At 61.9% G+C, this 57,671-nt stretch carries 45 protein-coding genes (2 of these 45 only partly in view); 25 read left to right on the top strand and 20 right to left on the bottom strand.

Annotated elements, in window-relative coordinates; genetic code table 11:
• The 3 genes from prpC to ACYQ47_RS05710 all read right to left on the bottom strand — a co-directional run.
• Positions 1–605 carry the 5' portion of a bifunctional 2-methylcitrate synthase/citrate synthase gene (prpC, locus tag ACYQ47_RS05720; RefSeq protein ID WP_250466472.1) on the bottom strand. The gene continues 571 nt to the left of window position 1, outside the view, so only the first 605 of its 1,176 coding nucleotides appear in the window; its start codon is at positions 603–605; its stop codon lies beyond the left edge, outside the window.
• Positions 606–699: 94 nt separating this feature from the next.
• Positions 700–1,710, bottom strand: coding sequence for an HpcH/HpaI aldolase/citrate lyase family protein (locus tag ACYQ47_RS05715; protein ID WP_459904714.1), 1,011 nt, complete (start codon positions 1,708–1,710; stop codon positions 700–702).
• A 182-nt stretch (positions 1,711–1,892) separates the two neighbouring features.
• Positions 1,893–2,879 carry a malate dehydrogenase gene (locus ACYQ47_RS05710; protein WP_250493087.1) on the bottom strand — a complete coding sequence of 329 codons (987 nt, stop codon included), beginning with the start codon at positions 2,877–2,879 and terminating at the stop codon, positions 1,893–1,895.
• A gap of 613 nt (positions 2,880–3,492) precedes the next feature.
• Here ACYQ47_RS05710 and ACYQ47_RS05705 point away from each other — a divergent pair.
• The 23 genes from ACYQ47_RS05705 (at position 3,493) to purF (ending at position 26,886) form a co-directional block, all read left to right on the top strand.
• Complete coding sequence (locus tag ACYQ47_RS05705) at positions 3,493–4,284, top strand: GntR family transcriptional regulator (protein WP_244829106.1); 792 nt, start codon at positions 3,493–3,495, stop codon at positions 4,282–4,284.
• A 179-nt stretch (positions 4,285–4,463) separates the two neighbouring features.
• Complete coding sequence (gene sdhC, locus ACYQ47_RS05700; protein ID WP_244829107.1) at positions 4,464–4,874, top strand: succinate dehydrogenase, cytochrome b556 subunit; 411 nt, start codon at positions 4,464–4,466, stop codon at positions 4,872–4,874.
• A gap of 4 nt (positions 4,875–4,878) precedes the next feature.
• Positions 4,879–5,247: a succinate dehydrogenase, hydrophobic membrane anchor protein gene (sdhD, locus tag ACYQ47_RS05695; protein WP_244829108.1), complete on the top strand. Its 369-nt coding sequence runs from the start codon at positions 4,879–4,881 to the stop codon at positions 5,245–5,247.
• Between the two features lie 5 nt (positions 5,248–5,252).
• Positions 5,253–7,028: a succinate dehydrogenase flavoprotein subunit gene (gene sdhA / locus ACYQ47_RS05690; RefSeq protein WP_244829109.1), complete on the top strand. Its 1,776-nt coding sequence runs from the start codon at positions 5,253–5,255 to the stop codon at positions 7,026–7,028.
• 19 nt (positions 7,029–7,047) lie between these two features.
• Positions 7,048–7,752 (top strand): succinate dehydrogenase iron-sulfur subunit, encoded by a 705-nt coding sequence (locus ACYQ47_RS05685; protein WP_244829110.1) that lies wholly within the window; start codon positions 7,048–7,050, stop codon positions 7,750–7,752.
• A 13-nt stretch (positions 7,753–7,765) separates the two neighbouring features.
• The gene (locus tag ACYQ47_RS05680; protein ID WP_309850115.1) at positions 7,766–8,062 is read left to right on the top strand and encodes an FAD assembly factor SdhE; all 297 of its coding nucleotides are present in this window, start codon (positions 7,766–7,768) and stop codon (positions 8,060–8,062) included.
• A 147-nt stretch (positions 8,063–8,209) separates the two neighbouring features.
• Positions 8,210–9,511 (top strand): citrate synthase, encoded by a 1,302-nt coding sequence (gltA, locus tag ACYQ47_RS05675; protein WP_244829112.1) that lies wholly within the window; start codon positions 8,210–8,212, stop codon positions 9,509–9,511.
• 247 nt (positions 9,512–9,758) lie between these two features.
• Complete coding sequence (leuC, locus tag ACYQ47_RS05670; RefSeq protein ID WP_459904712.1) at positions 9,759–11,168, top strand: 3-isopropylmalate dehydratase large subunit; 1,410 nt, start codon at positions 9,759–9,761, stop codon at positions 11,166–11,168.
• Between the two features lie 9 nt (positions 11,169–11,177).
• Positions 11,178–11,315, top strand: a complete 138-nt coding sequence (locus tag ACYQ47_RS05665) for an entericidin A/B family lipoprotein (RefSeq protein ID WP_250466478.1) — start codon at positions 11,178–11,180, stop codon at positions 11,313–11,315.
• Positions 11,316–11,386: 71 nt separating this feature from the next.
• Entirely contained in the window at positions 11,387–12,037 is a 651-nt protein-coding gene (leuD, locus tag ACYQ47_RS05660) for a 3-isopropylmalate dehydratase small subunit (protein WP_244829115.1), read from the top strand.
• Positions 12,038–12,177: 140 nt separating this feature from the next.
• Complete coding sequence (leuB, locus tag ACYQ47_RS05655) at positions 12,178–13,245, top strand: 3-isopropylmalate dehydrogenase (protein WP_250466479.1); 1,068 nt, start codon at positions 12,178–12,180, stop codon at positions 13,243–13,245.
• A 376-nt stretch (positions 13,246–13,621) separates the two neighbouring features.
• Positions 13,622–14,743 carry an aspartate-semialdehyde dehydrogenase gene (asd, locus tag ACYQ47_RS05650; RefSeq protein ID WP_250509816.1) on the top strand — a complete coding sequence of 374 codons (1,122 nt, stop codon included), beginning with the start codon at positions 13,622–13,624 and terminating at the stop codon, positions 14,741–14,743.
• Positions 14,744–14,926: 183 nt separating this feature from the next.
• Positions 14,927–16,990: a FimV/HubP family polar landmark protein gene (locus tag ACYQ47_RS05645; RefSeq protein ID WP_459904711.1), complete on the top strand. Its 2,064-nt coding sequence runs from the start codon at positions 14,927–14,929 to the stop codon at positions 16,988–16,990.
• A 1-nt stretch (position 16,991) separates the two neighbouring features.
• The gene (gene truA / locus ACYQ47_RS05640; protein ID WP_250493104.1) at positions 16,992–17,795 is read left to right on the top strand and encodes a tRNA pseudouridine(38-40) synthase TruA; all 804 of its coding nucleotides are present in this window, start codon (positions 16,992–16,994) and stop codon (positions 17,793–17,795) included.
• Entirely contained in the window at positions 17,792–18,460 is a 669-nt protein-coding gene (locus tag ACYQ47_RS05635; RefSeq protein ID WP_309850098.1) for a phosphoribosylanthranilate isomerase, read from the top strand. Before truA ends, ACYQ47_RS05635 begins: the two co-directional genes overlap by 4 nt.
• Positions 18,461–18,511: 51 nt before the next feature.
• Positions 18,512–19,705, top strand: coding sequence for a tryptophan synthase subunit beta (trpB, locus tag ACYQ47_RS05630; RefSeq protein WP_244829123.1), 1,194 nt, complete (start codon positions 18,512–18,514; stop codon positions 19,703–19,705).
• Between the two features lie 8 nt (positions 19,706–19,713).
• Complete coding sequence (locus tag ACYQ47_RS05625; protein WP_459904710.1) at positions 19,714–20,568, top strand: DNA-methyltransferase; 855 nt, start codon at positions 19,714–19,716, stop codon at positions 20,566–20,568.
• 81 nt (positions 20,569–20,649) lie between these two features.
• On the top strand, positions 20,650–21,453 hold the full coding sequence (gene trpA, locus ACYQ47_RS05620) for a tryptophan synthase subunit alpha (RefSeq protein ID WP_250509822.1): 804 nt from the start codon (positions 20,650–20,652) through the stop codon (positions 21,451–21,453).
• A 71-nt stretch (positions 21,454–21,524) separates the two neighbouring features.
• Positions 21,525–22,397, top strand: a complete 873-nt coding sequence (gene accD, locus ACYQ47_RS05615) for an acetyl-CoA carboxylase, carboxyltransferase subunit beta (protein WP_459904709.1) — start codon at positions 21,525–21,527, stop codon at positions 22,395–22,397.
• A gap of 76 nt (positions 22,398–22,473) precedes the next feature.
• Positions 22,474–23,784, top strand: a complete 1,311-nt coding sequence (gene folC / locus ACYQ47_RS05610) for a bifunctional tetrahydrofolate synthase/dihydrofolate synthase (RefSeq protein ID WP_310393720.1) — start codon at positions 22,474–22,476, stop codon at positions 23,782–23,784.
• Between the two features lie 61 nt (positions 23,785–23,845).
• Entirely contained in the window at positions 23,846–24,664 is an 819-nt protein-coding gene (locus ACYQ47_RS05605) for an SPOR domain-containing protein (RefSeq protein ID WP_244829129.1), read from the top strand.
• Between the two features lie 17 nt (positions 24,665–24,681).
• Positions 24,682–25,221 carry a CvpA family protein gene (locus tag ACYQ47_RS05600; protein ID WP_244829130.1) on the top strand — a complete coding sequence of 180 codons (540 nt, stop codon included), beginning with the start codon at positions 24,682–24,684 and terminating at the stop codon, positions 25,219–25,221.
• Positions 25,222–25,338: 117 nt separating this feature from the next.
• Positions 25,339–26,886 carry an amidophosphoribosyltransferase gene (gene purF / locus ACYQ47_RS05595; protein ID WP_244829131.1) on the top strand — a complete coding sequence of 516 codons (1,548 nt, stop codon included), beginning with the start codon at positions 25,339–25,341 and terminating at the stop codon, positions 26,884–26,886.
• A gap of 66 nt (positions 26,887–26,952) precedes the next feature.
• Here the strand turns inward: purF and ACYQ47_RS05590 are convergent, their stop codons facing one another.
• The 11 genes from ACYQ47_RS05590 to ACYQ47_RS05540 form a co-directional block, all read right to left on the bottom strand.
• Positions 26,953–27,723 (bottom strand): helix-turn-helix transcriptional regulator, encoded by a 771-nt coding sequence (locus ACYQ47_RS05590; RefSeq protein ID WP_459904708.1) that lies wholly within the window; start codon positions 27,721–27,723, stop codon positions 26,953–26,955.
• Between the two features lie 11 nt (positions 27,724–27,734).
• Positions 27,735–28,076: an FKBP-type peptidyl-prolyl cis-trans isomerase gene (locus ACYQ47_RS05585; RefSeq protein WP_244829133.1), complete on the bottom strand. Its 342-nt coding sequence runs from the start codon at positions 28,074–28,076 to the stop codon at positions 27,735–27,737.
• Between the two features lie 134 nt (positions 28,077–28,210).
• The gene (locus ACYQ47_RS05580; protein ID WP_459904707.1) at positions 28,211–29,641 is read right to left on the bottom strand and encodes a hypothetical protein; all 1,431 of its coding nucleotides are present in this window, start codon (positions 29,639–29,641) and stop codon (positions 28,211–28,213) included.
• A gap of 76 nt (positions 29,642–29,717) precedes the next feature.
• A complete protein-coding gene (locus ACYQ47_RS05575; protein WP_250466488.1) occupies positions 29,718–32,078 on the bottom strand; it encodes a polysaccharide biosynthesis tyrosine autokinase in 2,361 nt (786 codons plus the stop codon).
• A gap of 367 nt (positions 32,079–32,445) precedes the next feature.
• Positions 32,446–33,558, bottom strand: coding sequence for a glycosyl hydrolase (locus ACYQ47_RS05570; protein WP_459904706.1), 1,113 nt, complete (start codon positions 33,556–33,558; stop codon positions 32,446–32,448).
• Positions 33,559–33,582: 24 nt separating this feature from the next.
• On the bottom strand, positions 33,583–34,776 hold the full coding sequence (locus ACYQ47_RS05565) for a glycosyltransferase (protein ID WP_250493113.1): 1,194 nt from the start codon (positions 34,774–34,776) through the stop codon (positions 33,583–33,585).
• Positions 34,777–34,798: 22 nt separating this feature from the next.
• Positions 34,799–35,884, bottom strand: coding sequence for a glycosyltransferase family 4 protein (locus tag ACYQ47_RS05560; RefSeq protein WP_244829138.1), 1,086 nt, complete (start codon positions 35,882–35,884; stop codon positions 34,799–34,801).
• A gap of 12 nt (positions 35,885–35,896) precedes the next feature.
• On the bottom strand, positions 35,897–37,051 hold the full coding sequence (locus tag ACYQ47_RS05555) for a glycosyltransferase (protein WP_244829139.1): 1,155 nt from the start codon (positions 37,049–37,051) through the stop codon (positions 35,897–35,899).
• An 845-nt stretch (positions 37,052–37,896) separates the two neighbouring features.
• A complete protein-coding gene (locus ACYQ47_RS05550) occupies positions 37,897–39,162 on the bottom strand; it encodes a flippase (RefSeq protein ID WP_250509828.1) in 1,266 nt (421 codons plus the stop codon).
• A gap of 337 nt (positions 39,163–39,499) precedes the next feature.
• Positions 39,500–40,990 carry a N,N-dimethylformamidase beta subunit family domain-containing protein gene (locus tag ACYQ47_RS05545; protein WP_459904705.1) on the bottom strand — a complete coding sequence of 497 codons (1,491 nt, stop codon included), beginning with the start codon at positions 40,988–40,990 and terminating at the stop codon, positions 39,500–39,502.
• Positions 40,991–41,012: 22 nt separating this feature from the next.
• A complete protein-coding gene (locus ACYQ47_RS05540) occupies positions 41,013–42,068 on the bottom strand; it encodes a glycosyltransferase family 2 protein (protein ID WP_459904704.1) in 1,056 nt (351 codons plus the stop codon).
• A gap of 619 nt (positions 42,069–42,687) precedes the next feature.
• Between ACYQ47_RS05540 and ACYQ47_RS05535 the strand changes: the two genes are divergently transcribed.
• Together ACYQ47_RS05535 and ACYQ47_RS05530 are read left to right on the top strand one after the other, a co-directional pair.
• A complete protein-coding gene (locus tag ACYQ47_RS05535; protein WP_459904703.1) occupies positions 42,688–43,809 on the top strand; it encodes a histidine kinase dimerization/phospho-acceptor domain-containing protein in 1,122 nt (373 codons plus the stop codon).
• A gap of 73 nt (positions 43,810–43,882) precedes the next feature.
• Complete coding sequence (locus tag ACYQ47_RS05530) at positions 43,883–45,244, top strand: hemolysin family protein (protein WP_250509831.1); 1,362 nt, start codon at positions 43,883–43,885, stop codon at positions 45,242–45,244.
• A 70-nt stretch (positions 45,245–45,314) separates the two neighbouring features.
• Here ACYQ47_RS05530 and treY read toward each other — a convergent pair whose 3' ends face one another.
• From treY to treS, 6 genes are all read right to left on the bottom strand, one after another.
• Positions 45,315–48,227: a malto-oligosyltrehalose synthase gene (treY, locus tag ACYQ47_RS05525; protein ID WP_459904702.1), complete on the bottom strand. Its 2,913-nt coding sequence runs from the start codon at positions 48,225–48,227 to the stop codon at positions 45,315–45,317.
• Entirely contained in the window at positions 48,224–50,404 is a 2,181-nt protein-coding gene (gene malQ, locus ACYQ47_RS05520) for a 4-alpha-glucanotransferase (RefSeq protein ID WP_459904840.1), read from the bottom strand. The genes treY and malQ overlap by 4 nt, the downstream gene beginning before the upstream one ends.
• A 26-nt stretch (positions 50,405–50,430) precedes the next feature.
• On the bottom strand, positions 50,431–52,299 hold the full coding sequence (gene treZ, locus ACYQ47_RS05515; RefSeq protein ID WP_459904701.1) for a malto-oligosyltrehalose trehalohydrolase: 1,869 nt from the start codon (positions 52,297–52,299) through the stop codon (positions 50,431–50,433).
• Between the two features lie 69 nt (positions 52,300–52,368).
• Positions 52,369–54,594: a glycogen debranching protein GlgX gene (gene glgX, locus ACYQ47_RS05510; protein ID WP_244829148.1), complete on the bottom strand. Its 2,226-nt coding sequence runs from the start codon at positions 54,592–54,594 to the stop codon at positions 52,369–52,371.
• Between the two features lie 278 nt (positions 54,595–54,872).
• Positions 54,873–57,110: a 1,4-alpha-glucan branching protein GlgB gene (gene glgB, locus ACYQ47_RS05505; protein ID WP_250466498.1), complete on the bottom strand. Its 2,238-nt coding sequence runs from the start codon at positions 57,108–57,110 to the stop codon at positions 54,873–54,875.
• Positions 57,103–57,671 carry the final stretch of a maltose alpha-D-glucosyltransferase gene (gene treS / locus ACYQ47_RS05500; RefSeq protein ID WP_250493120.1) on the bottom strand. 2,833 nt of this gene lie beyond the right edge of the window, so the window shows 569 of its 3,402 coding nt (coding positions 2,834–3,402); its start codon lies off the right edge, out of view; its stop codon occupies positions 57,103–57,105. The genes glgB and treS overlap by 8 nt, the downstream gene beginning before the upstream one ends.

Genomic DNA, 57,671 nt, shown 5'->3' with positions numbered 1-57,671 from the left:
TGTTCAGCGTAAAGATTGAGCGATACGTGCATGGCTTCGACCCACGATTTCGAGGGCTCCACGCCATGCAGCAAATGCAGAAAGTGTCCGCCGATGGAGTCGTCGTCAGTTTCGACTTCGATGCGCTTGCCGTTGTGCGAGTAGTGATACCAGTAGAGCAGCATCGAACCGAGCGAGGCCATCAGCTTGTCGGCGATATCTTTCGCGCCGGGAACGTTGTGATCGTCCTTTTCGGGCAGGATGGTGCCGAGCATGGATACGCCGGTGCGCATGACGTCCATGGGGTGCGCGGACGCCGGAATCCATTCGAGCGCGGCCTTGAGGTTTGCGGGCAAGCCGCGCAAAGCCTTGAGTTTTGTCTTGTACGCCTTCAACTCGGCGACGTTCGGCAGCTTGCCATGCACGAGCAGATAAGCGATCTCCTCGAACTCGCTGGTGGTCGCGACATCGAGAATGTCGTAACCGCGATAGTGCAGGTCGTTGCCGGTCTTGCCGACTGTGCACAACGCGGTGTTGCCCGCGGTCACGCCCGAAAGCGCGACGGATTTTTTTGGCTTGAATGCGCCCGCTGCGGCGGGTGCGTCGGTCGATACGGTATCGCTCATTGCTTCAAGTCTCCTTTCAACGCTCAGGGCGTGCGTTACTTCTTCTTGAAACGCGCGCTGCGTAACCGCTCGCGCGCGTGCTGCAAATGCTCTGTCATGCCTTGCCGCCTTGCGCCGGCGTGGCGAAGAGCGACGCGTAATCGCTTGGCATTGCCTGGCCGGTGGCCTCGGCGCGCCGCAGCACCGACCAGTAATAGCGATAGCTCGCGCGATCGTGCAAGGTATCGCCGTGACGCGTTGGGCCCCACTGCGCGCGTTGTGCGCCAAGCAGTATCTCGGCGGCGAGCGCGATTTCATCGGCACGTGGCGAGAAGGCTTCGACGACAGGCCGTATCTGCTCCGGATGAATGCTCCACATGCGCGTATAGCCGAACTCGTTGCGCGCGCGCCCGGCGTCGTTCGCCACGATGCCCATGTCGCGCACTTCCGTCGATACGTTGTGGGAAGGCACCTTGCCGTGTGCATGACACGCCGCCGCGATTTCCAGCTTCGCGCGCCGCACGAGCGGATGTTCGAACTGGCCGGGCGAGCGCATGGCGGTATCTGGAATGGCGCCGTTGTGCGCCGAAACGAAGTCCATCAGACCGAAGCTCAGCGATTCGACGCCGGGCAGCGCCGCGAGCTCGAAGGCTTCGCGAAGCGCGCCATGCGTTTCGATCAGCAAATGACAAGGCACCGGTTTCTCGATGCCGAACTCGCAACGCGATGCCTCGACGAAAGCCACCATCTCGGCGGCGTCGAAGACGCTGCGGATTTTCGGCAGCATGACGAAGGCAGGCGCTTTCCTCGCGTGACGCAGGATGATGCGCACGTCGTCGCGCCACGCGCGGTGATTGAAGTCGTGAATGCGCACGCCCACGCGCCCGAAGCGGTCTTCCTCGCCGCCGACGAACGACGCGACGAGTTCCGCATGCTCCGCCTCGCGGCCTACTTCCGCACCGTCCTCGCAATCGAGCGTGATGTCGAAGACCGGCCCGAGTTGCGCCTGCAACGCGAGCGACTTCTTCATCAGCTTTTCGCTGCCCGCGTAGTGATCGCAGGGCGGCAGGACAGCAGGCTGCGGGTCGCCGTCAAACAGCACTTCGGCGGGGGTGAGAGCGCGCATCGTCGGCGTCGGGTCCAATTGGGGGAAAAGGATGTCGATCTTGCTCAATGCTTCTGATTCGGCCGCGCTCGGGCTTCTTCCGTGAAAGCACGGCAAGCTCCAAACGCGTTCGAATCAGGCGCGATGCATCGGATGCATTCGCGCCAGCGGGAAGCCTCCCGGCTTCCCCGCGATACTTAAAATTACTTGCCCAGCAAATGCGCCACGCCGTCGCGCTCTTCTAGCAGTTCGTTCAGCGTGCCGTCCATTTTTTCGCGCGAGAACGCGTCGATTTCCAGACCTTCGACGCGTTTGTACTCGCCGTTTTCGCACGTGACCGGCACGCCGTAGATGATGTCTTCCGGAATGCCGTACGAGCCGTCCGACGGAATGCCCATGGTGACCCACTTGCCATTGGTGCCGAGCACCCAGTCGCGCACGTGGTCGATTGCAGCGTTAGCCGCCGATGCCGCCGACGACAGACCGCGCGCTTCGATGATCGCCGCACCGCGCTTGCCGACGGTCGGGATGAACGTGTTGCGGTTCCATTCGTCGTCGTTGATGAGCTTCGTCAGGTCGTCGCCCGCCGCGGTGGCGAAGCGGAAGTCGGGGTACATGGTCGGCGAGTGGTTGCCCCACACAGCCAGTTTTTCGATCGATGCGACCGGCTTGCCCGACTTGGCCGCCAGTTGCGACAGCGCGCGGTTGTGGTCCAGGCGCAGCATGGCGGTGAAGTTCTTCTTCGGCAGATCCGGCGCCGACTTCATCGCGATATAGGCGTTCGTGTTGGCCGGGTTGCCGACCACGAGAACCTTGACGTCGCGGCTTGCGACTTCGTTGAGCGCCTTGCCCTGAACCGTGAAGATTTCGGCGTTGGCCGACAAGAGGTCCTTACGCTCCATGCCCTTCGAGCGCGGACGCGCACCGACCAGCAGCGCGACGTCGGCGTCCTTGAACGCGACTTTGGGGTCGTCCGTGACGACCACGCCTGCGAGCAGCGGGAACGCGCAGTCTTCCAGTTCCATCACGACGCCCTTGACTGCGCCTTGCGCTTGCGGCAAATCGAGCAACTGAAGAATCACGGGCTGGTCTTTGCCGAGCAGATCGCCATTGGCGATACGGAACAGCAGCGAGTAGCCGATTTGACCTGCGGCGCCGGTGACGGCAACGCGCTTTGCGGACTTAGCCATTGATAACTCTCCTGGACGGTGCGTGGAACGCTAGGGAAAGCGCCATTTTATGCGCGTTACGCAAAGCGTTGATGAAAGACATGCCTGCCATGCCGCCCGCGAAGCGTGGGAACGCCCGGCCGATGTCCTGCCGATGCGGCTTCGCGCCTGTATCAGCGCCAAGGCGAGCGGCGCACCGACGGGCGCGGCGTGACTGTCATGCCATGAATTTCTCGTTCGAGCGAGTTGCTTGCGGGAGGTTTCTTGAAGGACGCGAAATTCGCTTGGGTCCAACGGCAACGCGCCCATACGAGACGGCGCTTGACGTTGCGAGGCGATAGGCAGGCAGCGGCGCGCGAATCGAGTGGTCGATCGGCGTAAGGCGAAAGCGAAAGGGCGTGCCTGGCGGTATGTCGCGCGGCCGAAGAACTGACGGCATCTGGCGAAAACCGCCAGGACAAACGCGCCGGTCAGCTCGGTTTCCGGTGTTACGACAACCCGCAAACCCTTGCTCGACAAGGAGTGTAGGGTTCGTCACAAGCAAAGTCAACACTATCTTATGTCTTATATAAGACATAGGATTCTCAGGGAAAGCTCTGGACGCACGGCGCGGCTTTGTGTTGAAATGCGCGGCATGAATTCGAACCCGGCGAGCACGACGAACCCGAACGGCAGCGCGAGCGCGGCTGAGGCTGCCGCGAGTACGTCGTCGCCTACGTTCAGTCCGCTATATCAGCAAATCAAATCGCTCATCACGCAGGGGCTCGAAACGGGTGAATGGAAGCCCGGCGAAATCATCCCGAGCGAGGTCGAACTCGCCGCGCGCTATAAAGTCAGCCAGGGCACTGTCCGCAAGGCCATCGACGAACTTGCCGCCGACAATCTGCTCGTGCGCCGCCAAGGCAAGGGCACGTTTGTTGCGACGCACAATGAAGACCGCGTCCAGTTCCGCTTCCTGCGCTTGTTGCCCGACGACGGCGACGCTCATCCCCACGTCAGCCGCCTGCTCGAATGCAAGCGTCTGCGCGCACCCGCCGAAATCGCGCGTCAACTCGATCTGAAACCGGCCGACCCCGTCGTTCTTATCAAGCGCCTGTTGCAGTTTGATGGCGTGACGACCGTTTTCGACGAAATCTGGCTGCCCGGCGCGGTCTTTCGCGGCCTGACCGCCGAGCGTCTCGCCGATTACAAGGGTCCGCTCTACGCAATGTTCGAGACGGAGTTCGGTACGCGCATGATTCGTGCGACAGAGAAGATCCGCGCCGTCGCCGCTGACCCAGCGGTCGCGCGCCTGCTCGATGTGAAACCGGACTTTCCGCTGCTGTCGGTCGAACGCGTCTCCTATACGTATGGCGACCGGCCGGTCGAAGTGCGGCGCGGCTGGTACGTCACGACCGGGTATTACTATCAGAACGACTTGAGTTGAGCGCCGAAAGCAGGCGGGAAATGCAGGGTGGCAAGCAGTGCGTAAGTTTCGCGCAAGCAAGTAAGGGATACTCTTTTCTTACACGCCTTAGAAGAGTGTTTTAGGCCGGTTTTCGCTGCAGCGCGGAATAAAAAGGCGCTAAAATCGCGGATTGGTGTAATAACAAGTTGGGGTCTAGCATGGCTGAAGCCGTAAAAAAACCAAGGCCCGAGTTCCGGAACATCGGGCTTGGTCAACTCGCGAAGTATCGCTTGCCGCTCGCGGGGAAGGTGTCCATCCTGCATCGCATCAGCGGCTTGCTGCTTTTCGTGTCGCTGCCGTTCATTCTCTATCTGCTCGATCAGAGCCTGACCTCGGAACTCAGTTTCGACGCGTTCAAGGGCTTTCTGGCCAACCCCATCGTCAAGATCATCACGCTCGTGCTGTCGTGGGCGTATCTGCATCACTTCTGCGCGGGCATTCGCTTTCTGCTGCTCGACACGCACGTTGGCGTGAACAAGGAAGGCGGCAAGCAAAGCGCGTTGATCGTGCTCGTCGTCTCGCTGCTTCTCACGGCTGTGATGGCCCTTAAAATCTTCGGAGCCTTCTAAGACCATGGCAACCCAAAACAGAGTTGGCCCGAAGCGCCTGGTCGTGGGCGCGCACTACGGCCTGCGCGACTGGCTCGCGCAACGCATCACCGCCGTCGTGATGGCGGCGTACACCGTCGTTTTGCTGTTCTGGTTCTTCGCCGCACACAGCTTCTCCTATGAAGGCTGGGCGTCCATCTTCGCCATGCAGTGGATGAAGCTTGCCACGTTCGTGACTCTGCTTTGCCTGTTCTATCACGCGTGGGTCGGCATTCGCGATATCTGGATGGATTACGTGAAGCCCATGGCCGTGCGCCTGTTTCTTCAGGTGCTGACCATCCTCTGGCTCGTCGGATGCGCCGGCTACGCTGCACAGATTCTCTGGAGAGTTTAAAGAACATGGCTGCAATCAAGACTTCCCTGCCGCGTCGCCGTTTCGACGTGGTCATCGTGGGCGCGGGCGGCTCGGGCATGCGCGCATCGCTGCAGCTCGCGCGTGCGGGCCTGTCGGTCGCTGTGTTGTCGAAGGTGTTTCCCACGCGCTCGCATACGGTCGCCGCGCAAGGCGGCATCGGTGCCTCGCTTGGCAACATGAGCGAGGACAACTGGCACTATCACTTCTACGACACCATCAAGGGCTCTGACTGGCTCGGCGACCAGGATGCAATCGAATTCATGTGCCGTGAAGCGCCCAACGCCGTGTATGAGCTCGAACACATGGGCATGCCGTTCGACCGCAATCCGGATGGCACGATCTATCAGCGTCCGTTCGGCGGACACACGGCCAACTACGGCGAAAAGCCCGTGCAACGCGCCTGTGCCGCGGCCGACCGTACCGGCCACGCGTTGTTGCACACGCTGTATCAGCAGAACGTCGCGGCCAAAACGCACTTCTTCGTCGAATGGATGGCGCTGGACCTGATCCGCGACGCCGAAGGCGATGTGCTCGGCGTCACCGCGCTGGAGATGGAAACGGGCGACGTGTATATCCTCGAAGGCAAGACCACGCTGTTCGCCACGGGCGGCGCGGGACGTATCTTCGCGGCATCGACGAATGCGTTCATCAACACGGGCGATGGCTTGGGCATGGCCGCGCGCTCGGGCATCGCGTTGCAGGACATGGAGTTCTGGCAATTCCACCCGACCGGTGTCGCGGGCGCGGGCGTGCTGATTACCGAAGGCGTGCGCGGCGAAGGCGGCATCTTGCGCAATTCGAACGGCGACCGCTTCATGGAGCGCTACGCGCCGACGCTCAAGGACCTCGCGCCGCGCGACTTCGTTTCGCGTTCGATGGATCAGGAAATCAAGGAAGGCCGCGGCGTGGGTCCGAACAAGGACCACGTGTTGCTGGATCTGTCGCACATCGGCGCCGAGACGATCATGAAGCGCTTGCCGTCGATTCGCGAGATCGCGCTCAAGTTCGCCAACGTCGATTGCATCAAGGAGCCCATTCCCGTGGTGCCGACCATCCACTATCAAATGGGTGGCATACCGACGAACATGCACGGGCAGGTCGTGGGTACGTCCAATGGTTATAACGAGCCAGTCAACGGGTTCTACGCGGTGGGCGAATGCTCGTGCGTCTCGGTGCACGGCGCGAACCGTCTGGGCACGAACTCGCTGCTCGACCTGGTGGTGTTCGGCCGCGCGGCGGGCAATCACATCATCAAGCACGCGAAGGAGTTGAAAGAGCACAAGCCGCTGCCGGCCGATGCCGCCGACTTCGCGCTCGAACGCCTCGCGGTGCTGGAGAAGTCAACGTCGGGCGAATACACGCAGAACATCGCCAACGACATTCGTTCGACCATGCAGGCGCATGCGGGCGTGTTCCGCACATCGAAGCTGCTCGAAGAGGGCGTGAGCAAGATCGACGAACTCACCGCGCGCGTGAAGCACGTGCATCTGAAGGACAAATCGAAGGTGTTCAACACGGCGAAGGTCGAGGCGCTGGAGTTGGCGAACCTGATCGAAGTCGCGCGCGCGACCATGGTATCGGCCGAAGCGCGCAAGGAAAGCCGTGGCGCGCACGCGCACAGCGACTTCGAGCATCGCGACGATGAGAACTGGATGCGCCATACGCTGTGGTTCAGCGAAGGCGATCGCCTCGACTACAAGCCGGTGCAGATGAAGCCGCTGACGGTCGAATCGGTGCCGCCGAAGGCACGGACCTTCTAGGGCACAAGGGAAAATCGAAATGGCAAAGAGAATCTTCGAAGTCTATCGCTACGATCCGGACAAGGACGCAGCCCCGCGCATGCAGACCTACGAGCTGGAGATCGACTCGCACGAACGCATGCTGCTCGATGCACTGCTCAAGCTGAAGTCGGTCGACGAGACGCTGTCGTTTCGCCGTTCGTGCCGCGAAGGCGTGTGCGGCTCGGACGCGATGAACATCAACGGCAAGAACGGTCTTGCGTGTTTGCAGAACATGAACGATCTGCCGCAGCGCATTGTGCTGCGTCCGCTGCCGGGCTTGCCGGTGGTGCGCGATCTGATTTGCGACTTCACGCAATTTTTTAATCAGTATCATTCGATCAAGCCGTATCTGATCAACGACACGCCGCCGCCGGAAAAAGAGCGTCTGCAGTCGCCGGTCGAACGCGACGAGCTCGACGGGCTGTACGAGTGCATTCTGTGCGCGAGTTGCTCGACGTCGTGCCCGAGCTTCTGGTGGAATCCGGACAAGTTCGTCGGCCCGGCGGGCTTGCTGCAGGCGTATCGCTTCATTGCGGATAGCCGGGATGAAGCGACCGGCGAGCGTCTGGACAACCTGGAAGATCCGTATCGTCTGTTCCGTTGCCACACGATCATGAATTGCGTCGACGTGTGCCCGAAGGGGCTCAACCCGACCAAGGCGATCGGCAAGATCAAGGAATTGATGGTGCGCCGCGCTGTCTGAGATGGGCTAAGAGATGGTCGACAATTCAAGCATTACTGCGGACGACGGTCCGCATCAGTCCGACCCCCTTCGTCGCGCGCGTCTTCGCTGGCGTGCGCGGCGCGGCCTGCTGGAAAACGATCTGATCTTCGAGCGTTTTTTCAGCCGATATGAGCATGACCTCAGTGACGCCGACGTGTTCGCGTTGACCCGTCTGCTGGAGCTGAGCGACAACGAACTGATGGATTTGTTGCTGGCGCGCACCGAGCCCGAAGGCGAGCTTGCGACGCCCGATGTAATTCGTCTGCTAGGCATGCTGCGTACCGTGTGATTTCAGCAGGAATCCACGGAGTTCTGCACAATAAGCCGAAATAAACGAATTAAGGCCGCAAGAGGCCCACAGTACAGTTTGTGCCGCGCAGCTTCCGTCGTGCAAATTATCGAGAACCTGTATCCATACTTCGATTGAGGATGTGCTATGACCCCGTCAGATGTTAAAGCCACGCTATCGTTCAGCGACAACTCGCCGAGCGTCGAAATGCCGATCTACAAGGGCACCATGGGCCCGGACGTGATCGACATTCGCAAGTTGTACGGTCAGACCGGCAAGTTCACGTATGACCCGGGCTTCATGTCGACGGCAGCGTGCAATTCCGCGATTACGTATATCGACGGCGACAAGGGCGAACTGCTCTATCGCGGATATCCGATCGAAGAACTGGCGGTGAACGCCGACTTCCTCGAAACCTGCTATCTGCTGCTGAAGGGCGAACTGCCGACCGCCGCGCAGAACCAGGAATTCGTGGATACGGTCACGCGCCACACGATGGTGCATGAGCAAATGCACTTCTTCTTCCGCGGTTTCCGTCGCGACGCGCATCCCATGGCCGTCCTCGTCGCTGCAGTCGGCGCGCTGTCGGCGTTCTACCATGACTCGCTGAATATCAACGACCCGCGTCATCGCGAAGTGTCGGCCATCCGCATGATCGCCAAGCTGCCGACGCTGGTGGCCATGGCGTATAAGTTCAGCATCGGTCAACCGTTCGTTTATCCGAAGAACGACCTGTCGTATAGCGCGAACTTCATGTACATGATGTTCTCGAACCCGTGCGAAGAGTACAAAGTCAACGACGTGCTGGTGCGCGCGCTCGACCGTATCCTCATCCTGCACGCGGACCACGAGCAAAACGCGTCGACCTCCACGGTGCGTCTCGCGGGTTCGTCGGGCGCCAATCCGTTTGCGTGCATTGCAGCGGGTATCGCGTGTCTGTGGGGCCCGGCGCACGGCGGCGCGAACGAAGCCGCGCTGAACATGCTGGAAGAAATCGGCTCGGTCGACAACATCGCCGAGTTCATCAAGCAGGTGAAGGACAAGAACTCGGGCGTGAAGCTGATGGGCTTCGGCCACCGCGTCTACAAGAATTACGATCCCCGCGCGAAGCTCATGCGCGAAACCTGCCACGAAGTGCTGAACGAGCTCGGTCTGCATGACGACCCGCTCTTCAAGCTCGCGATGGAACTGGAAAAGATCGCGCTGGAAGACGAATACTTCGTGTCGCGCAAGCTGTACCCGAACGTAGACTTTTACTCGGGTATCGTGCAGCGCGCGCTGGGCATTCCGACGTCCATGTTCACGTGTATCTTTGCAATGGCCCGTACGGTTGGCTGGATCGCGCAATGGAACGAGATGATCGCCGATCCGGAACAAAAGATTGGCCGTCCGCGTCAGTTGTTCATTGGTCAAACGCCGCGTGATGCAAAGGCGCTGGACAAGCGTTAAGCGCATGCAGGTTAGGTTGGATGAAAGCCCCGGCAAGTGATTGCCGGGGCTTTTTGCTTTTGGCTTCTTCCTCGTCCGTCTTTCTATCCGGGTATCGCTGATCCAGGTACCGAACCCACCACCCAACCCACTGTTTTTAATGGATTTTTCCGTAGCCTAGTACTATCCACGCGCTCCTTGAGAGTGGCATAATCGACTCACAAGTCGTCAAACTGAAAACCCCGCAGTCACACTCCAAAGCGCTCACATGGCACAGACTCTCTACGACAAACTGTGGAACACACACGTGATCCACACGGAAGAGGACGGCACGTCGATCCTCTACATCGACCGTCACCTGCTGCACGAAGTGACGAGCCCGCAGGCCTTCGAAGGCTTGAAGCTGGCCAAGCGCCCGGTGTGGCGCATCAGCGCGAACCTGGCCGTGTCCGACCACAACGTGCCGACCACCGACCGTTCGCACGGCATTGCTGATCCCGTGTCGAAGCTGCAAGTCGATACGCTCGACTCCAATTGCGATAGCTTCGGCATCACTCAGTTCAAGATGAACGATCTGCGTCAGGGCATCGTGCACATCATCGGGCCGGAACAGGGCGCGACGCTGCCGGGCATGACCATCGTCTGCGGCGACTCGCACACCTCCACGCACGGCGCGTTCGGCGCGCTCGCGCACGGCATCGGCACCTCGGAAGTGGAGCACGTGCTCGCCACGCAAACGCTCTTGCAGAAGAAGAGCAAAAACCTGCTCATCAAGGTCGAAGGCCAATTGCCGCGCGGCTGCACCGCGAAGGACATCGTGCTCGCGATCATCGGCAAGATCGGCACGGCGGGGGGCACCGGTTACGCCATGGAATTCGGCGGCTCGACCATCCGCGCGCTCACCATGGAAGGCCGCATGACGGTCTGCAACATGGCGATCGAAGCGGGCGCGCGGGCCGGCATGGTGGCCGTCGACGACACCACGATCAACTATCTCAAGGATCGTCCGTACTCGCCGCAGGGCGTCGAGTGGAATCAGGCGGTCGAGTACTGGCGTCAGTTCAAGTCGGACCCAGACGCGCAGTTCGACCGCGTGGTCGAACTCAATGCGGCCGAAATCGTGCCGCAAGTCACGTGGGGCACGTCGCCGGAAATGGTCACGTCGGTCGATGGCCGCGTGCCCGATCCCGAGCGCGAAAAAGATCCGGTCAAGCGCGACGCCATGGAACGCGCGCTGCACTACATGGCGCTGCAACCGAACACGCCAATCGAGGCCATCAAGCCGGACAAAATCTTCATCGGCTCGTGCACGAATGCGCGTATTGAAGACCTGCGCGCCGCCGCGTATGTGGTGAAGACGCTCGGCCGCCGCGTGGCATCGAACATTCGTCTGGCGATGGTCGTGCCGGGCTCCGGTCTCGTGAAAGCGCAGGCCGAGCGGGAAGGGCTCGACAAGATTTTCACCAACGCGGGCTTCGAATGGCGCGAGCCGGGATGCTCCATGTGCCTTGCCATGAACGCGGACCGGCTCGATCCGGGCGAGCGCTGCGCATCGACGTCGAACCGCAATTTCGAAGGCCGTCAAGGCGCGGGCGGACGCACGCATCTGGTGAGCCCGGCAATGGCGGCCGCCGCTGCAATCGAAGGTCACTTCGTCGACGTTCGCAAGCTCGCCTGACTCGGTGCGATGAAGCGAAATCTACTCTCGCTCGTGGTTGCCGCCGGTTGTCTGCTCACACTGACACTCGCGGGCTGCAACACGATGCACGGTTTCGGCGAAGATTTGCAGCATCTGGGCAATTCGATCAGCAACGCGGCTAAGTAGGCGAGCCGCATTCATCCGGCGAGGCGCGCCAAGCATTGCCGGATCTGCAACAGACAAAGGGCTCAAGCGTCATGGAAAAATTCATTGTGCATAGCGGCCTCGTGGCGCCGCTGGATCGCGAAAACGTCGACACGGACGCGATCATTCCGAAGCAGTTCCTGAAGTCGATCAAGCGCACCGGCTTCGGTCCCAACGCGTTCGACGAATGGCGTTATCTCGATGTCGGCCAGCCGGGACAGGACAACAGCAAGCGCCCGCTGAACCCGGATTTCGTGCTGAATCAGCAGCGTTACCAGGGCGCGTCGATTCTGCTCACGCGCAAGAACTTCGGCTGCGGCAGCTCGCGGGAGCACGCGCCGTGGGCGCTGGATCAATACGGCTTTCGCGCGATCATCGCGCCGAGCTTCGCGGACATTTTCTATAACAACTGCTTCAAGAACGGGCTGCTGCCGGTGGCGCTGACGGAGCAGCAAGTGGACAAGCTGTTCAACGAGACCAACGCGTTCGTGGGTTATACGCTGACTGTCGATCTCGAAGCGCAAGTCGTGCGTACGGGCGACGGCACCGAGTATTCTTTCGAAGTCCCGGGCTTTCGCAAGTACTGTCTGCTGAACGGCTTCGACGATATCGCGCTGACCCTGCGCCACGCGGACAAGATTCGTCAGTACGAGACGGAACGGCTGACGAAGCAGCCGTGGCTGAACAATCGGCTGGTTGGATAAGAGCCTGTATTCGGCCTGCGCTCAGATGCAGGCGCGCTTTTAGTGACGTTGTCGTGTCCGGGAAACCCGACACGACGGCGCGAACCAAACCCGGAAGCTCCGCAAGCGCGGAGCGCGTCCTGTGAATAAGGAATCGAGACATGAAGATTGCAGTCCTCCCCGGCGACGGTATCGGTCCGGAAATCACCGCCGAGGCGGTCAAGGTGCTGAACGCGCTTGGTGAGAAGTTCGAACTCGAAGAAGCGCCCGTTGGCGGCGCGGGTTACGAGGCGAAGGGCCATCCCCTGCCGGATGCGACGCTGCAACTCGCCAAGGACGCCGACGCGATCCTTTTCGGCGCCGTCGGCGACTGGAAGTATGACAAGCTCGAACGCGCGTTGCGCCCGGAGCAAGCCATTCTCGGTCTGCGCAAGCATCTGCAACTGTTCGCGAACTTCCGTCCGGCCATTTGCTATCCGCAATTGACGGGTGCTTCGTCGCTGAAGGCCGAGATCGTGTCGGGGCTCGATATCCTGATCGTGCGTGAACTGAACGGTGACATCTACTTTGGCCAGCCACGCGGCGTGCGTGCTGCGCCGGACGGCTTGTTCGAAGGCGCGCAGGAAGGCTTCGACACCATGCGTTACGCGGAACCGGAAGTGCGGCGCATTGCGCATGTCGCGTTTCAGGCTGCGCAAAAGCGTCAGAAGAAGTTGACGAGCGTGGACAAGGCGAACGTGCTCGAAACATCGCAATTCTGGCGCGACATCATGATCGATGTGTCCAAGGAATATCCGGACGTCGAGCTGTCGCACATGTATGTCGATAACGCGGCGATGCAGCTGGTCAAGGCGCCCAAGGCTTTCGACGTGGTCGTGACGGGCAACATGTTCGGCGACATTCTCTCCGACGAAGCCGCGATGCTCACCGGTTCCATCGGCATGTTGCCTTCGGCGTCGCTCGACAAGAACAACAAGGGCTTGTACGAGCCGTCGCATGGTTCGGCGCCGGATATCGCGGGCAAGGGCGTGGCCAATCCGCTTGCGACCATTCTCTCCGCCGCGATGATGCTGCGCTACTCGCTCGGCAAGACGGAGCAAGCCGACCGTATCGAAAGCGCGGTGAAGAAGGTGCTGGAGCAGGGCTACCGCACCGGCGATATCGCGACGCCCGACGGCAAAGTCGTCGGCACGAAGGAAATGGGTGACGCGGTGCTCAAGGCGCTCTAAAAAAACTCGCGATCGGCTGTTGCGACAAATGCAGCCGATCGTGACGTTTATCCTATTTTTACCCGTTTTACGGCACGATTCGCGGCGATTCGGTTCGGGATTCACGAATTAGCCCGGTTATCGTGTAGACTGTTTTGCTATGGCGAAGAACTCTCAATTCTCTTTGGAATCCATCGGACGCGGCTCAAAAGTCAGCGCGACGGGTCTCGCCATCAGCACGCGCGGTCACGCCATCGTTGGCGTCGCCAAAACGCGCATTACGAAAACCTCCATCAAAGCGATCACGATTCGCTGATCGTCCCTCGTGTCCGAGCGTCTTCCCCGCGCGGCCACGCCGGGTAAGGATGCGGGGAAGCTACCACTGGAAGGGTGAGTCATGAACGTAGGTCTCGTTGGTTGGCGCGGCATGGTCGGCAGCGTCCTGATGCAGCGCATGCAGCAGGAAGGCGACTTCGACCTGATCGAACCGGTGTTTTTCAGCACCAGCAATGCGGGCGGCAACGCGCCGTCGTTCGCCAAGAACGAGACTAAGCTCAAAGACGCGACGAGCATCGACGACCTGAAGAAATGCGACGCCATCATCACGTGTCAGGGCGGCGACTACACCAACGAGGTGTATCCGAAGCTGCGCGCAGCGGGCTGGAAAGGTTACTGGATCGACGCGGCCTCGGCGCTGCGCATGAAGGACGACGCGGTCATCATTCTCGATCCGGTCAACCTGAACGTCGTCAAGGACTCGCTCGTCAAGGGCGGGCGCGATTTCATCGGCGGCAATTGCACGGTCAGCCTCATGCTGATGGCGCTCGGCGGCCTGTTCCGCGAAAACCTCGTCGAATGGACGACGGCCATGACGTATCAGGCCGCATCCGGCGCGGGTGCGCAGAACATGCGCGAACTGCTGCAGCAAATGGGTGTGCTTTACGGCGCGGCCAAGGAAGACCTGGCCGACCCGTCTTCCGCCATCCTCGATATCGACCGTCGCGTGCTGGCTGCAATGAACGGCGAACGCATGCCCGTCGACAATTTCGGCGTGCCGCTCGCAGGCTCGCTGATCCCGTGGATCGACAAGGATCTCGGCGACGGCATGTCGAAGGAAGAGTGGAAGGGCGGCGCGGAAACCAACAAGATTCTCGGCAAGCCCGCAATGGGTCAGCCGGGCTCGGTTCCCGTGGATGGGCTTTGCGTGCGGATCGGCGCCATGCGCTGCCATTCGCAAGCGCTGACCATCAAGCTCGCGAAGGACGTGCCGCTCGACGAAGTGCACGGCATCCTGGCATCGGCGAACGACTGGGTGAAGGTCGTGCCGAACGAGCGCGAAGCATCCATCCGCGATCTGTCGCCTGCAGTCGTTACGGGCACGCTTACGGTGCCGGTTGGCCGTCTGCGCAAGCTCGCCATGGGCGGTGAATATCTGTCCGCGTTCACGGTCGGCGACCAGCTCTTGTGGGGTGCTGCCGAGCCGCTGCGCCGCATGCTGCGCATTCTGTTGGACAAGTAAAGTAAACTACGCGCTTATGAGCGCGGCTTGACGAGAAGCGTCGCGTTTATCGCGGCGCTTTTTCGTTTGTGCAGCCGGTTTTGTCATGGAACGTGTCCGCGTGACCGTTCGACGAAAAATCCACCCGCGCGCGTTTGTCATGGCAGTGTTTCGATTCAACCTTCGCCGTTCCCTGGAGTTTCAATGATTCATCGACCTGGCCGGTCTTTCAACACGCCATCGCGCGCGGCGTTCGCTGCGGCTGGCATTGTCGCGTCCGCGGTGCTCGCCGCGCATCCGGGCGCGGCTTTCGCGCAGGCGAGCGAGGTTGCAGCAGGCGCTACGCAGCAGTACGCGGTGAAGCCCGGTCAGTCGCTGAGCGATATCGCCGGCGAACTCACCGGTTCCAAGGAACGGGCCGTCAAGGAAAAGATGGCGCGCGCCCTGTTCGAAGCCAATCCGAACGCGTTCGCCGGGCACGACATCAACCGGTTGAAGCTCGGTTCGGTGTTGAACGTGCCGGCAACGGATGCGGGCGGAGCGTCCGCGCCGGTCTCGGCGTCCGCATCGACGCCAGCGCCGGTCCCGCAGGAAAACGCGACGGCGAGCGCATCCGCGACTGGCGTTGCACCGGCGTCAGCGACTCAAGGCGCCGCGAGCGAGCCCGCGCCGCCCGAAGCAGCCTCGAATCCCGCGCTTGTTGCGAGCGCGCCGAATGCCGTTGCGCCGGCGTCCGAGGCAAGTACCACAATGGCGCCCGCGAAGCCCGAGGTCGCCACTTCCGCTGCGGCGCCCGCGACCGGGTCGCCGCTTTCGGACCCCAGGATTTTCCTTGGTGGGCTGGTTGGGCTGAGTGTCATATTCGGCCAGTGGTATATCAGAAGGCGTAATCGCGCCAAACTCGAAGCGGCGAGAGCGGCAGCGGACCCGCGCGCGCCGCGAACCTTTTCCTCGATGGAAGAAGCGGAAGCAGACGCCGCCGCGCGTAACGAAAAGCTGCGTCAGCAACGCGAGCGCGAGCGTTTGGCTGCTATCGCCGTGGCGAGCGTAGATGGCAAGGCGGTTCAGCGCGACGATCAGTCGGAACTGAACGCGGTGGCGGCGAGCATCGAGGATTACGATGCGGCGCAAGTTTTCCCCACGCCGTCCGATGACGACGCGGTCGCGCGCATGACGCCATCGGCCAGGAATCCGGCGTCGCAAGCCGAGCCGTTCGTTCCCGCGACGCCCGCCGCTTTGCACGCGGAATTCGTACCATCTGCGCGCGAAGAATCATCGAACGACGCCGACGCGCACGAAACGCATGCCCGTGAAATCGCTGCACGCCAGGCCGCCGCGCTCGAAGCGCGCAAATGGGAAGAACAGGAGCGCGAAGCCGCCGCGCGACAGGCTGCGCATCAGGAAGCCGAGGAACGGGAGACGCGCGCACGTGAGCTCGCGGCCCGCGAGGCGCTCGCCCGCGATCTGTCCGCTCGCGAAACGCAATTGCGCGAAGCCGAAGCGCGCGATGCCGCCGAGCACGCGGAACAGGCCCGCGAGGCGGCGGCGCGCGAAATCATCGCTCGCGAAGCCGAACTGCGCGAAGCTCAGGCGCGTGCGGCCGCCGAGGAAGCCGCCGAGCAGCGCGCGGCAGAACAGCGCGAGATCGAGCACGCAGCGCTCGACGTGCCGCCCGAGCCGGAACTCGACGACGATCCATCGCCCGGTCATCGTTTCCCGATGCCCAAGTTTCCCAAAGAAGCAATCCAGGCGCTCGACTCGCTCGAACTCGGTCTGCCGCCGCGTCTCGAACTGACGCTGAACACGCCTCATGATTTGGCGAGCTCGCCACCGCAGGCGCTTGAAGGCGCGCCCCGTGAGTCCGCTGACGCGGCGCCGTTGCCGTTCATCCCGCAGCCGGTGGCCCACGCGCAGACGGCTCACGAGGACTTGCCGCCCGTGCCGCGAGGGGATTCCGTCGTCGCTCAGATCGAAGCCGGCACTGCAGGCGCCGCGGCGGTGGCCGGCCTCGGAGCCACCCAGTACGGCCCGCTGAGCCTCGACTTCGACCTGAATCTGCCGGCGAGCCAGACTGCACCGTTGCCGGCGCTGACGCCTTCGCAACTGGCGACAATCGCGCGAAACAAGCTCGAACTAGCGACCGAATACATCGAACTGGGCGACTTGTCGGGCGCGCGCACGTTGCTTCAGGAAGTGCTCGCCTCGAACGATTCAGCCACGCGTCCGCAAGCCGCCGCGTTGCTTTCGACGCTCGCGCCGCATTCCTGAAATGCGCATTGCATTAGGCGTTCAGTACGACGGCTCGGCGTTTTCCGGCTGGCAATCTCAGCCGCATGGCAACACGGTGCAGGACGAACTCGAGCGCGCGCTCGGGGAGTTCGCGCAGACTCGTTTGCAGACGGTCGTCGCCGGACGGACAGATACCGGGGTTCACGGGCTGGGCCAAGTCGTGCACTTCGACACGGAACTCGACCGTACCGAGTTTTCCTGGGTGCGCGGCACGAATGCGTTTTTGCCGGAAACGATCGCGGTGCAATGGGCGAAGCCGATGCCCGCCGACTTCCACGCCCGCTTCAGCGCATTCGAACGCACTTACTATTACGTGCTGTACATCAATGCGGTCCGTTCACCCATGCTCGCGAAACGCGCTGGCTGGGTGCACACGCCGCTGGATGTCGGCGCGATGCGTGAATCGGTGGCGTGTCTTATCGGCGAGCACGACTTTTCGTCGTTCCGCGCGGCGGATTGCCAGTCGAAAACGCCGGTCAAGCATGTGTATCGGATCGATGTACGCGAGCAGGGCAACTTCGTGCACTTCCGGTTTCGCGCCAATGCGTTTTTGCATCATATGGTACGCAATCTAATGGGATGCTTCGTTGCCATTGGCCGGGGAAAACATCCGGTTTCGTGGATGACCGACGTACTCGCCGCGCGCGACCGTCGTATCGCCGCGCCGACCTTCATGCCGGACGGCCTATATCTGGCGGAAGTCGGTTATCCGGCGCAATTCGCGGTGCCGCCTGCGCATATCGAAAGCATGCCGTGGAGCGCCGTCTGGGCGAACGAGAAATGAGCGAACGGGATCTTCATCGAACGAGAATCAAGCTGTGCGGACTTTCCCGCGCCGAAGACGTGCGCCACGCCGTGGCGCTCGGCGCGGACGCCGTGGGCTTCGTTTTCTATCCACCGAGTCCGCGTTCGGTGAGCGTCGCGCAAGCGGTCGAACTGGCTCGGCATGTGCCGCCCCTCGTGTCGGCAGTCGGTTTGTTCGTCAACGCGACGCCGGAATGGGTGAGAGAAGTCACGTCGAACGTTCCTCTGTCCATTTTGCAGTTTCACGGCGACGAGACACCCGAACAATGCGCCGAGTTGGCCGCGATTGCGGGTTTGCCCTATTGGCGCGCATTGCGAATCGGGCCTGATGCTGCAACGAGCGATTTGATAGAATCGTCTCTTAAATTTGCAGATGCTGGCGGCATTCTTCTCGACGCACTCGTCGAGGGCTTTGGCGGCGGCGGGAAGATATTCGATTGGTCACTTATCCCAACAGATCTAGGGCATCGGGCCGTTTTGAGTGGTGGGTTGAACACGCAAAACGTCAGTGAAGCCATCCGGCGCGTGCGCCCGTTCGCGGTCGATGTCTCAAGCGGCATCGAAACGCCGGGCGCCAAAGGCGTGAAAGATCCCGCCCGGATGGCGGCATTCGTGCGCGCGGTGCGCGAAGCGGATGCCAGCTGAATAAAAACGTGAATTCGCCGCAATGGCACTTCACCACCGAAGAGTGACGTAATGTACAACTTACCAGACGAAAGAGGCCATTTCGGCCAATATGGCGGCATTTTCGTGTCTGAAACGCTCATCCACGCGCTCGATGAGTTGCGCGTCGCGTATGAAGCCGCTCAGCAAGATCCCGAGTTTCAGGCGGAGTATCACTACGAACTGAAGCATTATGTGGGTCGCCCTTCCCCGATTTATCACGCAAAGCGCTGGAGCGAAATGCTTGGCGGCGCGCAGCTTTATTTGAAGCGCGAGGACCTTAATCACACCGGCGCGCACAAGGTCAACAATGTGATCGGCCAGGCGCTGCTTGCGCGCCAGATGGGCAAGAAGCGTGTGATCGCCGAGACGGGCGCAGGTCAGCACGGTGTTGCAACCGCCACCATTGCCGCCCGCTTCGGCATGGAATGCGTGGTGTACATGGGCGTCGAGGACGTGCGGCGTCAGGCTGCGAACGTGTATCGGATGAAGCTGCTGGGCGCGACGGTCGTGCCGGTCGAATCGGGCTCGAAGACGCTGAAAGACGCGCTCAACGAAGCCATGCGCGACTGGGTGACGAACGTCGAAAGCACGTTCTACATCATCGGCACGGTGGCGGGCCCGCATCCTTATCCAATGATGGTGCGCGACTTCCAGCGTGTGATCGGCGACGAATGCAAGGTGCAAATGCCCGAAATGGCCGGTCGTCAGCCGGACGCGGTGATAGCGTGCGTAGGCGGTGGATCGAACGCAATGGGCATCTTTTATCCCTATATCGACGACAAGGACGTGCGCCTGATTGGCGTCGAGGCAGCCGGCGACGGCATGGACACCGGCCGTCACGCAGCCTCACTCATGGGCGGTAGTCCCGGCGTTTTGCACGGCAATCGCACCTATCTTCTGCAGGACGACAACGGCCAGATCATCGAGACGCATTCGGTTTCGGCGGGTCTCGACTATCCGGGCGTCGGTCCCGAGCACGCGTGGCTGAAGGACGCGGGACGGGCCGAGTATGTCGGCATCACGGATGAAGAAGCGCTCAAGGCCTTCCACGACTGCTGCCGCATCGAAGGCATCATCCCGGCGCTCGAATCGAGTCACGCGCTGGCGTATGGCGCCAAGCTCGCTAAGACGCTGCCGCGCGACAAGGTGCTCCTCGTCAACCTGTCGGGCCGGGGCGACAAGGACATGCACACGGTCGCCGAGCGATCGGGCATTCAGTTCTGAGCGGCCGGATGCGCACTGTCATCGACGAACCGTTGTCCGTCGGCGCGCTCACGGGCGCCGACATCGATATCCGCAATCGTGATTTCCTGGCCGATGCCGCAACCATTCCAGACGCGTCGATCGACTTGATCGTCGCGGACCCTCCCTATGGTTTGGGCAAGGACTACGGGAACGACTCGGACATGCGGTCCGGAGACGCCTTCCTTGAATGGACGTACGGCTGGCTTGAACTGGCCTTGCCAAAGCTCAAGCGAAGCGGTTCGCTGTATATCTTCTGCACCTGGCAGTATTCGCCCGAGCTGTTCGTGTTTCTCAAGCGCCGGCTGATGATGGTCAATGAGATCGTCTGGGACCGGCGTGTACCGAGCATGGGCGGAACGACGCGAAAATACTCGTCGGTGCATGACAACATCGGCTATTTCGCGGTATCGAAGGACTATTACTTCGATCTCGATCCGGTGCGCATTCCTTACGACGCAGTGACGAAGAAGGCGCGCTCGCGCAAGATTTTCGAAGGCAGCAAGTGGCTGGAGATGGGCTACAACCCGAAAGACGTGTGGTCGGTGTCGCGTTTGCACCGGCAGCATGCGGAACGGGTCGATCATCCGACACAAAAGCCGCTGGAGATCATCGAACGGATGGTGCTTGCCAGTTGCCCGCCGGGCGGCCGCGTGCTTGATCCATTCATGGGCAGCGGCACCACGGGTGTTGCCTGCGCGCGTCACGGACGGCTCTTCACCGGATACGAGATAAACGCGGACTACTGTGCGATCGCTGAACAGCGCACGGCGCAGGGACGCGAGGATCGATTGCAGGTTTTGCGCGCACCTAGCGTCAGTCTCGTACCGGAAGCTGCCCGATAGCGCCATTTTCGTCGCTGAAATGCGTCAGATGCCGAGACAACGACGTCTGACGCCCACGAATACGACTGCGAGAAATTTCTCATGTCACGCATCAAAACTACATTTGCGGCACTCGCCGCCGAAGGCAAGAAGGGGCTGATTCCGTTCATTACGGCGGGCGACCCGAACCCTGAACAGACCGTCGAGTTCATGCACGCGCTGGCGAAGGGCGGCGCGGACGTCATCGAACTGGGCGTGCCGTTTTCGGACCCGATGGCCGACGGTCCCGTCATTCAGCGCTCGTCGGAACGCGCACTGGCGCGCGGCGTGACGCTCAAGCGCGTGCTTGCTGATGTCGCGCGTTTTCGCCAGACGAACGACAAAACGCCGGTCGTCCTGATGGGCTACGCCAATCCGATCGAACGCATGGGCGCGGACGCTTTCGCGGCGGCAGCGAACGAAGCGGGCGTCGACGGCGTGCTGGTGGTCGATTACCCGCCCGAGGAAGCCGAGGAATTCGGCACGAAGATGCGCGCGGCCGGCATCGATCCCATCTTCCTGTTGGCGCCGACTTCGACCGACGAACGTATCGCGGCGGTCGGGAAGATTGCGAGCGGCTACGTCTATTACGTCTCGCTGAAAGGCGTGACCGGCGCGGCAAATCTGGACGTTTCCAGCATCGCGAGTAAAATCCCGGCCATCAAGTCGCATGTGCCGCTGCCGGTGGGCGTGGGTTTCGGCATCCGCGACGCGCAAACTGCCCGCGCGGTGGCTGAAATCGCGGATGCCGTGGTCATCGGCAGCCGGCTCGTGCAGTTGCTCGAAGAGGCGCCGCCGGATACTGCCGCGGCGTCGCTTACGACATTCATCGCGGAAATCAGAGCGGCGCTCGACGCCGCCAAGTAAAAATGCAGTCGCGGCCGCGCCGGATTCCCTCGGCGCGGCGCCGCGACCGTCTGAACACTGAAGGAAATTCGATGAGCTGGCTCGACAAATTGTTGCCGCCCAAGATTAAACAGACCGATCCCAAAAGCCGCAAGGGCATTCCCGAAGGCCTGTGGGTGAAGTGTCCGGCGTGCGAGGCGGTGCTGTACCGCAACGACGTGGAGGCGAATCTGCATGTGTGCCCGAAGTGCAGCCACCACATGCGAATCGGCGCGCGCGAGCGGCTCGATCGTCTGCTCGATCCGGAAGGCCGCTATGAAATCGGCCAGGAAGTCTTGCCGGTCGACGCCCTCAAGTTCAAGGACAGCCGCAAGTATCCGGACCGCCTGAAAGAGGCGATGGAAGACACCGACGAAACCGATGCCATGGTCGTCATGGGCGGCGCAATCCACACCATACCGTGCGTCGTGGCGTGCTTCGAGTTCTCGTTCATGGGCGGCTCGATGGGTTCGGTGGTCGGCGAACGTTTCGTGCGCGGCGCGCGCAATGCGCTCGAACAGAACGTACCGTTCATCTGCTTTACGGCTTCGGGCGGCGCGCGCATGCAGGAAAGCCTGCTTTCGCTCATGCAGATGGCCAAAACCACTGCGCTCCTCACCAAGCTGGCCGAGGCAAAGCTGCCGTTCGTCTCGGTGCTGACCGACCCGACCATGGGCGGCGTGTCCGCGAGCTTCGCGTTTCTGGGCGATGTGGTGATTGCCGAGCCGAAAGCGCTCATCGGCTTCGCGGGTCCGCGCGTGATCGAGCAGACGGTGCGTGAAAAGCTGCCGGAAGGCTTCCAGCGCGCCGAGTTCCTGATGACGAAGGGCGCCGTCGACATGATCGTGGATCGCCGCAAGATGCGCGAGGAAATTGCCCAGTTGATGGCATTGATGACCCGACAGCCCGCCGACGCCGTCGCCTGACGGCTTCGAATGCAGCGCCGCGCCGCGCGTGAACCCGCGAGGTTCCGCGCGGCGCTTTTGTTTCCCGATCTCGAAAATGAACACTTTCCCCACTCTCGACGCCTGGCTCGCTCATCTCGAAGCGGCGCATCCGGTCGGTATCGACATGGGTCTCGCGCGCATCGGTCGCGTGAAGGAAGCGCTCGGGCTTTCCTTCGCCTGCCCGGTCATTACCGTCGGCGGCACGAATGGCAAGGGCTCGACGTGCGCGATCATCGAAACCATTTTGCTGCGCGCGGGTTATCGCGTGGGCTGTCACACGTCGCCGCATCTGCTTTCGTTCAACGAGCGGGCGCGCGTAGATGGCGTCGAGGCAAGTGACGCCGAGTTGCTGCAGCATTTCGAGGCCGTGGAAAAAGCGCGCGCGAGTCTCGCCGAGCCGGTCTCGCTGACTTATTTCGAATTCACGACGCTCGCGATCCTGCATCTCTTCGCCTCGCGCACACTAGACGCCGTGGTGCTCGAAGTCGGGCTCGGCGGGCGGCTGGACGCGGTCAATATCGTCGATACGGACTGCGCGGTGATCACGAGTATCGACATCGATCACACGGACTATCTCGGCGATACGCGCGAGAAAATCGGCTTCGAGAAGGCGGGCATTTTCCGCTCGGGCAAGCCCGCGATTTGCGGCGACCCGACGCCGCCGCAAAGCCTGATCGATCACGCCGAGGCGATCGGCGCGGATTTGTGGCTTGTGGGCCGCGATTTTCGCTACGAAGCGCAGCCGGGCAACGAGCGCCAGCAGTGGAGCTACATCGGACGCGCACAACGGCGTTCCGCGCTGGCTTACCCGGCGTTGAGGGGCGCGAATCAGCTCATCAATACGTCGGCCGCGCTGGCGGCGCTCGAAGCGCTGCGCGACCGTCTGGCCGTGTCTGCGCAGGATATCCGGCTGGGCTTGGCGAACGTCGAGTTGCCGGGACGCTTTCAGGTGCTGCCGGGCAAACCGCAGATCATTTTGGATGTCGCGCACAATCCGCACGCCGCCGCCGTGCTCGGTCAGAATCTCGGCAACATGGGCTACTTTCCGTACACCTACGCGGTGTTCGGCGCAATGGGCGACAAGGACATCGAAGGCATCGTCAATCAGCTCAAGGGCGAGGTCGATCACTGGAACGTGAGCGCGTTGCCTACTCCGCGCGCCGCGTCGACCGGCCGCCTGGCCAAGGTTTTGCGCGATGCCGGTGTCAACGAAGGCCCCGACAGCAGCGTTTCACAATTCGACACACCGGCCGAAGCATTTCGAGATGCGTTAAGTCGTGCGTCCGAAAATGATAGAATTTTGGTTTTCGGCAGTTTCTACACGGTTGCCGGCGTCATGGCATACCGGAAATCGCAGCATCACTGAGACGGTTGGCGGTCAGCCGCAAGGCAAACCCCCGCACCAAGCTTCTCGCACCAAGCCATACATGGGACTTTTCTCGTTCGGCAAGAAAGACGACTCCGGTCGCGACGCATATTCCGACTCACCGCGCGGCACGCGTCATACCGTCCGCACGGAACGCCGCACGCGCCGCCCCGAGCGCACCGACGCCGACGCGATGATGCTCGACCCCACGCTGCCCGAAAAGCAGCGTGCCCGGCGCAGGCTGGTCGGCGCAATCGCGCTCGTGCTGGCCGCGGTCATCGTTCTGCCCATGGTGCTGGACTCACGCCCGAAGCCCGTCACCGACGATATCTCCATCGATATTCCAAGCCGCCCCGCGCCTGCCGTGAAGCAATCGCGCGAAGCCACCGATGCCGACACGCAAGCCGGCGTCGCGCATGACGGCCCTGCGGCGACATCGAACGGCGTGGCGGCGGGCGTAGCGCAGCCCGACGCGCAAACGCCGGCGCCAGTTCAGCAACAGGCGCAGGTCAAACCGGAAGCAAAGTCCCCGGCACCCGCGAGCCAGCCCGCAAAAACCCAGGCGGCCAAGCCGCAGCCGGTCGCGCCCGCCGAAGAAGCCAATACCGCCGCCAATGCACCGAGCTCGCCTTCGTCGCCGGCCGGCAGCCGCTTCGTGCTGCAAATCGGCACCTTCGACGACGAAACTGCCGCGCAAAACTGGGTCAACAAGTTGAAAGCGGCCGGTGTGCCCGCATATCTCGAACATCGCAAGCAAACGGACGGCTCCACGCGCGCTCTGTTGCGCGCAGGACCGTTTGCGGATCGCACGGCGGCATCGGCGGCGCTACAGAAGGTGCGGCAAGCCGGACTTGCCGGTGGCAAGCGGCCAGCGAACTGAGGCGAACCAGAAGCTCGATGTTCACCAGTTTCGACTATGCCGTGCTCGCCGTGATCGGCCTGTCAGCCTTGCGCGGCATGTGGCGCGGCTTTCTGGCCGAAGCGTTCGGTCTCGTCGGCTGGGTGGCGGCTATCTTGATTGCAGGGCGCTTCGTCAGCGTCGTCGTGCCGTACATACCGTCCACGTGGCCGGGCGGTGCATTGACGCAATGGCTCGTGGCGTTCCTGCTGGTGGTGGCGGCCGTGCTGCTTCTGTCGAGCGTGCTGTCCGCGCTCCTGACGCGCATCACCGAAGTCACCGGCCTGCGCGGCGTCGACCGCTCGCTGGGTTTGCTGTTCGGCCTCGCCAGAGGGGCTATATTGGTAGTCATCCTGGTCGCCCTGGCGGGCTTGACCGAACTGCCGCAGAAAGATTTTTGGCGCAATGCGCTGCTCGCGCCCATGGCCGAGCAAGGCGTGCGTGAACTGAAACCGCTGCTCCCCGCTACGCTTGCCGCGTATGTGCGTGTCGCCCCGGCCCCCGATGCCGGCGACGCGGCGCGAAACGTCGCACAATAGACGAACGGCTGGCTACATGAGGGACGCGATACGGCGCCCGCCTGCGAACAGGCGGTGTGGACCGGCACCGCCTATCGACCCCGTCGACCCCGTTTCGACTCTTTGAAGGACCATGCCATGTGCGGCATCGTAGGTGTAGTTTCCCAAAGTCCCGTCAATCAGCTGATCTATGACAGCTTGCTGCTTCTGCAGCATCGCGGCCAGGACGCAGCGGGCATCGCCACGGCGAACGGCAACAACTTCCACATGCACAAAGCCAATGGCATGGTGCGCGACGTGTTCCGCACGCGCAACATGCGCAGCCTGCCGGGTACGGTCGGCATTGGGCAAGTGCGTTATCCGACGGCGGGTTCCGCATCGAGCGAGGAAGAAGCGCAACCGTTCTACGTGAACGCGCCGTTCGGGATCATCCTCGCGCACAACGGCAATCTGACCAACTGGACGCAGTTGAAGGACGAGATGTTCCGCATCGATCGCCGGCACATCAACACGGCGTCGGACACGGAAGTCCTTCTCAACGTCTTCGCGCATGAACTGCAGCTCGCGAGTTCGGGCTTGCAACTCGACGCCGCCGCGCTCTGGAAGGCGGTTGCGGGCGTGCATCGGCGGGTGAAGGGTTCTTACGCGATCGTCTCGCTGATCGCGGGTTACGGGCTCGTCGCGTTCCGCGATCCGTTCGGCATTCGTCCGCTCGTGCTCGGCAAGCTGGAAACCGCGACGGGCGTGGAATGGATGGTGGCGTCGGAATCGGTGGCGGTGGAAGGCGTGGGCTTCGAGTTCGTGCGCGATGTCGAGCCGGGCGAAGCCATCTTCATCGACGCGGAAGGCAACCTCCACAGTCATCAATGCGCCGAAAAACCGACGCTCAACCCCTGCATCTTCGAACTCGTGTATCTCGCGCGTCCGGATTCGTGCCTCGACGGCGTGCCCGTCTACAACGCGCGTCTGCGCATGGGCGACTATCTTGCCGAGAAGATCAAGCGCGTGCTGCCGGACGTGCCTATCGACGTGGTCATGCCCATTCCCGATTCCTCGCGTCCCGCCGCCATGCAAGTGGCCGCGAAGCTCGGCGTTGAGTATCGCGAAGGCTTCTTCAAGAATCGCTACGTGGGCCGCACCTTCATCATGCCGGGCCAGGCGGTGCGTAAGAAGTCGGTGCGCCAGAAACTCAATGCCATGGCCATCGAGTTCAAAGGCAAGAACGTGCTGATCGTCGACGACTCAATCGTGCGCGGCACGACCTCGCATGAAATCGTGCAGATGGCGCGTGACGCCGGCGCAAACAAGGTGATCTTCGCGTCCGCCGCGCCGCCGGTTAAATTCCCTAACGTGTATGGCATCGACATGCCCACGCGCGGTGAACTCGTGGCGCACGGCCGCAGCGACGAAGAAGTCGCGCGCATGATCGGCGCGGATTATCTCGTCTATCAGGACGTGGCCGACCTTAAAAGCGCGATCCGTGACATCAACCCTGAGTTGCAGGAGTTCGAGGCTTCGTGCTTCGACGGCAACTACATCACCGGCGACATCACGACCGAGTATCTCGACCGGATCGAATCGGCGCGTCTTGCGCCGCAATCGCAGTCGGATCGCGACAATGCAAGCGACGTGCAAGAGGGCGACGTCGCGCGCTCGCAATTGCATCTGCAACTGTCGGTGGAATGATTCGTTAGCTGGTTGAGGCATGAAGAAAGCCCGCCTGGTCGATGACCGGCGGGCTTTTTTACGTCTTCAATGCTGACGCGGGTCAGGCGCTCTCAGGCCATTGCGCCAGAGACCAGGCGCTATGCCGAAGCGCTTCGAGAACGCATGCGTGAACGCGCTTTGATCGGCGAAACCGACATCGAGCGCAATGTCCGACAACGCGGCGCGCGGATCGGCAAGCAACGCAAGCGCGGTATCGAGCCGCAAGCGATGCAGATAGCGATGCGGCGTCTCGCCAAACGCCTCGCTGAATAGCTGATGAAAGCGCCGCATGCCGAAGCCGCAGTGTGCGGCGAGATCGGCAATGCGCAGCGGCTCCGACAAATGCAGCCGCAGCCATCGGTCGATGCGCGCGAAGTCGAGGCCACGCGCTTCGGCCACGACGGATGCGCCCGCGTCGGCCATCAACGCGCCGCACAGATGCGCGGCGGCTTGCCAGGCGAAGCGGCCATCGTAAATGCCTGCATTCAGCGCGATATCGGCGACGAGCTGCGTCATCGCGGAATCGAGATCGACGGTGCGCGCGCGTTCGAAAAAGCGCTCGGGCACCGCTACCGACGTCGCCGGAAGATCGAGCACGAGTTGGCGATTCACGCCCTCGGCCCAGTATTCATGCCGCGCGTGAGCCGGAATGATCCACGCGCGATGCCGGTCGATATGCGACTCGCGCCCGTCCACCGCCATGCCCATTGCGCCGTCGAAGCCGAGCACGATCTGATGGAAGTCGTGCTCGTCTGTCGCCTGCACCGCTTCATAGCGGCGCAGCGAAATGCCTGGACGATGGACTGGCGCGTTCATGGCGTCGACGCTCAGACGTCGAGCAGTTCCACTTCGAACACGAGCGTGGCGTTCGGCGGAATGACGCCGCCCGCGCCACGCGCGCCGTAGCCGAGTTGCGGCGGAATGGTGAGACGGCGCGTGCCGCCCACTTTCATGCCTTGCACGCCTTCGTCCCAGCCCTTGATGACCATGCCGCCACCCAGCACGAAGGCGAACGGGTCGTTGCGGTCCTTGCTTGAATCGAACTTCTGTCCGTCGGTCAGCCAGCCCGTGTAGTGCACGCTCACCGTCTTGCCCGCGACGGCTTCGGCGCCTTCGCCAACAGCGATGTCTTCGTATTTGAGGCCGGAATCGGTCGTGACTTGCGCCATGTTGTGCTCCCTGGTTGCCCGGCCATGCGCACGTTCGTCATGCCATGGTCCGGTGGTCGAAACCACCATTGTAGAACGTCGCAGGCAAGCGGGAGGGCAGTGCGCGCACTGCCCGAAGGGTCACCGAGGCGCTTTCAGGGATGACGTCCGCGCGGATTCATGCGGCTGCCGATAGCGGGACGCGGTCCCACGGGCGAGCCGACACGCGGACCCGAATGCGGTTTAGCGTTCGTACCGAAGTCGGTGCCGATAGGCGTCTGATCGATGACGACGGCGGCGTCGCGGTCATGCGATTGCTGCCGGGCCTGCTTGAGCGCGCGCACTCGCACGTAAGCCATCGCGACGAAAGTCCACGGTGCGAGATAGGCGAACTCGGGCACGGAGACCATCATCATCAGCCAGGTGCCCACGCAGCATTGACGTAGCGCCATGCCGCGCGCGTCCCAGTCGAGCTTGAACGCGGGATACAGCATGAGCGCGCTGATGCCGACGAGACCGACCACGCCCGTGTTCACGAGCAACGTGGAGAACAAATCGGTCGAGCGTATGTAGCCGAAGCCGATGCCGAACAACTGATTCATCGGCGTCGCGCCAAGCCACATCTGCACGGAATTCAGGACCAGCATCGAACGGTCCGAGCCCGATTCGTTCTTGCCTTCGAGCTTGTCCATCACCATCTGCTGGAACAGATCGGCGATATAGTCCTGCGCGAGATAGGCGATCACGCACACCACCGCGAGCGCGATCAACGCCTTGATCGGGTTGATGCCGAGCTTGCGCATGCGAATCAGCGCATAAACCGCATAGCCGATCAGCACCGTCGACGACGTACTCATGATCAGCGAAATGCCGATGATCCACACCGGCCAGCGTACGCGCGAGGTCGCGTTGAAATACACCCAGAAAGGGAAGATGGACATTGCGTACATGGAAGGCTCGCCGGTCAGCGCCTTCAGCCGCTGAATGGGGAAGCCCTTGATGTCGATCTGCTGGAACGAGCTGCCGTTCACGGTGCCGTCCGAGCGCACGATACCCTTGCCGAACTGATCGCCAAATGCACGGTTCGAGATGAAGTCGCCCGGCTGTCCAGTCGCGACGAAGTAGACCACTTCGTACATGCCGTAGAGCGCGAAGAGCGTCACGGCCACGAGAATCCACTGGTCCCAGGTCGGCTTGTAGAAGTAGTAGACGTAGGATGCGTAGAGCACCACCGCCGCGACGTAGATCGACTGCGTGAACATGCTCTTGCGCAGGATGAACGTGACGAGGTCGGTGTCGTCGACCATCGCGACCTTGCTGAAGTCGGGATCGAAAGGCGCCATGACGTCCGCGAGCTGCGAGGTGCAGAACATCAAAAGCCATACGACCACGGCCGCGATCAGGAAGTGCATCCAGTTCTTGCGCGCCTTGCCGCCGAAGAGCAGCACGAGCGGCACCGAAAGAAAGCACATCAGATAGCCGATCGTCGTGCCCTGGATGCTCGGCATCACGAGGAACGACGTCACGGGCATCGCGAAGGCCCATATCTGGTAGAAGCGGTCTGTCAGCGCGAGTTTTTCTTTCATCGGTCGGGGGCTCTTCAACGCGCAACGCCGCGTGAGACACGCGGCGTTGCGTAATCGCTCTTTTAGTGGGCCAAGCTTAATTCACCGGCTTGAACGAACTGGTGTATGCCGCGGCATAGCCATAACTGCGACGGTTGCTGCGCCGGCGCGGAATTGCGTTGAAGACCGAACCCACGAGTCTGCCGCCCGCGCGCTGCACCTTCTTCACGGTCTCCTCGATCTCTTCCTCGGTCTGAATGCCCGAGCGCAACACCAGCACCGTGGAGCCCGCGTCGCTTGCGACGATCGCGGCATCCGTGACGGCGAGGAACGGCGGGGTATCGACGAGCACGAGGTCGAACTGGTCGCTCATGCGCGCGAGCATGTCGCGGAAACGCGGCATCATCAGCAATTCGGACGGATTCTGCGGATAGCCGCCGCACGACATGAACGACAGGCCGGGTACGCCGACGTAACGCAGCGCATCCGTGATGCCGATATCGCCCTTCAGCACTTCCGCGAGGCCGCCAGGGTTTGACTGCTTGAAGAACGACGCGATATGGCCACGGCGCATGTCGGCGTCGATCAGCAACACTTTCAGGCCGATTTCCGCGAGCAGCACGGCGAGGTTGGCCGCGACGAAGCTCTTGCCTGCCGACGGAATCGGGCCGGTCAACATGACGATGTTGTTCGGCGCATTGACGAGATCGCGATACAACTCGGTACGCACGGCGCGCAGCGCTTCGACAGCCGGATCGTGCGGGAAGCGCGAGGCAAGCACGCGAGCGTCTTCGTCGCGTTCGTCCACATGCGGCATGGTCATGGCATCGTGTTGCGCCTGGTCGTAGTGCGGCAGGGCCTTGGGCGCGGCGCCGTTTTGTTGCGTGCCCGAGAAGCCGAGCGCGCGTCCGACCGGCGACACCGCGATCTCGTGATCGAGCACGAGTTGCTGGCGGCTGAACAGTACCTCGCCCAGCACCGGCACCGACAGACGGCGTTCGACGAACATCGGGTCGGTCACGCCGATCATGGCGTGACGGCGCAGGAAGATGAAGAACGTGCCGACGAAGAAGCCAAGACCCGTACCTGCGAGAATCACGAGCATCTTGTTCGGCTTCACCGGGCGATGCGGACGCAGCGCGTTGTCGAGAATATGCGCGCCGCCGCTCGTGCTCGCTCGACGCACCGACAGCTCCTCGGCCTTGTTCATCATGCCGAGGTAGATGGTTTCGGCCACGCGTGCATCGCGCGTGAGTTCGGCGCTTTGACGCTCCGACGCCGGCATGCTGTCGAAGCGCGACTGGATCTGCTTGTTGGTCGCTTCGAATTGGGCGATCTGCTGATCCAGGTTCTTCACTTGCGGGCTGTCGGGCTGGAAGCGCTGCAAGGCCTGCGTGCGCTGCAGTTGCAGCATGGCGAGCTGTTGCATCGACGTGATGCTGCCTTGCAAATACGCTTGCGCCTCATTAACCGGCTGCACCGACTGCGATTTCGAACGGAACGCGCTGAGATTGCCTTCGGCCGTCTTCAGGTCGGCTTCGAGACGCGGCAACTCGCCGCGAATGAACTCGAGCGTCTTGGTGTCGTTGGCCTGACGGCTCGCGACTGCCGCCGACATGTACGCCTGACCGAGCGCGTTCGCGACATTGGCCGTGAGTTCGGGGTCGTCCGCATTGAACGAAATCTGCACGATGCCCGTGTCCTTCGCTGACTCGGTCACCTTCATCGTCTTGAGCATGAGCGCGATGGCGTCGAGCGTGTTGTAGCGGATCACGTCGAAGTGCACGCCGGGATGGCCCACCACGCTGTCCACGAGCATCGACACGCCATTCGCAGCTGCCGGACGGCCAACGGTGCCACGCACGAGCACGTCGCCGTCTTCGTCGCGCAGTTCGTACTGGTTCTTGTCGAGCAGCACGAAATCAAGCTTCGAATCTTCGAGCGATGCAGGCACGTCGAGCCGGCCGATGTTCAGTTCCTCGCCGCCCCAGCCATACGAATCGAGGCCGAGCCATGCGGGCGAAAGTTGACCGCGCTTGGCGAACAGGTCGGCGATCTGCCCGAGGACCGGCAGCGTACGCGGCTTCGCCTTGATGTCGAAGTGAAATTGCTTGACGACCGGTTCCAGCACGGAACGGCTTTGCATCACCGAGATCTCGGCGGGCGCGATCTGATTGACGGTCTGCGCCTGCTGCTGCATCTGCTGCTGATTCTGCGGCGTGATGCCGAGCGCGTTCGGATCTGGCGGATCGACGCGGATGATGACGTCGGCGGAGTAGATCGGCTTGGCGAGAAACGCATAAGCCGTGGCGAGCAAGGCCGCGCCCGCGATGAACAGCATCAGCATGCCGATATGGTCGCGAAGCAGTTTGAGCATATCGCTCGCGGTGAATTCACCGTCGTCCTTGCCTGAGCGCGAAGATCCGGAGTTGACATAGAGCGTGTTCAAAGGCGCCATCCTCAATTCGATAGTTAGAACGTAGTTGTCAGGGCGTTGGAAAAAACGAATGCCCCGGCGGCTAAAGCCGCGGTACGTCTCTTTGCTTTATTTAATCCGGCGGTACGGCCGGTGAGTCGCAGCAACATGAATGCTTGGGGCCTGCGGCGTCGGTCAGCGCGGGCCTTGACAGCCCCGGCGCATCTTGCAAACCCCTACGATACTTGCAGATAAATAGAAAAAAATTATCCTAAGGGGCATCTTCCGGCCCTGAGTTATCTGCGTCTGTTAAGTACCGAACGTTGTAATGCTCGAAAGGTCAGGCATGCCGCTTGCGCGATGGCGGATTTGGGCGATAATGCGCGGTTTGCCTGAGCCCGGGCACGCCTCACGGCATAGGGTTGGCTTTGATGAATTCGCGGACCACGTCGAAACGTGGTTTTTTTGTTTTACCGTCGTCGTGAATCACGCCGTAGTTGCCGTCGCCACCAAAGCGCTGGTCGTCGTAAAGCTCGTAGAGCGTCACGTTCTGAATGCCATAGGTCTTCGCCATCGAGACGAAACCGCCCAGCGCGTTCTTTCCCACGAGATACCCCGAAGGGTCGGGATGATCCGGACGTACACCGTATTCCGTGATCCAGATCGGCTTGCCGTAACTGTCGCGCAAACGCTCCAGCACGTTGGTCTTTTGCGATCCCGCTGCCGTGATCGAACCCATGTCGGAATACCAATGCCACACGGTAATGTCCCATTGCGGCACGGGATGCCCTTTGGTTCCGTCCGGCTGCGTGCCGGAAAAGAGCATGTCCGGAAAGGCGAAATGCAGCCAGCTGAACGACGTGAGCAGAATCTTGGCGTCGGGGTTGGATTCGCGAATGCCCTTGATGAGACCGAGGATCGAGCCGCGCGCCTTCATGTACATCGCGTTGTCGTAATCCGACGGATGCTCGCCGCTGCGGTCATCGCCGCGTATGGTCCAGTTGTCGTACTCGTTGCCCACCTGATAGTAGGTCACCACGCCCTTCAGAATGCGTCCGGAGAGCTTGCCGAGTTCGTAGCCGCGCGCGAATGCTTCCGCTTCGTTGGCGCGCTTCTGCACTTCGAACGGTGTCACGAGAGCAAGCACGCCGATGCACTGCCTGGACGCCTGACGCGCGAAGTCCGCGACCATGTGCGCGCTTTCTTCGTTCGAGACGTCCTGGGCGTACACGGTGACGCCGAGTTCGCGAAGCTGCGAAATCTGCAAACCATAGTCGCTCGTGCGATACGCACCGCGATGTTCGATATGGCCAGCAATGCCGTAGAACACGCCGGCCGACTCATTGCCGCATTTCATCTTGGGTGCGGCGAATGATGGGGTGTCGGCATTGGCATCGGCCTTGGCGCCGCCGGTGCGGCTTGCGTGATACGCATCGGGACTGCCGCTGCGCGCGAAGAGCAGAACGGAGCCGCAAAGCATTGCGCCGAAGAAGGCGACTACGATCAGAATCGTTCGCTTCAATATCTGGACCTCGGGAAGGCGAAACTATTTGGCCAGCATGTCCGAATGTTCGCGCGTGGCGGGATTGGCCGCGCCGCGCGAGCTCGATGCGCTCGTCAGGATGCTTTGCGCTTGCGCGTCGAAAACTTCACGCGAGAAGCGGCGGCGGAAGTCGCGCGTGAGCGCGGCCATCGAGTAGGTGCTCGCCGAGAAGACTCGCTTTACGAAAGACGCGGAGTCGTCGACGGGAAACAGCAGCGCATCGGGCAGATAAGATTCGAGACCCGACACCCGCGACACGACAACTGGACGTTCCGCGAGCACCGCTTCGATCATCACGAGCGGCACGCCTTCATACGCTGAAGGCAACACGAGCGTGTCGCTTGCGACGATATACGGCAGCACGTCCTTCTGCGGCCCGACAATACGCACGCATGCGGCAAGCGCGGGACTCTTCTCGACGATTGCTTCGAGACGCTCCGCATCCGGTCCTTCGCCGACGATCAACACCAGCGTTCGCGCGAACGCTTCCTTGTGACTTTCGATAGCCTGCATCAGAAAGTCCTGACGCTTCTGCTGGAAATTCAATCTGCCGATATGCGCGATGATCGTGGTGCCGTCATCCGGCAGACCCAGCGATGCGCGTGCTTGCGAACGCGTGAGCGTTGAACGGCTGAAGCGGTCATCGACATAGTTTTCGAGGATCGTGGTCCGCGCACGCGGCGCAAGTGCGCGCAATTTGCCACGCAAGTGCTCGTTGAGCGTGACGAATTCATCCGGCATGCGATACAACACGCGCTTGATGAGCCACTTGATCTTCTCGGCGGCGCCCGCGTTTTCCGGCGCTTCGTCCACGAGAGGAAGATAGCTCACGGCGGTAACACGCGCCTGGCGCGCGGCGAAAAGACCTGCGAGACCGGAAGCGATGGTGCCTTGCGCGATCAACAATTTTTCGAGTTCGAGACTACGCAGGATGGCGGCCGTGGAGCGCACCATGCGGACGAGTTCGATCATGTTTCCGCGCAGCGATTCGGCCGTATAGGTAAGACCGATGACCTTCACTTTCTTATGCTTGAGCGATAGTTCGCTTACATAACGAAAAAGCGGTTCATTAGCGGTCGGCACGAGAATGTTAAGCGTCTCGATACCTGTGCTTGCGACGAGCGCAAGCATCAGGCGCTTGAGCATTTCCTCGTGCCCGCCATTGATGCCCGAATCGCAGTAAATACCTAACTTCACCGGCCTTCCCCCAAAAACGCGTTCAACGCGATGGCTTGTCGATGAACTGCATGAGCATGCGCGCGCTTTCCGTCCAGCGATACTTCTCCGCGTGTGCAATGCCGCGCTGCTTGAGATCCTCGCTTAGTGCCGGCGAGTCGAGCAATTCGCGCAGCTTAGCCGAAATATCCTCGACGGAGTACGGATCACAATAGATTGATGCGTCGCCGCACGTCTCCGGCAGCGCCGCTGCGCGTCCGACAAGCGTCGGACAGCCATTGCGCATGGCTTCCAGCGGCGGAATGCCGAATCCTTCGTAAATCGAAGGATAAAGAAAGCAAGCTGCATCCTGATATAAAGCTTTGAGCTTTTCATCGCTCACGTAGCCCGCTTGCTTGATGTTAGGCGCACTCGAGAGATCATGCGCGCGGCCAAAAATAGTGGCGTTCTTCATGCCGACAATAACGAGGTCGATAGACGGATCGTTCAGTCGAATGAACGCGTCGACAAGACGTTGAAAGTTCTTTGTCGGGTTCATGCTGCTCACTGCAAGCACGTACCGGTTCGGCGTGAGATCGAGATCCTTGATGACGGACCGGTCCGGCACGACGTGATCGAGATGGTCCGCTGCGAGCGGCACGACGCCGATACGTTTGGCATCCACACCGACATGATGCGCGAGGCGGTCGCGCGAGAACTCCGAATTCGTCATCACGCAACTCGACGTGCGCGCGAGAATCCAGAACATCACGCGATACCACATGCGGAACTTCCACGAGAAGTGCGCGGGCGTGTCGAACACTGCGGCATCGTGCATGTAGATGACCTGGTTCGCGCGAAAGATCGAACCCGAGTTACTCAGATTGACAATGCGCGAGCGGCCCGCAAAGAGTGGCAGGACGAATTGTTCCCACAGCACGCCTTTACCGAAGCCGAGCTTCACGGTTTCGACGCCGGCCACGGGTTCGAGCCCGTCTTGCGGCGGCACGGCAAGCGTCACATGCGAGCCTTGCGGCAGCTTGACGAGCGCGGCTACGAGCTCGCGCGCAACGCGTTGTACGCCGGTGGTCTTCTGACTCGTGAACCTGCCGTTGTAGACGAGCTTGTTCGGGGCAATAGATGTGTCCATGTCTCGGGCGGGTCAGTACTGTGATTCGGAAGTGGGTTCGTACGATTCGAATTCGTTCGATTCGACGGGCTCTTTCAAGTACCTGTCCGAACCGAATTCGTATACCGAGAGCCACTTGCGGAAGATGGCTTCCATCGAGAAGCGCCGGCTAGCCGTTCTTTTCGCGGTTTCGCCCATGCGCGCACGCAGGATAGGGTCGTCGCGCAACATGGCGATGTACTTTTGCATGTCTTCGTGCGTCGTGGCGACGAAGCCAGTCTGCCCGTGCAAGACGACATCGCGATTGCCGACCACGTCTGTCACGACAGCGGGAATGCCCGCGACCTGCGCTTCGATCAACGCGATCGGCATGCCTTCCCAGCGCGAGGTCTGCACATAGATGTCGAGGCCGGAGGTCAGGGCGAGCGCGCGTTCACGCGTGACCCAGCCGCTGCATACGACTGAATCGCTCGCAGTCTGACCGGGCAATTCATCGAGGTTTCCGCCGATCCACAAGAATTGCGTCGTGGAGTTGCGCAGATCGGTGGCGAGCTGCACGAAGGCTTCGTGATTCTTCTGGAACGATGCGCGTCCGCTCATGCCGACCACGACTTCACGGCCGTCTTTCTCAAGACGCGAAGGAATCTCCAGCACGTTGACGCCGTTCTCGATCATCTCCGTGTTGCGCGTGCGCATCTGCGTTTCTATCTCGTGCTGTTCGCTCTTGGAGCACGCGACGATGGTGCCGCCCATGCGTGCTGCAATGCGCTCGAAGCTGAGATAAGCAAACTGCTTTGCCGCCGATACATCGCGACGCAGAAACGCAAGGCCATGCGGCGAATAGAACACGCGGGCACGCGGCGCGGCAATGCGCGCGGCGGCCCGTCCCAGCACACCCGCCTTGGACGAATGCAAATGCACGACCGACGGATTGCATTCCTTGAGCTTGCGCACCAGCTCCCACATGCTCGTCCAGTCTTTCTTCACACTCACTTCGCGAAACATGCTCACGTAGACGAGCTTCACGGCCGGGTGAAAGAGGCTCGCGAAGTTGTTCGGCGTTTCGGGCCGGATGGAGTGGAGGATCGTGACGCCGACGCCTGCAGCCGCAGCACGGTTCGAGAGCTGAGTGAGCATGGAGAGGACTCCCCCTCCAAAGGCTTCGGTTATATGTACGATCTCTTTCATATAGAACTCTGCAATGAGCAAAAGCCGAGCGCCCGCGGCATTCGCAATTGAGAAGGCACGGCGGTCTTGTGTTTATAGGTGGAGTGGTGAGCTCCGCTTGCCAACGCGCCTCGCTGGGTCCGTTATCGGTTCCGTCGAAGGAGGCATCTATGACGGCCTGGAATGCAGTATCACTAATCGACCTGAGTTTTTCTGTTCGATTAATACATATGCAACCTAACCGGTGCGCCTCGATCTCTCAGAACCGGGCGGCAACGCACACGGACTTGCTGATTCCCCTGCTAATCGGCTTTGCAAAGCCCGCGTTAGCGAATCTGGCATAAGGAAAATCAAAACTGCGAACTGGTCTAAAGAATTCTTAGGCCAACGTCGACAGTTTGTTCACGCAGTGAAAGACGAATGCAAGCGAGCAAGGCAGCAGGTTAATCGACTTCCGATTCGGCCTTAAGCCAAGCGTATTTCTGTTCGAGCGCTTGGTCGCAAAGTTGCACAAGGGCTTTGAGTTCCTTGAGCGGAATCGCGACGGACTGCATACGCAGCCTGTCTGCACGATCAGCGAGTTCTCGCACACGTTCGATCGTCGGGTCGTTTGAGTTCATTCCGGTCCTCACCCTGCCTACCTGATGTTGTTACTAATACGATATCGGCTCAAACAATTGGCGTCCGTGCGTTTCGACACATACAAAAACGCAACTTTTGCAGTAACGGTGCGTCGTCGAACGGAAATGTGGGAGCGTGAATCGTCTGGACATTAGGTAGAAGTGGCTAACCGTGCACCGCATGACGGAGCCGTTTAAAGCTCGTCATGCCGATGCAATCGTGCCTTGTGCACGATTCACGCCTGGTCAGGAACCGGCGCTTTCCGGCATGGCGCGCCGGAGCAGGGGTACGCCCTGGAAGTGCAGGGTGCAGAACATCGCGGTGGCAATCGACGTCTCGACGATCAGCACGGTGGCTGCCGCGCCTTGCTCGCCGAAGAGTCTGGCAAGCACGGCGAGAAGACCGAAGTTCAGAACAGCCGAAGCGATGAGTACACGGCTGAATTGCGCCTTCATGCCGAGTGGAAGCATGGTCTGAACGCCGAAGAGGTCGGAGAGGCCGGCCATCAACGGGACGAATGCCATCCAGCGCAGCACGTCGACGGTCGGCGCGAACTGGGGGCCATAAAGCAGTTTCACGGCAAGCGGCGCGCCGAAGAAAATGCATACGGAGATGAGCGAGACGATCGACCCTTGCAGCACGAACATCTTGCGCAGAAAGGCGAAGGCGTCATCGCGCGCATGATGCATGAGGAAGCTCACGCGCGGATAAGCGGCCGTCTTGAGCGGCTGAAGCATGTTCAACGCCGCGCGAATCAGCTTGTCGCCGGCCGCGAAGTAGCCGCCCGCCACGTTGCCCGCAATGAAGGTGAGCAAGACGATATTGCTCGATGCATAGATATCGACGAGCGAAGTGGCCATGAACACGCTCCATCCTTCCTTGAGGCGCGTGAAGATGGTCGGCAGCGATACCGGCACGAAGTCGAGTTCGCGTCGAAAGTACAAATACGTGCAAATTGCGATGCCCGAGCACAACGGCACGAGCGTGTTGACGGCCATGGCGATATCGACATCGCCGCGATGACGCACGAAGACGTACATCGCCGGAATGCTCAAGGCGCGTCCGATGAATACGAATACGCTGATCATGCCGAGGTCTTCCACGCCCTGGAAATACCACGTGGGAATGAGCATGGAGCCAACCGCCATGCCGAAGCCCAAGAGCAGCAAGTCGCGGTTTTCCGCAAGATACGGCACGATGAACGTCACCGCGAGCAGGATGATGAAGCCTGCAAGCGCAAGCACGCTTTGCGTGAGGATGGTTTCCCAGAAGACCTGCGAGCGCATGGCGCGGTCATCGCGATTGATCGAGACTCTTGGTGTCGCCGTCAACGAGAAACTGTAATTCGTAAGCGTGATGAAATAAGCGGAGAAAGCGAGTGCGAACGAAAGGCGTCCATATTCGCTGGGGCCGAGTACGCGCGCAAGCCACGGCAGCGTGAGAAGCGGCGCAAGGTATGTGGATACCTGCAACGTCATCAGAATGGTGAAGTTCTTTCGAAAAGATGCCATGTAACGATAGGTTCCGGCTTGAGCGCTGACTGATCGCGGTAACGCAGTTTGCGGCCTTGTCGCATGTTCGCCCGTTTAAAAGGGCATTGCATGACAACGCGTGTAACGAATCGTTTCGTCAGGCGCATGCGCCACTTCGAGCGCAGCAAGACCAATGGGGTTAGACACATCCTCGCCTTGGCCTCAGGGCAAAGGAGCGCAAGTATGAACGACATGAACCGCTCTCGAGCGGTAAGCCCACGCGAAGCGGTTCATGTTGTCGTGCCGGACGTATTTAACAATAAAAAAATTTATTCGTCAGTGGGTTTGCACACGCACACTGCCGGCTACTGCTTGACTATTGGGCGAGCATCGCGCTAGCAATCTCGCTCTCGCTGTTCACTGTCTGGTCCAGAAGCGTGTCGTGTCGCTCGATCACGAGCGGCGGCAAGCCGATGAACCGTCGCACGACGTTACGCGTGATCTGATCGACGACGACATGGCTCTGCGCGCTCGTATTCATGAGAACGCGCGCCCAGTCCGTGGTGCCGCCATTGAACACTTCGCCTCGTTCCGGCGAGCCATTCGCATCGGGCTTGAAGACGCCCATTGCGCCCGCGCCGCCGACATCCCAACCCGTGAGCTTGACGGTATCCGCAAGCGTCACGAAGCCATTCGCGACAGGCGGCACGCCATCCACTTCATAGCCTACGAGACGATCTTCCGCGCCGAACGTCTGACCTTCTCGCAAGCCGGTGCCTGCAAAGACCCAGTGATTTGCCTGACGCACCGTAAAACCGATCGCTTCGCGCTCGCGTCTGATCCATCCGCCGCGCAAGCGTTTCCATTCGCCGTATTTTCCGCCGCCGTAACCATAGCTCAGGCCGATGAGATTCGATTCATCGTGATCGGGCCATTTCTCGGCAAGCCGGTTCATGATCTTGAGATCGCCTTCGATAGGCGCATCGCCGAAATCGACCGGACGGAAGCACGTATTGCCGCTGAAGACCGCGAGGTTGCCGCCTTGCGCGATGAAGCCCGCCACGCGCTCGCGCATCTCCGTGGTCCAGTATTCGTGATGCCCCACGCTCAACATGCAGCGGTAGTTCGCGAGCTTGAGATCCGTGCCGCGATGCAGATCGTGGTCGGTGTAGAAGTCGCAAGCAATTCCTTCCGCCTTGAGCCAGCGAATGAACTTCGCATCCCAATGCGTGAATTGCTGGCGCGGCGAGCGCGAATCATAGGGATCGTTCGGCTCGCCGAGTTGCGCGCCAAGACCGCCGCCTGGCCGACGAAGACTCACACGTGTCGCGGGCTTCGTGCGATGAATCGGGTCGCCGTAGTAACAGCCGCCGCCGATGGAGTTGTATGCGTGATACGTGTTGATCGGCACGATATACGCGATATCGGCGGAAGGCTTGCGCGGCCGCGCGATGACGAGCGCCATGCTGTCGCTGTCGGGCGGTCCCGCGAAGATCGGCTTGTGCGTGGCGGCGCGTCGACCGAGCTCGGTCAGGGGCTCGCCCTTGCCGCCGACTTCATACGCGATCACCACATACGCGCCCGTTTCGAGCGACGCCGTGTTCGGCTTGATGGTGATGGTCGGCCAGCCCCAGTCTTCGTCGAAGCGCACGGGCGTCGTGCGGCCCGGCGACTGGAACACGTACTTGCCGTGCTTGAGTTCCGCCGTAACGGCGCCGCCTGCCTGAACGGCCACGCCGCCCACGCTCGTCAGACTCTCGTCATGCCCTTGCCGATAGATGGCGATGGAAAACCGCGATCCCGGTTGCACGGCGATTTTGAACGGTTCGCCAGCGGTGAAGCCGGGCTTGATCGGATAGATCTGCATCAGTGCGCCTTTATACGCGGAGTCATCGGTTGCCTGCGGGCATTGCGCGCGGCGCGGCGGCGGGCGCGCGAAGTTCCATGCCCAGCACGCGTTTGATCAGGCGCTTGGCGAGAAACAGGCGGCGGTCCGCGGCAATCTTCTTGTGGAAACGCAATTCCTTCAATTCTTCGCCGCGCTGCGTCGCGAACACGCGATATCGCTCCGCCGTGGCTTCGATCGCGCGGATCGCATCGTCATAGGCGCGGGCATCCACACGCGCGGCCTGGTGGCACGCATAGCCGAAAATCTTGTGGAACATGGCGAGCCAGAAGGCGTCGTACGGACCGCCATCGCAGCGTTGCAGCGTTTCTTCCGCGCAGATCGTGAGGCTCGTGACCGTATAGGTCGTGGCCTTGGTCGTGATGCTGCCCGCGCGGCGGCGGTAAGAATACAGTTCGTCGGCCAGACGATGCAGCGTGCGGGCGCGCGCGTAGACGAGCGGAATGGCGGCGGCGTCTTCGTACACGCGGCCTGCCGGAAACTCGATGCCGTCCCACAATTCGCGCTTGTAGACACGCGCGGCCGGGAACACCTGATACACGTGCGCGAAGTCGAGCAGCGCGTCGAGATCGCACGTGCGCGAGCCGATGGTCGAGCGGTCGATCAGCTTCACGTTGTCGATCACCTTGCCGCCAGAATTGATGATGCCCACGTTGAACTCGATTATGTCCGCGGCTTGCGCGTCGAGGAGCGGCATGATCTTGGCGGTGAAATCCGCGGACCAGACATCGTCGGAATCGAGAAAGCCGATATAGGGCGATTTCGCTTCTGCAATCGCGCGATTGCGTGCGGCGGAAACACCACGGTTTTCCTGGTGAATCACCTGAATCTGCTTGCCATGCGCGCGCTTCTGCACTTCGAGAATGCGGGCGAGTGTCTGGTCGGTGGAACCATCGTCGATAACGATAAGTTCGATCTCGTCGGAGCGCGGCTGCGAAAGCGCGGATTCCAACGATGCGGCTATAAAGTGCTCGACGTTATAGGCGGGAATGATCACCGACAGCAAGGTTCTGGGGGTGTCGCTCTCGACGCGTGTCATAGGCTCGTGTCACCGGATTAAGTTTTAGTTGAAGCCACCGTGGCCGCGGCCGGCGTTCGAGGGCCGACAATAAAGGTCGACCAGCCGTCCATACGTAGTCTCCTGACAAATGCTATAGGCAGTTGTAAGCTTGGAATGTTCGCCGACGCACGCATGAAATTTCCGCTTCTTCGCAAACGATTTCCGTATCTTCAAGCGCGATTTCGTGCATCGCTCTGCAAAACCTGCTGAATCCTTGTCAGGCGCGGATAATCAGCTTAGAGCGAGTAAAAGACACGCGTGTTTCAATTGCTTCTCGCAAATGGCGGGTATAGCGGATGAGAGCGTTGGTTATCCGCGATATCGGCCATATGAATTGCACTGACTGTATATCGGCGCGGTTTCGCAATGGTTGAATCCGGGACGCATGACGCCCTCGTTTTCTTCGCACGTCCGTGCACGCCAATTGCTGGAATTGCCCCGTAGTTCGTGAGCAAACAGAGCCGTTCGTGCGGCAGGCGCTCACCTATAATGGCCTCTCGGAAGACCCGCAGGCTTGGCCTCGCGCGACGCGCTCCTGGTGACCGGAACGCCGCTCGCGACAGAACCTCAACACCGATCCACGCAAGGACCCAAAACCGTGACCACGTCATTTTCCAGTACGGTCGAGCCCGGAGACACTCAGTCCTTCGATACGGCCGTCGGCGGAAACGATGGCTTGCTGGTGCTCGATGCGGCCCAACGCTGCCTCAGTGCCGACGCCGTCTTCTCCCATCTCTTCGATGTCGATTCCACTGCGCTGCGCGGACGCGCACTCGCCGATCTCCCGCTGCCCGCTCCGTTGATCGCGTCGCTTTCGCTTGCAGCCGATGCCGCGCTCGCGGGCAACGGCGCCCGGCGCGCGCAGGTCAGCATCGAGGAGGACGATTCCACGCGAGTCTTCAACATACTTGCGCTGCCCGTCGCCGAATCCGTGACGCTGATCGTCTCGACCTGCGCGAACGCGACGGGTGCTAGCGACAACGCAGCGCGCATCGCGCATCTGCGAGCCGAAGCCGCGCTGTTCATGCGCGATCACGTGCTCTCGGTCGTATCGCACGACTTGCGCGGTCCGCTCAACGCCATTCATAGCTGGGGCTATGTGCTCGAGCGCAAGGTCGATGCAAACGACCCCGCCGCCCAGCGCGCGCTCACGGGCATTCGCTCGGGCGTCGAACAGCAGGTCAAGCTGATCGAACAGTCGATCGATACGACGCGTGCCGAAACCAAGGCCGTCGCGCTTGCCATCGCGCCTGCCGCCGCGCGCGCTCTTCTCGAGCGTGGCGTCGCGCTCGCACGCGAGGCTATCGGCGAGCGACGCGGCGTGAGCATCACGCTCGACTCGCCGCTCGTGGAAGAACAAGTGGAAGGCGACGCCGATCGGCTCACCAACGCGCTCTGGCTCATGGCGGCATTCGCCACCGAAGCAAGCGCGCGCGACACGACGGTGCAGGTATCGAGCAACATCGAAGGCAGCACGTGGCGCACCGACGTGCGCTTCACGGTTGCGGCGTCCGCATTGACCGATGCATCGGCCGCGCATGTACTCGAGGCATTCGCGCGCAGACAGGCGCTGGAGCCGCGCGAAGCCGGCCGCATTGCGTGGGGCCTTGCGCTTTGCAAGCGCATTTCAGAGGCGCATGGCGGCGCGTTCGAGCACACGGATATCGTCAATGGTGCAGCCGTCACGGCCACCATGCGTATTCCGGTGGCGGGAATGTAATTGAGGACGTAAATTGACTTTCGTTTGCCTGTCGCCCATATACTGACGCTTTCCACTTTCGAAGAGAGTTGCTTTGGCTCAGGTTGTCGCGCTGGTCGGCGCATTGTTGCTCGTTGCCCTGAATGGTTTTTTCGTCGGGGCGGAATTCGGGCTCGTCAAGTTACGGGCGACGCGCGTGCAGGCCATCGCGCGGACCAACGGCCTGCCGGGGCGTCTGCTCGCGAAGGTGCATAGCCAGCTGGACGCCTATTTGTCCGCGTGTCAGCTGGGCATCACGCTCGCGTCGCTGGGGCTTGGGTGGATAGGCGAACCCGCGTTCGCTTCGCTGCTGCATCCGCTGTTTGCGCTCATCGGCGTTCAGTCGGAAAAGCTCGTCGAGTCCGTGTCGCTCTTCTTCGCGTTCTCGGTCATCTCGTTTCTGCATATCGTGGTCGGCGAACTCGCGCCCAAGTCGTGGGCCATTCGCCGTCCCGAGCAAGTCGGCCTGTGGCTCGCCACGCCGCTCTATGGCTTTTACTGGGCCATGTACCCGTTCATCTGGGTGCTCAACTCGAGCGCGAATCTCGTGTTGCGGCTTTTCGGCATGTCGGCGGAACACGGTCACGACGCCCACTATTCCACCGACGAACTCAAGCTCATTCTGCGCGGGCGTCGTCTTGGCGGGGCGTCTTCGTATAACGCGGACGAGTGGAACACCATCGCGCATTCGCTCGACTTCAGCCGCATGACGGTGTCGGACTTGATGCGTCCCGCGCACGAACTCGTCGGCCTGCGCAACGACTTGCCCATGCGCGATAACTTGACCGTGATATCGCGGCATCGCTTCAGCCGTTATCCGTTGTTCGCGGATGCTTCCGGCGAACGCGTGCTCGGCATGATCCATCTGAAGGATTTGTTCCTCGCGGGCGACGGCGAAGCGCGCGGCTTCAACTTCAGCTTTTCGAAGGATGCCGAAAAGATCGAAAAGCTCGCGCGCCATGTCCGTCCCGTGCAATACGTCGCGCCCAATCTGTCGGCGCTGGAACTGTTCCGGCGCTTTCGCAAGGGCGCGCCGCATTTCGCCATCGTGGGGCGCAAGGGCGCGAAGCCCATCGGCTTTATCACGCTCGACAATCTGCTGGGCGCACTCGTCGGTCAGATTCACGACGAATTCCGTCAGGGCGACGCCGACTGGTCGCGCATGGACGACGGCACTTTGATGGGCAAGGGCAGCTTGCCGGTGGTCTCATTGGAACGCGCGCTTGGCATCGATATCGACGAAGGCCGCGCGGAATCCGTCGGCGGGCTCGTCATCAATGCGCTCGGGGACTTGCCGCAGGAAGGGCAGCGCGTCGAGTTCGACGCCTTCGACATCGTCGTCAAGAAGATGAACGGGCCGCGTATCGTGCTGGTGCGGGTGTATCCGCGCGAGGAAGAGGTCGAGCACGCCGAGTAGTAGCGCAGGCAAGGGCGGGGCGCGTGGTGAGAAGCGCGCCCGCCTCAAGTCTCACTAACTCATGCCTTGATTATGCGCAAGGCACGCCTTCTTCAACGAGCAAGGCTACGGGCATCGAAGCCAGCGCATCGCGCAGGAACAGCTTTTCGCCGTCCGCCTTCGGCGCATTCGGGCTCAGCCAGTCGAAGAGCGCACGGGAACGCAACGCTTCCGGAAGAATGACCGCCGTATCGCCCCAGCTTTCCGCCTTGACGAGCGGCACATTGCTGCCAGCAGGCAGCAATGGCGCGGCGAGCCGCGTGGCGATCACGATTGCGTAAGCGCTACCGGCATGGCGCGCGTAAGCGATCACGCGGTCAGCATGTTCGCCCTCGATGGCGAGCGGCACATACTCACCTTGCGCAAAGAGCGACTCGCAATGCTTGCGCAACGCGAGCGCACGCTGCACCACCGCCAACTTGATGCGCCCATCGCGCCAGTTGGCGAGTTGCTCCGAAGGCGGACCTTTCTGGTCCACTTCCGCAAGCCACTTGCGACGCAATTCGAAATCGACCGGGCGGCGATTGTCAGGGTCCACGAGACTGAAGTCCCAAAGCTCCGTGCCTTGATAAAGGTCCGGCACGCCCGGCGATGTCAATCGCAACAGAGTCTGCTGCAGACTGTCGATCACGCCCAGCGGCCCGAGCCGCGCCACGAAAGCCGACAACTCCTGCAAAAAGCCATTGCGCCGCTGCGGCGAGACGATATCGAAAAGGAAGTCGCGGCAGGCATTTTCATACGCCTCGTCCGGCGCGAACCAGCTCGTGCGCAACTTGGCTTCGCGCAACGCCTTCAACTGCCATTGCGCGACGCGTTCGGCCAGCTCCTGGACGCCCGCTTCGTCATCCGGCGAGAGCGTGAGCGGCCAGCATCCGACGAGCGTCTGGTACAGCATCGCTTCGGCGCCGGGGCCGGGCGCCCAGTCGTCGCCGGCATCGGCACCACGACGCAACGGCGTGTTCAGCGTCGACCATTGCTTGAGCGTGGTCGCCCAATCTTCCGGGATCTCGCTCAATGCCGCGATGCGCGCGCGCACGTCTTCGCCGCGCTTGTGATCGTGCGTCGCGGTGCAAAGCATGGCGTGCGGGAACGCGGCAAAGCGTTCCTTGTTGCCCGCGTGGAAATCCTCGACGGACAAAGAAAACTCGCCGGGGTCCGCGCCCACTTCGTTACGCGAGATGAGCCTTCCATAGCGATAACACGCCGTGTCTTCGACCGCCTTTGCCGCAACCGGCGATGTGAGCTGCGAAAACAGCGTCTGCGCCGCACGCCGCTGCGATCCGCTCGACGGCTGCGCGTTTTGCGCAGCCGTCGCCTGACTCTGGTTCCGGTCGCGTCCACGTTCGGCGGCGCGCTCACGCGGGCGTTCCGCGCGCTCGGCCGGTGGCGTGCTGACCGGCGCTTCGTCGGGCAACTTGCCGCCGAGCCACTGCGCCACCTGATCGAGCACCACATGATCCGCACTCGAAAGCGATGCGCGCGCGGCATTCAGCGCTTGCGAGAAGTACTTCTCATCCTCGGCGCTGCGCACGCTGCTAACGGGATAGATGCGATACACCGGATACTGAATCACCAGTTCCGCGACCACGCGACGGATCGACGTGAACGTGAAGTCGCGCGTGTTGTGCGAGTCGCGTGCAATGCGATGCAGCGCGCGCGTCACGCGATCCAGTTCCGCCGATAAGTTTTCCGCGAGAATCTTGCGGCGCGCGGCGAGCGCTTCGTCGGCGAAGCTCGCGCTTCGGCCGGTGATATCGGCCCACAACGCGGCGAGCGGCTCGGCGCCTGCCGGGTCGTGCAGCAGCGCGCCGACATCGTTCATGAAGTCGTAGCCCGTGGTGCCATCCACTTGCCAGTCGCGGCGCAGCGGTTCGCCGCGCGCGAGAATCTTTTCGACGACGAAATACGTATGGCCGTTGCCATGCCGTAAAGCCTCGGGCCGTTGCGCGGACAACTCTTCGAGCCGCGCGCGCAGGCGTTGGCAGTACTCGCGCGGTTCGGCAAGACCATCGACGTGATCGATCCGCACGCCGTCGATCAACCCTTCGGTAAAGAGCCTGAAGATGAGCGCGTGCGATGCCTCGAACACTTCAGGCCGCTCGACGCGCACGCCGCCGAGCGTGCTTACGTCGAAGAAACGCCGCCAGTTCACTTCGTCGGCGGCCGTACGCCACCATGCGAGGCGATAATGCTGCCGTTCGAGCAGACGATGCAGCCGCTCGCGTCCAACCGGCGTGTCCGGCGAATGCGCGGCGAGAATCGCTTCGATCGCGGCCTTGCCGCCTTCCGTTTGAGCAATGGTCGCGAGCGCATTGCGCGCTTCGGCCGCGCGCGGCTGATCGGCAGGCTGCGTCGTCAAGCCGGAGAAACGGTGCGCGAGTTCCGGCGCTTCTTGCAGCACGACCGGGTAATCGACCGGACAGATCGGGAACACATGCGCGTAGTACTCCACCACGAAGCGTCCTTCATCCGGCCGATACGCGAGCTTGATCTTGCCGCCCTGCAACTCGTCGCCATAGGAAGCACCGAGAAACGGCGCGAGCACCTTGCCGCGCAATGCAGGATCGGGCGAATGCCAGTCCACGTCGAAGAAGCGCGCATGCGCCGCGTGACGTCCCCATTCGAGGATGTCCTGCCACCATGCGTTTTCCGAACCGCCCACGCCCATGTGATTCGGCACGACATCGACGATCAGTCCCATGTCGTGCGCGCGCAGCTTCTCGACGAAGCGCCGCAGGGCTTCCTCGCCGCCCAGCTCCGGATTGACCTTCGTGTAGTCGACGGTGTCGTAGCCGTGCGTGGAGCCGCTCGTCGCGGTCGTGATCGGCGACGCATACGCATGACTGACGCCGAGCGAAGCGAAATAATCCACTTGCGCCGCGGCGTCGTCGAAAGTGAAGTCCTTATGAAGCTGGAGCCTGAGCGTGGAACGCGGAACGGTCATGGTGAGTCGGCTGGTTTGGGTGAATCAACATTGTCGGATTGCGTCGAACGCTTGCGCGCGGCATCCACCGCGAGCAGTCGTTCGGAAAATGCGTCGTCGAGAAACAGTTCCTCGACAGGCGCGGCAAGACGGCGCCGCCAGTTCGGATGCTCGTCGATCGAGCCGGGCAGATTCGGCTGTTCAGCAAGCCCAAGCAGATCTTCGAGCGGATACGTGACGAGCGGCGCGGGCGTCGCGGCCACGAAAGCGAGCGCTTCATCCACGGGCGCTTCCTCGACCGGAGGCGCATCGACATCGGACGGAGCAATACCCGCTTCCTGGAAAGCGCGCCATAGTAAGCTACGATCGGCGCCGCGCTCTTCCTGCGCTACTTCCACCGCATCACGGCCGTCTTCGCGCGCCGCCGTCTGGCCGATCTTCGAGCGCCACACGATATCCTCGCCGCGCCACCATCCGGTGACGGTCGGCAGGTCGTGCGTGGTCGTGGTGGCGGTCACGCCGCTGTCCCACTCGCGCGGCGGCTTGAAGCCGGGGCCATCCACTTCGCGTTCGAACCACAGCACTCGTATGCCAAGCAAGCCGTGCTCCTGCAAGCGTTCGGTGAAGCCCGGCGGCACGGTTCCGAGGTCTTCGCCGACGACAATCGCGCGATGCCGCCACGATTCCAGCGCAATCAGCCGCAAGAGGTCTTCGAGCGGGTAGCGCAGATAGGCGCCGTCTTTCGCGCTTTCGCCTTCGGGCACGAGCCACAGCCGCCTCAGCCCGAGAATGTGATCGATACGAATGCCGCCCGCGCGCGCGAACGCGCAACGCAACATGTCGATGAACGCCGAGAAGCCTTGCGTGCGCATGGCGCGGGGCGAGAAGGTGGTGAGTCCCCACGACTGCCCGGCCTGATTGAAGAGATCGGGCGGCGCGCCGACCGACACGCCTGTCAGCATTTCGTCGCGATACGACCATGCATGACTGCCCGCGCTGTCGCATCCGACGGCAAGGTCCGCGACGAGTCCGACCGCCATTCCCGCGTCGCGCGCCGCGTGTTGCGCGTGCAGCAGGCCTTTCGATGCAAGCCATTGCGTGAAGAGAAAGAACTGGACTTCGTGGCGATTGGCTTCGGCGAATGCGGCGACCGCATCGCTGCGCGGATCGCGCAGTTCGGCTGGCCAGTTGCGCCAGTGGCCTTCGCCGTTTTCCGCAAGCTGCGCTGCCTGCAGCGCTTCGAAGCGTGCATGATCTTCGAGCGCGCGCCCGCCTTCCTCGACGAACGAAGCGAAGTCTTGCGCCAAAGGCGATGCGCTGTCGGCCGAGAACGTCTCGAAGAGCGCGCGCAGAATGGCCAGGCGCGCTTTCATGGCGCGCGGCCAGTCGATGAGCGGCAGCGCTTCGAGTTCGGCGAATTCATCCGCCACACCGGCTTGTTCGATCGCGGCGCGCGCGGCGGCCGCGCCGAACACGGCGGCGGGATCGACGTGCGCGATGTTCAGAAAGAGCCGCGACGAAGGCGAATAAGGACTGAACTTGTTCGGCTCGGCGCTGAACATGGCGTGCATCGGACTGATGGCGAGCGCATGAGCGCCGCGCTTCGCGCTCTGCGTCGCGAGCGTGGCCAGCGCCGTGAAGTCGCCGACGCCGCCATCGCCCAGACGGCGCAAACCATAGACTTGCGCGGCGACGCCCCAAAGCGGCGGCGCGGTTTCAGCGGCGGCTTGGTCGGTTGCGTCGTCGAGCGCGAGCCACGCATCGTCGATGGTGTAGCAGCGCGCGGGCGCTACCGCCAGCGTCGTGCGATGGTCGTTGATGACGAGCGTGTGATAGCCCGGCTCCGATATCGGCGAGAGCAATGCGGTCTCGCCTTTAGGCGCGGTAAAACGCCCGTCGATAACCTCGCCGCTTTCCAGTTCGATGCGATAGCGCACGCCCGACTTCGCCGCCGACACCGGCAACGCAATGCCGCGATCCACTTCCGCCGTGATGAGCGGCGGCAACTTGCGGCCGCTCATTTCGGCATCGACGGCGGCCATGCTCTGCTTGATCTGCGAGGCGTTGCCACACGGCAGGCCGAGCTTTTCGAGCAGAATGCGCAGCGTCGTTTCCGGCACGCGCTGCATCGCCTTGTGCGCGTTCTGCCATTCGACTTCGAAGCCCGCGCGTGCGGCGAGCGTTTCGATGGGCGACATTTCGCCCGTGGTGCTTGCAGTGGCGCTCACGTGCGGGTTCCTTGTGCATGGGCGAAGCCGTTGACATCGCCGCTGAGCCACGCGATAAAGCTGCGTCCGCCGATTTCGCCCGCGCTCGCGCCATCCTGCGCGCGTGCCGGCGTCTCGAAGATGACCTTGCCCTTCGGCGCTTCTTCAAGCGTGGCCGGCGCTTGCCCGAGATTGAGCGCGATGGTGAGCGTTTCGCCATCACCGAGCTTCCAGCTTGCGAGCACGGCCTTGTCGCCGAGCACTTGAGCGCCGAGCGACTTCGAGCCCTTCAGACGCGGCGCGATGAGTTTCGCACGCACGGCCAGCGCCGACTTGTAGAAGTGCAGCCAGTCGAGGCGGTCGAGTTCGTCCGCTTTGCCTTCGACGTTCGGCGACGACATCGCGAACGTGCGCTTGTCGTTCGGGTCGGGAATCTGCGCGCGGCGCTTTTCGTCGGTGAATGCGGAGAACTTCGCGAATTCCTTGCGGCGTCCTTCGCGCACGGCATCGGCGAGTTCGTCGTGATAGTCCGTGAAGAAGAGGAACGGCTGCTTCGAGCCGTATTGCTCTTCCATGAACAGAAGCGGAATCTGCGGCGACAGCAGCAAAAGTCCGGTCGCCGCGTAGAGCGAGGCGTCGTCGGTGAGCGAGCGCAGGCGTTCGCCCATCGCGCGGTTGCCGACCTGATCGTGATTCTGCAGGAACATCACGAACGCCGTGGGCGGAAGATGCGAACTCTTCTCGCCGCGTGGCTTGCCGTCGTGAATCTGCGATGGATCGCCCTGATACACGAAGCCTTCGCTCAAGACGCGTGCGAGCTTATCCGTGGGCTTGTCGACATACGCGCCGTAGTAGCTCTCGTCCTCGCCGGTCAGAAGCACGTGCAGCGTGTTGTGCGCGTCGTCGTTCCATTGCGCGTTGAAGTGCGACTCCAGCAGATTGGCCGTGTTGTGTTCGTTCTCGAGCACGAGGTGAACATGACGGCCCGTTTCCACGGAACTGCGCACGCGGTCCGCGAATTCGCGCAGCCATTCGTCGTCGTTGATGGCGTGCACGGCGTCCAGACGCAAGCCATCGAAGCGATATTCGTTGAGCCAGTACAGCGCGTTATCGAAGAAGAAGTCGCGCACTTGCGGACGCTCGAAATCGATCGCGGGACCCCAGGGCGTATCCACGCCTTCGCGGAAGAAGGTTTTCGCATATGCATGCAGATAGTTGCCGTCCGGGCCGAAGTGGTTATAGACCACGTCGAGGAACACCATGAGGCCGAGACCGTGCGCAATGTCGATGAGCTTCTTCAGTTCATCGGGATGACCGTAGGCCGAATCCGGGGCGTAGGGCAGCACGCCGTCGTAACCCCAGTTGCGCGTGCCGGAGAAGTCGTTCAGCGGCATGAGTTCGATAGCCGTGACGCCGAGCTGCGCCAACTCGTCCAGACGCGCGATAACGCCCGCATAGCCGCCCATCGCGCCGACGTGCACTTCATACAGCACGGTGTCTTCCCACGGCCGGCCGTGCCAGTCGGTATTGGTCCAGCGATACGCGCGCGGATCGACCACGGCGCTCGGGCCGTTCACGTCTTCCGGCTGATAGCGCGATGCCGGGTCGGGCACCGCGAGATCGGCATCCAGACGATAGCGATACAGCGTGCCCGCGCCGCCATCGGCTTCGACTTCGAACCAGCCGTCACCGGCCGGCTGCATGTCGATGAGCGCGGGCGCGGCATCGCCTTCGCGCTGCAACTCCAGTTGCACGCGGTCGCGCGACGGCGCCCAGAAACGGTAGCGCGTGCGCGGTACTTCGCGCGCCGCGCCGGTCAGATGCGCGCCGAAGGGAAGGCAATGCGCGTGGTGATGCTTGTGCGGATCAATCGGACGTTCGGACATGATTTCGAGCCTGGTGTACTGCGGGATATGCCACTTTTCTGTGCGCCGCGCGAGCCGTGGTGAATCGCCTCATTGAGCCGAATCGATGCCCGGCGGTCGATTTGCCGGAATGGTGCCCGGATCGGGAGGCAGCGCGGTCAGAAGACGCGGACCCTGATGTGCGCCCGCCATCCAGACCGCCTGCCAGTCGGCGTCGCCGGTCGGTTGCGCGAGCAGCACGACGATACTGTGCGCCGCGACCTCCAGTTCGCTGCCGACGAGCGGCCGCTGGATGGCGTCGGGCTCAGCGCTATCCAGGAGCACGTTCCATTCCAAGTGAGGCGGAGGCGGCGTGAAGACGAGGTTCTGCCCCGAGCCATTGATGAGGAGCAGGATCACGTCGATCTCGCCGTCGAGTCCCGGCCCCGCCCGGCGCAAGGTCAGCGCGCGGCCCTCAGGGTCCTGCCATGCCTCGATGGCGAGCGCGACGCCGCGTTCGTCGAACCAGCTCACATCGTAAAGACCGGGCAGCACTTCGCGGTCGCCGTAGAGAAAGCGCGTTTCCCGCAGAACCGGGTACTTTTTGCGCAGCGCGACGACGCTTGCGACGAACTCTGTCATCTCGCGGCCTTCGGGACTATGCGCCGCGGCCCAGTCGGTCCAGGAAATGTCGTTGTCCTGGCAATAAGCGTTGTTGTTGCCGTTCTGCGTGCGCAGGAATTCGTCGCCGCCCAGCAGCATCGGCGTGCCGAGCGACAGAAGCGTGGTCGCGATCATCGAGCGCGCGAGGCGATTGCGAACGGTGCGGATCGCGGGATCGTCGCTCGGGCCTTCCACGCCCCAGTTCGCGCTGCAGTTTTCATTGTGCCCGTCGCGGTTTCCCTCCTGATTCATCTCGTTGTGCTTTTCCGAATAAGCGGTGACGTCGGCGAGCGTGAAGCCATCGTGCGATGCCACGAAATTCACCGATGCCCACGGCTTCCGGAAGCGCCGGTTGAAAAGCTCGGCCGAGCCGGTGAGCCGCGCGGCGAGGTCGGGGCGCATGCCCGAATCGCCGCGCCAGAAGCGCCGCACGCCGTCGCGGTACTTGTCGTTCCACTCCGCGAAACCGGGCGGATGATTGCCGACCTGGTAGCCGTCCGGCCCAATGTCCCACGGCTCGGAAATGAGCTTGCGCGTCGAGAGAATCGGGTCCTGGCGAATGGCGTCGAAGAAGCCCGAGCCGGGATCGAAACCGTGCCCTTCGCGGCCCAGCGTCACGCCGAGATCGAAACGGAAGCCGTCGATATTGAACGCCGTGCACCAGTAGCGCAGCGAGTCCATGACCATTTGCAGGACACGCGGATGCGACAGGTTCACGGTATTGCCGCAACCGGTTTCGTTGATGTAATGCCGCTCGTCGCCGGGAATCAGACGGTAGTAGCTTGCGTTGTCGAGCCCGCGCCATGACACCGTGGGCCCCAGTTCGCTGCCTTCGCAGGTGTGGTTGTAGACCACGTCGAGAATCACTTCGATGCCCGCCGCATGCAGTTGCCGCACGGCGATACGCATCTCGTTCAGCCGATGCGTCGAAAGATACGAAGGCTCGGGCGCGAAAAACGCCGCCGTGTTGTAGCCCCAGTAGTTCTTGAGACCGCGTTCGACGAGAAAGCGGTCGTTGAGAAACGCGTGCACGGGCAGGAATTCGACGGCGGTGATGCCGAGCTTTTGCAGATGCTCGATGAACCAAGGCGACGAGAGCGCGGCGAATGAACCGCGTTCGTGCTGACGGATATCGTCGCGCAGCATCGAGGCGCCGCGCACGTGCGTTTCATAGATGATGGTTTCGCCCCACGGCGTGTTCGGGCGATTGTCGCGCGACCAGTCGAAGGCGTCGTCGGTGACGATGCATTTAGGCATTGCAGGAGCGGAGTCGCGGCGATCCATCGACATGTCGAGGCGATTGGAATGCACGCGATAGCCGAAGAGCGCGTCGGACCATCGCCACGGGCCGACGAGTTTCTTCGCGTAGGGATCGAGCAGCAGCTTGTGCGGATTGAAGCGATGACCATGTTGCGGCTGATAGGGGCCATGAGCGCGAAAGCCGTACACCGTGCCCGGATGCGCGCCGGGCAGATAGCCGTGCCACACTTCGTCGGTGCATTCGGGCAGATCGAAGCGCATCAGTTCCTTGCGGCCCGTGCTGTCGAAGAGACACACCTCGATGCGGTGCGCATTCGATGAGAACACCGCGAAGTTGACGCCCAAGCCGTCCCAGTTTGCTCCCAGCGGGTAGGATGCGCCGGGGAGAAGTTTTTCGGGGAGTGCGTTTGCCATTTGGTCGGGGTTTTTGCCCTTGCCGGGCTGGTGGGTTCTGGTTCTCTGAAGGGTTGTTTCTTGCCCGTGCTGATGAGTCGTTGAAATTGAGCCGTTAGCTTGCAGCGTTCTCAGTAGCCGCCGGGGAGACGGTTACCGAACAAAAACGCAAGCCAGCGGCTCGACTTTCCCGAACGCTCAAGAAAAAAGAAACCGCCAGCAAGGCCCCATAAACGCCTAGGCGGAAGAAGACACGAACAAACCAGCGCGCCTCCTTCCGCAACGCCCGGAAAGAACCGTCAATCGGCCCGCAAAACAATGGTAGCCAAAGGTGGCAACGTCAACGCGGCTGACTGCTCCTTTCCGTGCGAAGGGTAATCATCCGCATGAATGACCCCGCCATTGCCCATATTGGACCCGCCATAAATCCCGGCGTCGGAATTGAGCACCTCGCTCCATCGCCCGCCACGCGGCAAGCCGATGCGATACCCCTGGCGCGGCACGGGCGTCATATTGCAGACGACCACGAGTTCGCGCCCTTCGGCATCCGTCCGCCGATAGGCAAACACGCTATTGCCGCTGTCGTCGCCGACGATCCACTCGAAGCCGCGCGGATCGCAATCCAGCTTATGCAGCGCCGCTTCGCCGACATACAGCAGGTTCAAATCGCGCACGAGTTTTTGCACGCCGCCGTGATAGGGATCGTCGAGCAAGTGCCAATGCGGCGTCGCGTCGTGGTTGAACTCGGCAAACTGCCCGAACTCGCCGCCCATGAACAGCAGCTTCTTGCCCGGATGCGTCCACATGAAGCCGAAGTAAGCGCGCAAATTCGCGAACTTCTGCCAGAGATCGCCCGGCATCTTGCCGATGAGCGACCCCTTGCCATGCACCACTTCATCGTGCGAAAGAGGCAGCACGAAGCGCTCGGAGTACGCATAGACCATCCCGAACGTATAGAGGTGATGGTGATACTGCCGATACACCGGATCTTCCTCCATGTAGTGCAGGGAGTCGTGCATCCAGCCCATGTTCCACTTGAAGTCGAACCCGAGACCGCCGCTCTCGACGCTTGCCGTCACGCCCGGCCAGGCCGTCGATTCCTCGGCGATCGTGATCGCGCCCGGCGTGTTCGGGATATACCGCACTTCATGGTTCAGACGCTTCAAGAACTGGATCGATTCGAGATTCTCGCGCCCGCCGTACATGTTCGGCACCCATTCGCCTGCCTTGCGCGAATAGTCGCGATACAGCATCGACGCCACGGCATCGACCCGCAAGCCATCGACGTGATAGCGCTTCAACCACGCAAGCCCCGACGCGAGCAGGAACGCGCTCACCTCGTTGCGGCCGAGGTTGTAGATCATCGTGTTCCAGTCTTGGTGATAGCCCTCGCGCGGATCGGCGTGCTCGTAAAGCGGCGTGCCGTCGAACTGCACGAGGCCGTGCGCGTCGTTCGGAAAATGCGCCGGCACCCAGTCGATGATCACGCCCAGCCCCGCCTCGTGCGCGCGATTCACGAACTCCGCGAACTGCTCCGGCGTGCCGAAGCGCGCGGACGGCGCAAACTGGCCAAGCGGCTGATAACCCCACGATCCGCCGAACGGATGCTCGGCAATCGGCATGAATTCGAGGTGCGTGAAGCCCATGCCCTTCGCGTACGGAATCAGGCGCTCGGCAAGCTCGTGCCAGTTCATGCCGCGATTCGCATCTTCGGGCACGCGCAGCCACGACTCGGCGTGCGCTTCGTAAATGGTGATCGGCGATTGCGCCGTCTGACGGCTCCCGCGAGTCTCCATCCATTCAGCGTCGGTCCATGCATAATGGTCGATGGCATCCGCGTCCGCCACTACCGATGCCGTCGATGGCGGCTTCTCGCTCTGCATCGCGCACGGGTCAGCTTTCAGCGGCAGCGTATGGCCGTCGCGCGTGACGATCTCGTACTTGTAGCGCGTGCCCGCGCCGATGCCCGGCACGAACAGTTCCCACACACCCGCGTTGTGACGCAGGCGCATTGGATGACGGCGGCCGTCCCACGTGTTGAAGTCGCCGACCACCGAGACACGCCGTGCATTCGGCGCCCAGACCGCGAAGCGCGCGCCCGCCACGCCGCCATGCGTGACCGGACGCGAGCCCATGCATTCGAGCACCGCGTAAGGGTCGGCGGCCGAAAGGCGGTTGAGCCAGTCTTCGGAGAGAACGGGGCCGAAGGAATACGTATCGTGCGTTTCCTGCGGCGTGCCATGCCAGTCGATTTGCAGACGATACGCCGCCGGCCGCTCCACGAAGCCCGCGAACAGACCTGAATCGTGAATGCGCGCGAGATGGCCGAGCACTTCGCCGCTCGCGGCATCGACGACATTTGCGCCCGCCGCGTTCGGCAGGAACACGCGCACCACATGCCCGAGGTCGGTCTGATGCATGCCGAGGACCGAGAACGAATCGGGATGGCGCGCCTCGACGATGGCGTCGATGTCGAGCGGACTGAGGCCGTGCGCCGGGTTTCGGGTATCCGCTCCTGGATCGCTACGATTATTCATGGTGGGTTCCATCCGGATTGTCCTTGGTGGCGTTGAACACGGGTCGCGTGCCGGGCGCGGGCGGAACGCCCGTGTCGCCAAGCAGGCGGCTCGCGAGCGACGCGAGGCCCCGCAACGGAAGGCCGATCCAGGTCGGCCGGTTCGCTGCTTCGTAGCGGATTTCGTAGGCGGCCTTTTCGATCAGGAAGAGATCGAGCAGGGCCGGGAAGACGCTTTCGCCGGCGATCGGCTCGGGCGATTCCGCAATTGCTGCCACGTACTCGCGCAAGAAGCTTTCCTCGGCGAACGCGCGCAGTCGCTCGAACAGCGCGCGCTTGCGGTCGGCGGTTTGCGCGGGCGCATTTTCCGTCGTCGGTTGCGCGGCGGCGCTCGCATACGAAAGCGAGCGCAAGAGACCGGCGACATCGCGCAGCGGGCTCGTCTTGTTGCGGCGTTCCTCGAGCGGACGCGCGGGCTCGCCTTCGAAGTCGATGAGATACGCATCGCCCTGAGCCATCAGCACCTGACCCAGATGGAAGTCACCGTGAATGCGGATGCACAACGCATCGGCATTGTCCGAGA

The sequence above is a fragment of the Caballeronia sp. HLA56 genome (assembly GCF_054655155.1).
Note: the sequence above shows the minus strand (reverse complement) of the source record. Positions and strands in the feature narration are given on the sequence as shown.

Bases quoted from the DNA above. Each gene is read 5' to 3' on its own strand.
- ACYQ47_RS05715 (WP_459904714.1), bottom strand. From the start codon at position 1,710: ATGCGCGCTCTCACCCCCGCCGAAGTGCTGTTTGACGGCGACCCGCAG.
- ACYQ47_RS05710 (WP_250493087.1), bottom strand. From the start codon at position 2,879: ATGGCTAAGTCCGCAAAGCGCGTTGCCGTCACCGGCGCCGCAGGTCAA.
- ACYQ47_RS05705 (WP_244829106.1), top strand. From the start codon at position 3,493: ATGAATTCGAACCCGGCGAGCACGACGAACCCGAACGGCAGCGCGAGC.
- sdhC (WP_244829107.1), top strand. From the start codon at position 4,464: ATGGCTGAAGCCGTAAAAAAACCAAGGCCCGAGTTCCGGAACATCGGG.
- sdhD (WP_244829108.1), top strand. From the start codon at position 4,879: ATGGCAACCCAAAACAGAGTTGGCCCGAAGCGCCTGGTCGTGGGCGCG.
- sdhA (WP_244829109.1), top strand. From the start codon at position 5,253: ATGGCTGCAATCAAGACTTCCCTGCCGCGTCGCCGTTTCGACGTGGTC.
- ACYQ47_RS05685 (WP_244829110.1), top strand. From the start codon at position 7,048: ATGGCAAAGAGAATCTTCGAAGTCTATCGCTACGATCCGGACAAGGAC.
- ACYQ47_RS05680 (WP_309850115.1), top strand. From the start codon at position 7,766: ATGGTCGACAATTCAAGCATTACTGCGGACGACGGTCCGCATCAGTCC.
- gltA (WP_244829112.1), top strand. From the start codon at position 8,210: ATGACCCCGTCAGATGTTAAAGCCACGCTATCGTTCAGCGACAACTCG.
- leuC (WP_459904712.1), top strand. From the start codon at position 9,759: ATGGCACAGACTCTCTACGACAAACTGTGGAACACACACGTGATCCAC.
- ACYQ47_RS05665 (WP_250466478.1), top strand. From the start codon at position 11,178: ATGAAGCGAAATCTACTCTCGCTCGTGGTTGCCGCCGGTTGTCTGCTC.
- leuD (WP_244829115.1), top strand. From the start codon at position 11,387: ATGGAAAAATTCATTGTGCATAGCGGCCTCGTGGCGCCGCTGGATCGC.
- leuB (WP_250466479.1), top strand. From the start codon at position 12,178: ATGAAGATTGCAGTCCTCCCCGGCGACGGTATCGGTCCGGAAATCACC.
- asd (WP_250509816.1), top strand. From the start codon at position 13,622: ATGAACGTAGGTCTCGTTGGTTGGCGCGGCATGGTCGGCAGCGTCCTG.
- ACYQ47_RS05645 (WP_459904711.1), top strand. From the start codon at position 14,927: ATGATTCATCGACCTGGCCGGTCTTTCAACACGCCATCGCGCGCGGCG.
- truA (WP_250493104.1), top strand. From the start codon at position 16,992: ATGCGCATTGCATTAGGCGTTCAGTACGACGGCTCGGCGTTTTCCGGC.
- ACYQ47_RS05635 (WP_309850098.1), top strand. From the start codon at position 17,792: ATGAGCGAACGGGATCTTCATCGAACGAGAATCAAGCTGTGCGGACTT.
- trpB (WP_244829123.1), top strand. From the start codon at position 18,512: ATGTACAACTTACCAGACGAAAGAGGCCATTTCGGCCAATATGGCGGC.
- ACYQ47_RS05625 (WP_459904710.1), top strand. From the start codon at position 19,714: ATGCGCACTGTCATCGACGAACCGTTGTCCGTCGGCGCGCTCACGGGC.
- trpA (WP_250509822.1), top strand. From the start codon at position 20,650: ATGTCACGCATCAAAACTACATTTGCGGCACTCGCCGCCGAAGGCAAG.
- accD (WP_459904709.1), top strand. From the start codon at position 21,525: ATGAGCTGGCTCGACAAATTGTTGCCGCCCAAGATTAAACAGACCGAT.
- folC (WP_310393720.1), top strand. From the start codon at position 22,474: ATGAACACTTTCCCCACTCTCGACGCCTGGCTCGCTCATCTCGAAGCG.
- ACYQ47_RS05605 (WP_244829129.1), top strand. From the start codon at position 23,846: ATGGGACTTTTCTCGTTCGGCAAGAAAGACGACTCCGGTCGCGACGCA.
- ACYQ47_RS05600 (WP_244829130.1), top strand. From the start codon at position 24,682: ATGTTCACCAGTTTCGACTATGCCGTGCTCGCCGTGATCGGCCTGTCA.
- purF (WP_244829131.1), top strand. From the start codon at position 25,339: ATGTGCGGCATCGTAGGTGTAGTTTCCCAAAGTCCCGTCAATCAGCTG.
- ACYQ47_RS05590 (WP_459904708.1), bottom strand. From the start codon at position 27,723: ATGAACGCGCCAGTCCATCGTCCAGGCATTTCGCTGCGCCGCTATGAA.
- ACYQ47_RS05585 (WP_244829133.1), bottom strand. From the start codon at position 28,076: ATGGCGCAAGTCACGACCGATTCCGGCCTCAAATACGAAGACATCGCT.
- ACYQ47_RS05580 (WP_459904707.1), bottom strand. From the start codon at position 29,641: ATGAAAGAAAAACTCGCGCTGACAGACCGCTTCTACCAGATATGGGCC.
- ACYQ47_RS05575 (WP_250466488.1), bottom strand. From the start codon at position 32,078: ATGGCGCCTTTGAACACGCTCTATGTCAACTCCGGATCTTCGCGCTCA.
- ACYQ47_RS05560 (WP_244829138.1), bottom strand. From the start codon at position 35,884: ATGGACACATCTATTGCCCCGAACAAGCTCGTCTACAACGGCAGGTTC.
- ACYQ47_RS05555 (WP_244829139.1), bottom strand. From the start codon at position 37,051: ATGAAAGAGATCGTACATATAACCGAAGCCTTTGGAGGGGGAGTCCTC.
- ACYQ47_RS05550 (WP_250509828.1), bottom strand. From the start codon at position 39,162: ATGGCATCTTTTCGAAAGAACTTCACCATTCTGATGACGTTGCAGGTA.
- ACYQ47_RS05545 (WP_459904705.1), bottom strand. From the start codon at position 40,990: ATGCAGATCTATCCGATCAAGCCCGGCTTCACCGCTGGCGAACCGTTC.
- ACYQ47_RS05540 (WP_459904704.1), bottom strand. From the start codon at position 42,068: ATGACACGCGTCGAGAGCGACACCCCCAGAACCTTGCTGTCGGTGATC.
- treY (WP_459904702.1), bottom strand. From the start codon at position 48,227: ATGACCGTTCCGCGTTCCACGCTCAGGCTCCAGCTTCATAAGGACTTC.
- malQ (WP_459904840.1), bottom strand. From the start codon at position 50,404: ATGTCGCCCATCGAAACGCTCGCCGCACGCGCGGGCTTCGAAGTCGAA.
- treZ (WP_459904701.1), bottom strand. From the start codon at position 52,299: ATGTCCGAACGTCCGATTGATCCGCACAAGCATCACCACGCGCATTGC.
- glgX (WP_244829148.1), bottom strand. From the start codon at position 54,594: ATGGCAAACGCACTCCCCGAAAAACTTCTCCCCGGCGCATCCTACCCG.
- glgB (WP_250466498.1), bottom strand. From the start codon at position 57,110: ATGAATAATCGTAGCGATCCAGGAGCGGATACCCGAAACCCGGCGCAC.